Annotated in this window: 38 protein-coding genes; 36 read left to right on the top strand and 2 right to left on the bottom strand. The window is 36.2% G+C overall.

The window, feature by feature from the left end:
• Positions 1-15: 15 nt before the first annotated feature.
• The 30 genes from aspS to ACTYA4_RS09095 all read left to right on the top strand — a co-directional run bounded on the left by aspS (position 16) and on the right by ACTYA4_RS09095 (position 34,336).
• Positions 16-1,794 (top strand): aspartate--tRNA ligase, encoded by a 1,779-nt coding sequence (aspS, locus tag ACTYA4_RS08950; protein WP_443480766.1) that lies wholly within the window; start codon positions 16-18, stop codon positions 1,792-1,794.
• 210 nt (positions 1,795-2,004) lie between these two features.
• On the top strand, positions 2,005-2,772 hold the full coding sequence (locus tag ACTYA4_RS08955; protein ID WP_443480767.1) for a tRNA threonylcarbamoyladenosine dehydratase: 768 nt from the start codon (positions 2,005-2,007) through the stop codon (positions 2,770-2,772).
• A gap of 241 nt (positions 2,773-3,013) precedes the next feature.
• Positions 3,014-3,778 carry a hypothetical protein gene (locus ACTYA4_RS08960; RefSeq protein ID WP_443480768.1) on the top strand — a complete coding sequence of 255 codons (765 nt, stop codon included), beginning with the start codon at positions 3,014-3,016 and terminating at the stop codon, positions 3,776-3,778.
• A gap of 6 nt (positions 3,779-3,784) precedes the next feature.
• Positions 3,785-4,162: a GntR family transcriptional regulator gene (locus ACTYA4_RS08965; protein ID WP_443480769.1), complete on the top strand. Its 378-nt coding sequence runs from the start codon at positions 3,785-3,787 to the stop codon at positions 4,160-4,162.
• The gene (locus ACTYA4_RS08970; RefSeq protein ID WP_443480770.1) at positions 4,162-4,860 is read left to right on the top strand and encodes an ABC transporter ATP-binding protein; all 699 of its coding nucleotides are present in this window, start codon (positions 4,162-4,164) and stop codon (positions 4,858-4,860) included. Before ACTYA4_RS08965 ends, ACTYA4_RS08970 begins: the two co-directional genes overlap by 1 nt.
• A gap of 21 nt (positions 4,861-4,881) precedes the next feature.
• Entirely contained in the window at positions 4,882-5,802 is a 921-nt protein-coding gene (locus tag ACTYA4_RS08975; RefSeq protein WP_443480771.1) for an ABC transporter ATP-binding protein, read from the top strand.
• A complete protein-coding gene (locus ACTYA4_RS08980) occupies positions 5,803-6,756 on the top strand; it encodes an ABC transporter permease (RefSeq protein ID WP_443480772.1) in 954 nt (317 codons plus the stop codon).
• Between the two features lie 124 nt (positions 6,757-6,880).
• Positions 6,881-7,771 (top strand): M23 family metallopeptidase, encoded by an 891-nt coding sequence (locus ACTYA4_RS08985; protein WP_443480773.1) that lies wholly within the window; start codon positions 6,881-6,883, stop codon positions 7,769-7,771.
• Between the two features lie 195 nt (positions 7,772-7,966).
• A complete protein-coding gene (locus tag ACTYA4_RS08990; protein WP_443480774.1) occupies positions 7,967-9,253 on the top strand; it encodes a replication-associated recombination protein A in 1,287 nt (428 codons plus the stop codon).
• 143 nt (positions 9,254-9,396) lie between these two features.
• Positions 9,397-10,512: an o-succinylbenzoate synthase gene (gene menC / locus ACTYA4_RS08995; RefSeq protein WP_443480775.1), complete on the top strand. Its 1,116-nt coding sequence runs from the start codon at positions 9,397-9,399 to the stop codon at positions 10,510-10,512.
• Positions 10,513-10,586: 74 nt separating this feature from the next.
• Positions 10,587-11,723 carry a M20 peptidase aminoacylase family protein gene (locus ACTYA4_RS09000; RefSeq protein WP_443480776.1) on the top strand — a complete coding sequence of 379 codons (1,137 nt, stop codon included), beginning with the start codon at positions 10,587-10,589 and terminating at the stop codon, positions 11,721-11,723.
• Positions 11,724-12,530: 807 nt separating this feature from the next.
• Positions 12,531-12,950, top strand: a complete 420-nt coding sequence (gene cymR, locus ACTYA4_RS09005) for a cysteine metabolism transcriptional regulator CymR (RefSeq protein WP_443480777.1) — start codon at positions 12,531-12,533, stop codon at positions 12,948-12,950.
• A 70-nt stretch (positions 12,951-13,020) separates the two neighbouring features.
• Entirely contained in the window at positions 13,021-14,163 is a 1,143-nt protein-coding gene (locus ACTYA4_RS09010; protein ID WP_443480778.1) for a cysteine desulfurase family protein, read from the top strand.
• 74 nt (positions 14,164-14,237) lie between these two features.
• Positions 14,238-15,353, top strand: coding sequence for a tRNA 2-thiouridine(34) synthase MnmA (gene mnmA, locus ACTYA4_RS09015; protein WP_443480779.1), 1,116 nt, complete (start codon positions 14,238-14,240; stop codon positions 15,351-15,353).
• 436 nt (positions 15,354-15,789) lie between these two features.
• Entirely contained in the window at positions 15,790-16,437 is a 648-nt protein-coding gene (locus ACTYA4_RS09020; RefSeq protein ID WP_443480780.1) for a tetratricopeptide repeat protein, read from the top strand.
• 223 nt (positions 16,438-16,660) lie between these two features.
• The gene (gene recD2, locus ACTYA4_RS09025; RefSeq protein ID WP_443480781.1) at positions 16,661-19,099 is read left to right on the top strand and encodes an SF1B family DNA helicase RecD2; all 2,439 of its coding nucleotides are present in this window, start codon (positions 16,661-16,663) and stop codon (positions 19,097-19,099) included.
• Positions 19,100-19,371: 272 nt separating this feature from the next.
• Positions 19,372-19,563 (top strand): YrzR-like zinc ribbon domain, encoded by a 192-nt coding sequence (locus ACTYA4_RS09030; protein WP_443480782.1) that lies wholly within the window; start codon positions 19,372-19,374, stop codon positions 19,561-19,563.
• A gap of 261 nt (positions 19,564-19,824) precedes the next feature.
• Positions 19,825-20,898: an AI-2E family transporter gene (locus tag ACTYA4_RS09035; RefSeq protein ID WP_443480783.1), complete on the top strand. Its 1,074-nt coding sequence runs from the start codon at positions 19,825-19,827 to the stop codon at positions 20,896-20,898.
• Between the two features lie 391 nt (positions 20,899-21,289).
• Positions 21,290-23,923 (top strand): alanine--tRNA ligase, encoded by a 2,634-nt coding sequence (alaS, locus tag ACTYA4_RS09040; RefSeq protein WP_443480784.1) that lies wholly within the window; start codon positions 21,290-21,292, stop codon positions 23,921-23,923.
• Between the two features lie 172 nt (positions 23,924-24,095).
• Positions 24,096-24,362: an IreB family regulatory phosphoprotein gene (locus ACTYA4_RS09045; RefSeq protein WP_443480785.1), complete on the top strand. Its 267-nt coding sequence runs from the start codon at positions 24,096-24,098 to the stop codon at positions 24,360-24,362.
• Between the two features lie 4 nt (positions 24,363-24,366).
• Positions 24,367-24,783: a Holliday junction resolvase RuvX gene (ruvX, locus tag ACTYA4_RS09050; protein ID WP_443480786.1), complete on the top strand. Its 417-nt coding sequence runs from the start codon at positions 24,367-24,369 to the stop codon at positions 24,781-24,783.
• Between the two features lie 12 nt (positions 24,784-24,795).
• Entirely contained in the window at positions 24,796-25,086 is a 291-nt protein-coding gene (locus tag ACTYA4_RS09055) for a DUF1292 domain-containing protein (RefSeq protein ID WP_443480787.1), read from the top strand.
• Positions 25,087-25,261: 175 nt separating this feature from the next.
• A complete protein-coding gene (gene mltG / locus ACTYA4_RS09060) occupies positions 25,262-26,401 on the top strand; it encodes an endolytic transglycosylase MltG (RefSeq protein WP_443480788.1) in 1,140 nt (379 codons plus the stop codon).
• Positions 26,402-26,957: 556 nt separating this feature from the next.
• Positions 26,958-27,605, top strand: a complete 648-nt coding sequence (locus tag ACTYA4_RS09065) for an O-methyltransferase (RefSeq protein ID WP_443480789.1) — start codon at positions 26,958-26,960, stop codon at positions 27,603-27,605.
• Positions 27,602-28,531, top strand: coding sequence for a peptidase U32 family protein (locus ACTYA4_RS09070; protein ID WP_443480790.1), 930 nt, complete (start codon positions 27,602-27,604; stop codon positions 28,529-28,531). Before ACTYA4_RS09065 ends, ACTYA4_RS09070 begins: the two co-directional genes overlap by 4 nt.
• 21 nt (positions 28,532-28,552) lie before the next feature.
• The gene (locus ACTYA4_RS09075; protein WP_443480791.1) at positions 28,553-29,821 is read left to right on the top strand and encodes a peptidase U32 family protein; all 1,269 of its coding nucleotides are present in this window, start codon (positions 28,553-28,555) and stop codon (positions 29,819-29,821) included.
• A gap of 4 nt (positions 29,822-29,825) precedes the next feature.
• Positions 29,826-30,461 (top strand): uridine kinase, encoded by a 636-nt coding sequence (gene udk / locus ACTYA4_RS09080; RefSeq protein ID WP_443480792.1) that lies wholly within the window; start codon positions 29,826-29,828, stop codon positions 30,459-30,461.
• Positions 30,462-31,168: 707 nt separating this feature from the next.
• Positions 31,169-31,645: a transcription elongation factor GreA gene (gene greA, locus ACTYA4_RS09085; protein WP_443480811.1), complete on the top strand. Its 477-nt coding sequence runs from the start codon at positions 31,169-31,171 to the stop codon at positions 31,643-31,645.
• A gap of 156 nt (positions 31,646-31,801) precedes the next feature.
• A complete protein-coding gene (locus tag ACTYA4_RS09090) occupies positions 31,802-33,559 on the top strand; it encodes a peptidoglycan D,D-transpeptidase FtsI family protein (protein WP_443480793.1) in 1,758 nt (585 codons plus the stop codon).
• A gap of 123 nt (positions 33,560-33,682) precedes the next feature.
• A complete protein-coding gene (locus ACTYA4_RS09095; protein WP_443480794.1) occupies positions 33,683-34,336 on the top strand; it encodes a DUF1510 family protein in 654 nt (217 codons plus the stop codon).
• A 142-nt stretch (positions 34,337-34,478) separates the two neighbouring features.
• On the opposite strand, the gene ACTYA4_RS09100 is transcribed toward ACTYA4_RS09095, so the two are convergent.
• Complete coding sequence (locus ACTYA4_RS09100; protein WP_443480795.1) at positions 34,479-34,685, bottom strand: DUF2536 family protein; 207 nt, start codon at positions 34,683-34,685, stop codon at positions 34,479-34,481.
• A 562-nt stretch (positions 34,686-35,247) separates the two neighbouring features.
• Between ACTYA4_RS09100 and ACTYA4_RS09105 the strand changes: the two genes are divergently transcribed.
• The 6 genes from ACTYA4_RS09105 (at position 35,248) to ACTYA4_RS09130 (ending at position 39,895) form a co-directional block, all read left to right on the top strand.
• Positions 35,248-35,895 (top strand): class I SAM-dependent DNA methyltransferase, encoded by a 648-nt coding sequence (locus ACTYA4_RS09105; RefSeq protein ID WP_443480796.1) that lies wholly within the window; start codon positions 35,248-35,250, stop codon positions 35,893-35,895.
• A 1-nt stretch (position 35,896) separates the two neighbouring features.
• On the top strand, positions 35,897-36,598 hold the full coding sequence (gene mtnN / locus ACTYA4_RS09110; protein WP_443480797.1) for a 5'-methylthioadenosine/S-adenosylhomocysteine nucleosidase: 702 nt from the start codon (positions 35,897-35,899) through the stop codon (positions 36,596-36,598).
• Between the two features lie 124 nt (positions 36,599-36,722).
• A complete protein-coding gene (locus ACTYA4_RS09115; RefSeq protein WP_443480798.1) occupies positions 36,723-37,646 on the top strand; it encodes a PLP-dependent cysteine synthase family protein in 924 nt (307 codons plus the stop codon).
• Positions 37,647-38,780, top strand: coding sequence for a bifunctional cystathionine gamma-lyase/homocysteine desulfhydrase (locus ACTYA4_RS09120; RefSeq protein WP_443480799.1), 1,134 nt, complete (start codon positions 37,647-37,649; stop codon positions 38,778-38,780). It begins immediately after the preceding gene.
• 248 nt (positions 38,781-39,028) lie between these two features.
• Complete coding sequence (locus ACTYA4_RS09125) at positions 39,029-39,271, top strand: YrhC family protein (protein WP_443480800.1); 243 nt, start codon at positions 39,029-39,031, stop codon at positions 39,269-39,271.
• A 483-nt stretch (positions 39,272-39,754) separates the two neighbouring features.
• A complete protein-coding gene (locus ACTYA4_RS09130) occupies positions 39,755-39,895 on the top strand; it encodes a YrzI family small protein (protein WP_443480801.1) in 141 nt (46 codons plus the stop codon).
• Between the two features lie 490 nt (positions 39,896-40,385).
• Here ACTYA4_RS09130 and ACTYA4_RS09135 read toward each other — a convergent pair whose 3' ends face one another.
• A complete protein-coding gene (locus ACTYA4_RS09135; protein ID WP_443480802.1) occupies positions 40,386-42,323 on the bottom strand; it encodes a fructose-1,6-bisphosphatase in 1,938 nt (645 codons plus the stop codon).
• Positions 42,324-42,747: the final 424 nt, after the last annotated feature.

A 42,747-nucleotide genomic window follows, 5' to 3' on the forward strand; every position in this document is an offset into this window, starting at 1 on the left:
TTAGGAGGATTCAAGATGTTTGGTAGAACGTATTATTGCGGCGAAGTAACAGAAGCTGCTATTGGAGAAAGTGTTGTCTTAAAAGGTTGGGTGCAGAGAAGACGTGATCTTGGGGGACTTATTTTTATTGATTTAAGAGACCGTACAGGTATCGTACAAATTGTTTTTAATCCAGAAGTGAATAAAGAAGCCATTGAAATTGCAGACAAAGTTCGTAATGAATTTGTGCTTGATATTAAAGGAAAAGTAGTTGCTAGACAAGAAAACACGATTAATGACAAGTTGGAAACTGGCAAAATTGAAATTTTCGTCGAAGGTATTACGATTTTAAATGAATCAAAAACACCGCCGTTTGCTATAGAAGATAAAACGGAAGTAGCAGAAGATGTAAGGTTGAAATACCGTTATTTAGATTTAAGAAGACCAGCTATGTTTGAAACATTTAAAATGCGTCATCAAGTAACGAAAGTGATGAGAGACTTTTTAGATGCAGAAGGCTTTTTAGATATTGAAACACCAATCTTACAGAAAAGCACACCAGAAGGGGCAAGGGATTATCTTGTACCAAGTCGTGTTCATGAAGGTGAGTTTTATGCCCTTCCTCAGTCGCCGCAGCTTTTTAAACAATTATTAATGGTCGGTGGAATTGAACGCTATTATCAAATTGCTCGCTGCTTCCGCGACGAAGATTTGCGCGCAGATCGTCAGCCTGAATTTACTCAGCTCGATATTGAAACAAGCTTTATGAGTCAAGAAGACATTATGAAAATGATGGAAAAGATGATGGCACGAATTATGAAAGAAGTGAAGGGAATAGACGTTGCGCTGCCATTCCCAAGAATGCCTTATGATGAAGCGATGAGCAGATATGGTTCAGATAAACCAGATACTCGTTTTGACATGGAACTAGTGAATCTTTCCGAAATCGTCAAAGATTCAAGTTTTAAAGTGTTTGCAGCTGCAGTTGAAACAGGCGGTCAAGTGAAAGCAATTAATGTGAAGAACGCTAGCGACAAATATTCACGTAAAGATATTGATGCGTTAACTGAATTTGTAAAAGTATACGGTGCAAAAGGGTTAGCATGGTTAAAAGCTGATGAAGAAGGCCTTAAAGGTCCAATCGCTAAATTTATTTCCGAAGAAGAACAAAAGGCAATGGCATCAGCACTTTCGATTGAAAGCGGCGACTTACTATTATTTGTTGCAGATAAAACAAATATTGTTGCGGATAGCTTAGGTACGCTTCGTTTAAAACTTGCAAAAGAATTACAATTAATTGACGAAAGCAAGTTTAATTTCTTATGGGTGACAGACTGGCCATTATTTGAATTCGACGAAGAAGAAGGCCGTTTCTACGCAGCGCATCATCCATTTACAATGCCGCAAAGAGAAGACATCGAATTACTAGATACAAATCCGAAGCAAGTAAAAGCGCAAGCATATGATATTGTCTTAAATGGATATGAGCTTGGCGGAGGATCATTGCGTATTTTTGAAAAGCATATACAAGAAAAAATGTTTAGCCATTTAGGCTTTTCACAAGAAGAAGCATATGAGCAATTTGGTTTCTTATTAGATGCATTCGAATACGGAACACCACCACACGGGGGAATTGCGATTGGTTTAGACCGTTTAATTATGCTATTGTCAGGCAAAACAAATCTTCGTGATACGATTGCCTTCCCAAAAACAGCAAGTGCAAGCTGCTTAATGACAAATGCACCAGGTGAAGTAAGTGAAAATCAATTAAATGAATTGCATCTTGCGTTAAATTTAAGTAAAAAAGATAAGTAATGAAAAGAGGTGGTATTGTAGATTTTTCGACAATACCACCTCTTTTGTGTTATAAAAAATAGGTATAATTAGTAGAAGGTAGTAGCACCATGAAAATTATGATATATTACAAAAGATGTTGCGGGTTTAGATGATATAAAATAAGGATAGTAACTATCTAATCTATACTTAGTATTTATGAGAACAAAAATAGATGGAGTTGAAAAATAAATGTTGCATCAATTTTCAAGGAATGAATTAGCGATAGGAAAAGAAGGCTTGGATCAGTTGAAAAACAGTACAGTAGCTGTATTAGGAATTGGCGGAGTTGGGTCGTTTGCGGCAGAAGCGCTTGCCAGAACTGGAGTTGGGAAAATAATCTTAATCGATAAAGATGATGTCGATATTACGAATGTGAACCGTCAAATCATTGCTTTATTATCTACAGTTGGCCGCCCAAAAGTAGACATTATGAAAGAAAGAATAGCTGATATAAACCCAGAATGCGAAGTAATTGCATTAAAAATGTTTTATACGGAAGAGACATATGAAGAAATTTTTGCATACGGCTTAGACTATGTGGTAGATGCTTCTGATACGATAAGCTACAAAATTCATTTGATGAAAGAGTGTTTACAACGAAATATTCCGATTATCTCCAGTATGGGGGCTGCTAATAAAATGGATCCGACTCGTTTTCAAATAGCAGATATAAGTAAAACACATACGGATCCGATTGCAAAAGTTGTTCGTACACGGTTAAGAAAAGAAGGAATTCGCAAAGGAATCCCAGTTGTTTTTTCCGATGAAAGTCCAATTGTCATTCGCGAAGATATTCGAAAAGTGGTCGGAAAAGAGGATGCCGCCATTCGCAAAGCAAAAATGCCGCCATCTTCCAATGCGTTTGTCCCGTCAGTTGCTGGGCTAATTATGGCAAGCCATGTCGTGAAAGAGCTGTTGGGAGATATTAATATAATTAGAGTAAAAGATGAAAAGTAAATGGAAACCTCCTTGCGTATAAGGAGGTTTTTTTATTGCTTAAGACAATCGAGCATCCATTGTTTCAGTTTTTCTTATTTAGCTATTTTTCTGCAAAAATCTTCAAAATCTCGTTATTTGAAGAGTCTGAACCAGATTAGAGGAAAAAATGGATATTATTACAAATATCTATTGACGATAATTAATGTATTAGTGTACTATTTAAATAGTACACTAATACATTAATTATTGGGGGAAAATAATGAAGGCTTTTAAAGGGTTGTTAAAAAAAGATTTAAAGCTCTCCAAAACGATGTTTTATACGTTTTTAATCATGATGGCAATTATGATTGCGACTGGATTTGGATTTTCTGGATATTATCAAAAATTTGATATTGTAGCAGTTTTTGCTTTTGGTTTAGTTGGAGCACATGTTATTTATCTTCCGTTATCTATTTATAGTAGCTTGCGGGTTGAAGGAAAAACACAATTATGGCTTCATAATCCAAACAGCAGTATACTATTACTTTTGTCTAAAATATTGTCTAGTTTCATTTTCGCAGTTATTTCTCTTACCATTAGTATCCTCTTTGCAACCATCTGTCTAAGGATGTCAGATCAAATGAATCTAATTTTTACTCGTACTGAATTACTGTTTATGGGAATTTTTATTCTTTCTATATCTGACTTTATGAGTATTTGGGGTATTTTTTACTGGGTTATTTATCACTCTTTAGCCAAAATTACTTGGCTGAAAAAAATTAGATGGCTGCTTCTCTTTCTCATGTGGAATGCTTGGGAAGCCGTTACTAATTTTCTAGATAAATTATCGTTTATCAAAGAGCTGAAGCAAATCGGTGTTATTAAGATCGGAAATGCGCTGCAGTTTCAAGGAAGTGAAGGTTCCTTTAGTACCAGCATCGAGTCTACAGAAGTTTCTCTTGTTGTCATCGCAGGCTATCTTTGTATTACAATTATTCTATTTTTTATTTCTTCCTGGTTATTGGACAGAAAAGTGGAGGTGTAACCATATATGGCAGAAGACTATCATGCAGCAAGACCAATATACTTGCAAATTGTCGATAAAATTATGCTGCAAGTTGCCCGAAATGAATTAATATCAGGACAAAAATTGCCTTCTGTTAGGGAGATGGCCATTGAATCAGGTGTTAATCCAAATACAATTCAAAGGACGTACAGTGAATTGGAAAGGATGCAAATCGTTGAAACAAAAAGGGGCCAAGGTACGTTTATTACGGTAGATGAAAGGATACTTGATGAAATGAAAAAGCAGCTTCAATTTGAAATAATTGATCAATTTTTTTCTAAAATGAAGGAGTTGGGAATGACCGAAACCGAAATGATCGATCAGCTAACATTGTATTTGAAAGTAAGAAAGGGGGATAATTAGTGATTATATTTCAGCACGTTTCGAAAAAATACGGGAAAGAAACAGCGTTGGAAAACGTAGAGCTGCAATTGGAAAAAGGAAAAATATACGGACTAGTAGGCGCTAACGGCAGCGGAAAATCAACAACATTAAAAATGATTGCTGGATTAGTCCAGCCGACTTCGGGTCATGTTTTCGTAAACGATAAAAAGGCAACCCGGAAGATTGCAAGCGATGTTTCTTATTTAACTGAATTAGATATGTTTTATGATGGCTTTACTGTAAAGGATATAATGGAGTTCTCCGCTTCGCAGTTTCCTGATTTCCAGCAAGAAAAAGCAAAAGAGCTGTTAACATTTATGCAGCTTGACCCCGCTAAAAAAATTAAAAACTTGTCTAAAGGAAACAGAGGAAGATTAAAGCTAGTCATCAGCTTAAGTCGAAAAGTGCCAGTCCTTTTATTAGATGAACCATTTTCTGGACTAGATCCAATGGTAAGGGAATCGATAGTAAAAGGGATATTAACCTTTATCGATTTTGAAGAGCAGACAGTCATCATTGCAACACATGAAATAGCGGAAATGGAACCAATTCTTGATGAAGTAATCGCAATCAATAATGGCAAAATTGTTGGTCAATTTTCTGTCGATCAGTTAAGAGAAGAGAAAGGCCAAACTGTGGTAGAGTGGTTAAAGGAAAATATAAAGCATTCATTATAGGATGATTGGAAGGTGAATCAAATGACAAGCATAGTAGAATTAAAAAATGTTTCCAAAGTTATTAAAGGAAAAAAGATTATTGACTCGTTAAGTTTTAATGTAGAAGCTGGAGAAGTATTTGGTTTTTTAGGACCGAATGGTGCAGGGAAAACGACAACGATTCGAATGATTGTTGGCTTAATCTGCATGAGTGAAGGCGATATTCTTATTTGTAAAGAAAGTGTTCGCAAAAACTTTGAAAAAGCAGTTCAGCATGTTGGTGCAATCGTTGAGAATCCAGAGATGTATAAGTTTTTAAGCGGCTATCAAAATCTTATTCATTATGCTCGGATGACGAAAGGAATTACAAACGAAAAAATCATGGAAGTCGTCGAGTTAGTTGGATTAAAAGATCGTATTCACGATAAGGTAAAAACGTATTCTCTTGGAATGAGGCAGAGGCTAGGACTTGCTCAAAGTCTTTTGCATGATCCAAAAGTGCTTATACTGGATGAACCGACAAATGGTTTAGATCCAGCGGGAATTCGTGAAATTAGAGATCATTTACGAATGCTGGCAAGAGAACGGAATATGGCCGTCATTGTATCAAGTCACTTATTATCAGAAATGGAAATGATGTGTGACCGCATTGGCATTATTCAAAATGGACAGTTAGTCGATGTCCAATTAGTAAAAGATTTTGTGGATACAAAAGAGAAGATGTATGAAATAGAAGTAGATAATCCGGACCTGGTTGCAGAAATAATCGGTAAAAGCATGCCAGAAGTGAAAGTCGTTGCTACAACTGAAAAAGGAATAGAAGCACCAATAACAAGAGAAGATTTGCCTGAAATGATAAAACAGCTAGCAGTAAATGATGTCAAGATTTACGGCGTAAAAGAAATTTCGAAAACATTAGAAGATCGTTTCTTAGAAGTAACGAGTTTAAGGGAGGGAGAATAGATGATTCAGCTTGTTCGGAATGAATGGATGAAAATTTGGAAACGTCCTGCAACGATTGTGATGGCACTCATTCTACTATTGATTGTGGCGGTAGCTGGAGGCATTGTAAAATATCAAGATAGTGGCTTAACGGTTCCAGATAATGATAATTGGAAACATGGATTAGAGCTGGAAAACAAACGATTAAAAGAAGAGTTGAAAAATGAAGAGCTGCCAGCAGGAACAGAAAATTTTAATAAAAGAACGATTGCAGTTAATGAGTATCGAATCGCACATGATATTTCTACAAATGCTGATTATTCTGTTTGGAATTTTGTTGCAGATGGATCAAAGTTTATTATACTTGCAGGATTATTTACGATTATTATTGCGGCAGGAATTGTCGCCAATGAATTTAACTGGGGAACGGTGAAGCTGTTATTGATTCGCCCTATTAGCAGAGCGAAATTACTGTTGTCCAAGTATATTACCGTTGTTTTATTTGGATGCTTTATGCTGGTTCTTTTATTTGGTTTTTCGTTTATCCTTGGTGCCTTATTATTTGGCTTCCCGGAGCAGGCTTATCCGTATTTAAACTATTATGATGGCGTTGTAAAAGAACAAAATATCGTAGTTCACTTACTTATTTTTTATGGACTTAATTCAATTGGTGTGTTGATGCTGACAACGATGGCGTTTATGATTTCTACTGTATTTAGAAACAGTTCACTGGCAATCGGCATTTCAATTTTTTTAATGTTTATGGGAACTACTGTTACCTTTATGTTAGCAAACCGATTTGAATGGGCTAAATATATTTTATTTGCTAATACAGATCTAACCCAATACTTTGAGGGAACTCCAATAGTAAGAGGAATGACATTAAACTTTTCCATTATGATGCTCGTAATTTACTTCTTGCTGTTTCATATTCTTGCCTTTTATGTATTTAAGAAAAGGGATGTGGCAGGATAAAAGGTATTTGTAGTAAGGGAAATAGGCTGAGTAGAATGTAAGAGCTGCTCAGCCTATTATGATTTTCGATAAGCGCACGTTTTTGAAATCGAAAAAGCAACATTTATCAAGGGAGTGAAAATAGGTGAAAGGAAAAATGATAGGGATGGCTATAATTGCATTGATTCTAATCGCTGAATGGATTAGTGCCTACTTTATCGGTGGAATAGTTGGAGTTGTCAGTTGGTGGGGGATACTAGGCGGGAGTTTGATCGGCATCCTTGTTTTATTCATATTATTCGTTCTTTTTATTATCAAGCTTGTGAGACGTAAAAAAGTAACAAGTAGCTTTCTCGGTTTTTTCCTTTTATTTATGGTGATGGCTTGGCCTTTTTGCTGGTTTTTAAATATTGGAAGTCTACAATATCCAGCAAAAATAGAACATACCAAACCGCAAGTCTCCATTTATTCTCCATTTTCTGAAGACGTTATCGTTGGCTGGGGTGGAGATACAATGAGTACGAACAACCCACATGTAAAGGTTCCTTTTGAAAGATGGGCGTATGATTTAATTATGAAGCCTCATTCTATTCATTCGAAGAAACTTACAGATTATGGCGTTTTTAATAAAGAGATTATATCTCCTGTTAAAGGAACAATAATAGGTGTATATGATCAAGAAAAGGATAGTACCCCAGGCAAGGAAGAAAAAAAGACAATGATGGGAAACTATATTTTTATTAAAATACAAGAAACGAAAACTTATTTAGTGCTGGCGCATATTAAAAAGGATTCGATAATGGTGAAAGAAGGTCAATTAGTAGATGTTGGCACGCCTTTAGCTAAAGTAGGAAACTCTGGTTCTTCCAGTGAACCACATTTACACATTCATCATCAAAGACAAAACCCTGCAAAAACGAGCATGTATTTAAGTGAAGGGCTGCCTCTGTATTTTAAAAGCGATAGAGGAGACATCATGCCTCTTGGTGGGGAAAGTAAAGAGATTATAACACCTAGACAGGAGCGTGGGAAATAGAGGATGACGGTGGGAAAAAGTGTGCAATGAAAGAAAAAATAAACGTCAGCAGAAAACCAAATGGATGCCGAAAAAACACGGTTGTGGCAGCAACAAATCTCCTCAATTCTTCCCAAATAAACGCACTTATTTTCTTTTTCACGTCTTTTTCCGCTATAATTATAGGTAAGAAGTGTGATAAGAAGGTGTTATAAAATGAACGGTGAACCACTTGCCTATCGAATGAGACCAACTACAATCGAGGAAGTAGTCGGACAAAAAGAAGTAATCGGGAAACAGACAAGTTTATATAAAATGCTAAAAAATGGCTTTGTTCCTTCCATGCTATTATATGGTGAACCAGGGATTGGCAAGACGTCGATTGCTTTTGCGATTGCAGGGACAACGAAGCTACCGTTTATTGCATTAAATGCAACAACAGCGGGAAAAAAAGATGTGGAACATGTTGTTGATGAGGCGAGATTAACGGGAAAAGTGATTTTATTTTTAGATGAAATTCATCGTTTTAATAAGGCGCAGCAAGATTATCTCCTCCCCCATGTGGAGCGTGGTGATATTATTCTGATAGGAGCAACAACGGAGAATCCTTACCACGATGTCAATCCTGCGATTAGAAGCCGGTGTGGACAAATCAAGCAATTAAAGCGCTTAACAGCAGAAGATATTGAAGAATTATTGCATCGTGCCATCGAGGATAAAGAAAAAGGATTGGGAAGCCTTGATATTGCCATCACAAAAGAGCAAATAACGAATATTGCATTAGGAACAAATGGAGATGCTAGAAAAGCATTGACTCTATTAGAATCGATTGTCTACTCATCCGACAAAAAAGAAGATACATATATAGTAAAAGACGAAACGGTAGCGCAAATGCTTGAGAAAGTCGGCGTATTTGGTGATAAAAAGGGATCGCATTTTTATAACCTTTTATCCAGTTTACAAAAAAGCATCAGAGGCAGTGATGTAGATGCGGCGCTTTACTATTTAGCCCATTTAATAGAAACAGGCGATTTAGTTGCCCTCAATCGACGGTTATTAGTTATTGCCTATGAAGATATTGGCCTTGCGAAAACTTCTGTCGGAAACAATGTATTAGCAGCGGTTACAGCGAGTGAACGGCTTGGATTGCCAGAAGCAAGAATACCTCTTTCGGTAGCAGTGGTGGAAATGTGTCTTTCCTCCAAATCAAACGCTGCTTATAAAGCATTAGATAATGCAATTGCTGCTATTCATGCAGGCAAGGTTGGCGACATTCCGATGCATTTACGAGACGGCCACTATGCCGGTTCCAAAGCGTTAGGACATATCGGTTATGTGTATCCACATGATTTTCCGATTGGAACTTTTGGCGGCTGGGTGAAGCAAGATTATTTGCCAGAAAATTTAAAAGGCACACAGTACTATCATCCCACAGAAGCAGGAGAAGAGAAAAAGCTTGGCGCCATTTATGAAAAATTGACAAAGTTACGGGAAGAAAACTAGTAAGTAAAAAATGTATGGGCTGATCTTGAACAGGCCCATTTTTTAATGGGGAAATTATTTTCGAAAGTCGAAATAAATAATTTACAAACTATTCAAAAAGTTGTTAAAATTAATTAATAAGCTATTGCTAGGAAGTGACCAAAATGAATATAGAAAAAATAGTGTTAGAACATGTGAAAATGCCGTTGCTGCATCCATTTGAAACAAGCTTTGGGAACTTGTTTGAAAAAGATTTTTTAATTATACGAATGCACAGTGGGGAACAAATTGGATATGGGGAGTCAGTTGCCCTCCCAAATCCGACTTATAGTGAAGAAACAACTGGCACTATTTCGTATATGCTAGACGAATTTTTAATTCCATTATTATTTAGCAACAAGATAGAGCATCCAGATGATGTTTCTGCGATCTTTGCACCAATTAGGAGAAATAATATGGCAAAAGCTGCGTTGGAAGGCGCTGTTTGGGATCTTTACAGCAAAAAGCAGGGTATTTCTCTGGCAAAAGCGCTTGGAGGAACAAATAAAACCATTGATGTTGGTGTCAGCATTGGCATTGAAAAATCAATAGATGATTTACTAACAAAGGTAGAAAGGTTTCTATCAGAAGGATATAAAAAAATAAAAGTGAAAATAAAACCTGGTTACGATATCGAACCACTAACGAGAATTAGAGAAAAATTCGGATATGATATCCCATTGATGGCAGATGCGAATTCTGCGTACACACTAAAAGACGTAGAAACATTAAAAGAGCTGGATTCATTAAAGTTACTAATGATCGAACAGCCTCTTGCATATGACGATATGATTGATCATGCAACGTTGCAAAAACAAATGACCACACCTATTTGTTTAGACGAAAGTATTCATTCTGCCGAAGATGTCCGCAAAGCGATTGAAATGGAAAGCTGCCAAATTATTAATATAAAAATAGGGCGTGTTGGCGGATTAACTGAAGCGAAAAAGATTCATGATATTTGTCAACAGCATCATATGCCGGTATGGTGCGGAGGTATGTTAGAAGCAGGAATTGGCCGAGCCCATAATATTGCGATTACCTCGTTGGCCAATTTTACGATTGCAGGAGATACCTCAGCTTCTAACCGTTATTGGAAGGAGGATATTATCACTCCAGAAGTTGAATTATCCGCTCTGGGAACAATTGCAGTTCCAGAAATTGCTGGCATAGGTTATGAGTTAAATGAAGCAGTTATTCGCAAATGCTTATTAGATAGAAAAGTATATGAAAATAATTAAGCTATAAAATTGTTGATTTTCAAAAAACAGCAGAGTCTGTTAATTATTATATTGTGAAAAAACGGAGGTAATATATGCAGGAGAAAATAAAAGCATGGGTAGAGGAACGAGAACAAGAAATAAAAGCAATGTATCACTATTTGCATGAAAATGGAGAGATTAGCTGGGAAGAGAAAAAGGCGACGGATTTTATTTGCAAGCAGTTGGACAGCCTGGAAATTCCTTATGAGCGTTTTGCTGACCAAACGGGTGTAATTGGGCTTTGGGGGAAAAGCGATGGACCTGTTATTGGTTTAAGAACGGATATGGATGCATTATGGCAAAATGTGAATGGAGAGTGGAAAGCCAATCATTCTTGCGGTCATGATGCCCATATGACCATCTTGCTTTTTACATTAAAATGTTTAAAAGAATTAGGTGTGAAGCCAACCGGAACGATTAAAAGCATTTTTCAACCTGCGGAGGAAACAGGTGATGGGGCGTTATCGCTTATTCAAAAAGGCGTGATGGACGATATAGATTATTTAATCGGTTTACATTTGAGACCGATTCAAGAAATGCCTTTTGGTAAAGCGTCTCCTGCTATTTATCATGGTGCTGCAGCCATTTTAAAAGGAAAAATATATGGGGTGCAGGCACATGGAGCTCGCCATCATTTAGGAGTCAATGTGATTGACAGTTTAACCGCTATTAATGCAGCTATCCGTTCCATTCCTGTTAATCCTGTCATCCCGGCGACCGTAAAAATGACCTTTGCCCAGGCAGGTGGGAAAAATTATAATATTATTCCTGATTATGCAGAATTTGGTGTAGATGTAAGAGCGCAAACAAATGAAGCGATGGAAGATTTGTTGGAAAAAGTAAACCGAAGCATCCAAAGTGCTGGCGAAGCAAATGGTGCGAAAGTAGAAGTCGAAAGAATATCAGGAATGGTTGCCGCTCAGCCAAATGAGTTTATGGAAGAAGTGGTCGGCGATAGTATTAAAGAAATGCTTGGACCTGAGAATATTGTATTGCCGCCTGTCACACCAGGTGGAGAAGATTTTCATTTCTACCCGCAGAAAAATCAGCAATTACAAGCAACCATGATAGGACTAGGAACCGATTTGCTGCCAGGACTTCACCATCCGGAAATGACCTTTCAGTTAGACAGTCTGTTAAATGGAATAAAAATTATGGCCATGGCAACATTAAAATTAGTAAACAAATAGTTTGGGCACTCGACAAATGTTTTCGATTACTTTAAAACTACATACTATTTATAAAAAACTGCTGTCAATTGGATAGCAGTTTTTGTAAAAAAGAATAGGACGATAAAAACAGCATCAACAAATATGAGCTGAAAAAGGAAAAAATAATAAAAAATATGATATCCTATTGAATAGATAGGATATAAAGTATTAATAATGAACAATATAGTATAGCAAATAAGGCAAAGAACCCATAAATATGCTATAATCTTCTCTGTCTATCAGATTACTTGTATATAAAAGAAATCACTATATTTTAGTGAATGGCTATGTTAAGCTCATTATTGATTTTGGCACTATGTTGATTTTCGTTCCAGGCGTGAAACTCCTGCAGAAAAAGCGAGTCAGATGGAGACCCCACAGGCGCACAACGACGGCACTGAAAAAGTGTTTTATTAGATAAATTATAGGTGAAACACTTTAATTTATTAGGATAAAAATGGTATGGAGAGTTTGAAAACGACCATCATTTTGGTAAGCCTCGGAAAACCGAACGAAAACCTCTGCGTTGCTTGGATTGTCACTACCTATATATTATAGCATTCACTTTTTCAGTGACCTCCGTACAGCGCTGAGTAGGATCCCGGACCGCCCGCGGAAAACGAACGCATCTCGCTGCAATCAAACAGGCAAGTTTAACAAAGCCCAGCGAATAAATTGTTTTTTGATTTAGTTTTACAATGAGGAGCTGGATGATCACCGGCTTTTTTGTTCTTTATTAACTATTACAATAAAAAAACTTCAATAAACCATATAGGGGGAAACATAATGAAAATTTCGACAAAAGGTCGTTACGGACTAACTATTATGATGGAGCTTGCAAAAAAACATGGTGAGGGACCAATTTCGCTTAAATCGATCGCACAAACAAATGATTTATCGGAACATTATTTGGAGCAATTAGTAGCACCTTTAAGAAATGCTGGATTTGTAAGGAGTATTCGAGGAGCGTATGGTGGTTATGTTTTAGGAGATGATCCGAAAAATATTACAGCAGGTGATATTATTCGAACACTTGAAGGGCCAATTAGTCCAGTGGAAGGAATTGAGGATGAAGAGCCTGCAAAAAAAGCATTATGGATGAAAATAAGAGATGCGGTTAAGAATGTGTTAGACAGCACAACGATTGAAGATTTAGCGAACTATCAAGAAGAGGGTGATACAGACACCTATATGTTTTATATTTAAGCTCAGAGGCTTTCATTTGGTGGATATGAACATCTCTTTTAACTAAACTTTTAAGTAGTAGGTGAAAGAATTGGAACGAATTTATGTGGATCATGCGGCAACAGCTCCCATGCATCCAAAAGTAATAGATAAAGTATATCATGTGATGAATGAATGTTACGGAAATCCATCTAGTATCCATTCGTTTGGAAGAAATGCGAGAAATATTATCGACGATGCTAGAGCTTCTTTAGCAGCCAGTATTGGCGCTAAAGCAACGGAAATTATATTTACAAGCGGCGGAACAGAAGCGGATAATCATGCGATTTTTGGAGTGGCAGAAAGCTATAGTGAAAATGGAAAGCATATTATTACGACACAAATTGAACACCATGCTATTTTGCATACTTGTCAACAGCTGGAGAAACAAGGGTTTGAAGTGACGTATCTACCAGTAAATGAATTTGGGGTCATCAATCTAAATGACCTGAAAGAAGCATTAAGAGAGGATACAATTCTTGTTACGATTATGTACGGGAATAATGAGGTTGGTGCGATTCAGCCAATAAAAGAAATAGGCGAATTAATAAAGGACCATCAAGCAATTTTTCACACTGACGCCGTTCAAGCATACGGATTAGAAGAGATAGATGTAAAAGAACAGCATATTAATTTATTATCAGTTTCCTCGCATAAAATTAATGGACCAAAAGGAATCGGATTTTTATATATGGAAAGTGGCATAAGCCTTTCCCCACGCTTTTACGGAGGAGAGCAGGAGCGCAAAAGAAGAGCAGGTACAGAAAATGTTCCTGCAGTCGCAGGATTTCAGCTAGCGGTCGAGATAGCTCAAAACGAAAGACAACAAAAAAGAGAGCAGCTTAAAACGTATAAAAAGATACTTTTACAACAATTAACCGATCACAAAATTACTTATGAACAAAACGGATTAGTTGATAAATCATTGCCTCATGTTTTAAACTTAAGTTTTCCTGGAACTAATGTGGAGGCAATGTTAGTGAATCTAGATTTAGCTGGTATCGCTGCATCGAGTGGATCTGCATGTACGGCAGGATCGGTTGAACCATCTCATGTGTTAGTCAGCATGTTTGGAGAAAATTCAGAGAGAACGAAAAACTCGATTCGTTTTAGTTTTGGACTATACAATACGGAAGAACAAATTGAAAAAGTTGGTCAGGAATTAGCAAAGATTGTCCAAAGATTAACGAAGTGATAATCTATTGTCTTAGACTGCAAAAAAATAATGTTTTATTTATATAGGGTTAGAAAGGCATAAGGGGGATAGAAATGGAAAAAGCACCAAAAGATACAAGAGTAGTGGTAGGTATGTCCGGGGGAGTCGACTCCTCTGTTGCCGCACTGCTTTTAAAAGAGCAAGGATATGATGTGATCGGCATTTTTATGAAAAACTGGGATGATACGGATGAGTTTGGTGTATGTACAGCGACGGAGGATTATGAAGACGTTATCCGTGTTTGCAACCAAATAGGAATTCCATATTATGCAGTTAACTTTGAAAAGCAGTATTGGGATAAAGTGTTTACGTATTTTCTTGATGAATACAAAGCAGGAAGAACACCTAACCCAGATGTCATATGCAACAAAGAAATTAAATTTAAAGCATTTCTTGAACATGCGATGAATTTAGGAGCTGACTATTTAGCAACAGGGCATTATGCACAAGTTGTCAGAGAAAACGGCAAAGTTCGAATGCTGCGTGGAAAAGATGAAAATAAAGACCAAACATATTTTTTAAATCAGTTAACGGAAGAACAATTAAGCAAAGTAATGTTTCCAATCGGCAATATAGAAAAAGCAAAGGTGCGCGAATTAGCTGCAAAAGCAAACTTGGCAACAGCAACTAAAAAAGACAGCACCGGCATATGCTTTATCGGCGAACGGAACTTCAAAGAGTTTTTAAGCGGCTATTTGCCTGCGCAAAAAGGGAATATGGAAACATTTGATGGGAAAGTTGTCGGACGTCATGACGGATTAATGTATTATACGATTGGTCAAAGACATGGTTTAGGAATTGGTGGGAGCGGTGATCCTTGGTTTGTAATCGGAAAAGATTTACAAAGAAACGTTTTATATGTAGGTCAAGGTTTTCACCATGAATTATTGTATTCGGACAGCATTATTGCAACAGATGTCAGCTGGGTTTCACCTGACGCTGCTTCCGAAACTTTTGAATGTACAGCTAAATTTAGATATCGTCAGCCTGATAATAAAGTAACCGTTGAACGTTTGGATGATAACAAAGTAAAAGTTATTTTCCATGAACCGATACGTGCAATTACACCAGGGCAAGCCGTTGTATTTTATCAAGGAGAAGAATGCCTTGGCGGCGGAACGATTGACACCGTGTTTAGAAATAAGGAAAAATTAACCTATGTAGGATAATCATGTAGAGAAACTTTAAAAGTTATTTCTAATCTTTTTCGATGGATCAAAAAGTTGATTCGAATTGGATGGGAATATCATTTAAAGTTTCTCTTTTTTTGTCAATTAAGGTAAGTATGTTTATTTGAAAGGCTGTTTTCGTATAGATTGTTGCTTTTAAACCCGCAGCCTGAATACACTTCGCTTTCCGTGGGCGAGCGTCGAGCCTCCTCGTCGCATACGCTTCTGTGGGGTCTCGTCTTTCTCGCATTCCCACAGGAGTCTACGTATATTCAGTCTGCTGAGTATTTCTTCTCCGATTTTTTTACGTAAAAAACAATAAACTTTGAGAAAACTGCCATTTGAAAACAGCAGACCGTAGCCATTCGAGGATAAAAGGCGAGCAAGGAAGAAGTATGCTATACTTTGTACATAAAGAAAGTAATGGAGTGTTAAAATGGAAAATAATCAACTTGGAATACAATATATGCAAGAAGGAAAATGGGAAGAAGCTGCAAAAGTTTTTATGGAGGAAATCGAAAAGGATCCACAAAACCCTGTTTCTTATATAAATTTTGGCAATGTATTATCTGCGTTAGGGGATCAAGAAAGAGCGTTGACTTTTTATAAAAAAGCAATCGAATTAGATGAAAATGCAGCTGCTGCTTACTATAGTGCAGGAAATGTTTATTTTGAAAATGAAAAGCTAGACGACGCAAAAACGATGTTTGAATTGGCCATACAAAAAGGGATGGAAAACAGCGATAATTTCTTTATGTTAGGTCTTACCCTTATTGCTTTAGAAAATCCGACAATGGCGATTCCTTATTTACAAAGATCGGTTGAGCTGAATGATCAAGATGCGGAAGCTTATTTTCAATTAGGATTATGCCTTGCACAAGCAGAATATATAGAAGAAGCAATCAAGCAGTTTAACCAATGTGTTCAATTAGATCCTAATCATGCAGATGCTTATTATAATTTAGGGGTCGCATACGGTTTTAAAGAGGACTCAAAAAAAGCAATGGAAATGTTTAATCAAGCATTAGCGATTCAGCCGGATCATATGCTTGCAGGCTACGGCAAAAAAATCTTAGAAGCATAAGTTCTAGATCATTTTTATCAGAAACGAACATGAGCTACTATTCACAACCCTTGGTGGAAAAGAAATAAAAGTATAAGCAGGCTCCATACAATGAAGGCGGCGTGAGCGAAGCTAAACCTTTCTGCTTACTAGGAAAGCAAAAAGAATGAGCACCATCATGTTACAGCTGTTATTGCAATACGCGCAGCTCCGTCCCCTTTTCCATAGAAAGGAGGGAGCGTACTTGGAAGAACAAAATGCAATGGACCTTTTTGCTGATCAGAAAAAGTATATTAAAGGACGTCAACTTGTCACTATTTTCCATAATGAGCAAAATTTATATACGGTGATGAGAATTCGCGTCGATGAGACGAATGATAGCTATGATGATAAAGAAGCCGTCATTACAGGTTATTTGCCGAAAATTCATGAAGATGAAACGTATTGTTTTTTTGGTGATTTTAAAGAACACCCTAAGTTTGGTATACAATTTCAAGTTACCTCTTTTCATAAAGAGATGCCGCAAACCAAACATGGGATTATAACGTATTTATCCAGTGATTTATTTAAAGGAATCGGCAGAAAAACAGCGGAAAATATTGTGGAAACATTAGGAGAAAATGCAATATCGCAAATTTTAAATAAACCATCGCTGCTCGATACAGTCCCAAAACTTCCGCCTGACAAAGCAAAAGTTGTGTATGATACGTTAATGAAGCACCAAGGATTGGAACAGGCGATGATTGCATTGCATCAATTTGGGTTTGGTCCACAGCTTTCGATGAAAATATATCAGACATATAAAGAAACGACTTTAGATATTGTGCAAACAAATCCTTATAAATTAGTAGAAGATGTTGATGGGATTGGTTTTGGGCGTGCTGATGATTTAGGTTCACAATTAGGCATTACGGGCAATCACCCTGACCGATTAAAAGCGGGCTGCTTTTATATTTTAGAAGTTGCAAGCGTTCAAGAAGGTCATGTGTACATACAAGCTGAGTATTTATTAGAAAAGGTAAAAGATCTTCTCGAGGAAAATAAGCAGGAAGAGATAGAATTTTCTCGTATTGCTGAACAAATCATCCACTTGGAAGAAGAAGGGAAAATCATCGTAGAAGATAAAAAAATCTATCTTCCCTCCCTCTATTTTTCTGAAAAAGGGCTTGTTCGAAATATTCAAAGAGTTTTAGAGCAATCCGAATATGCGGAGCAGTTTCCTGAATCAGAGTTTTTATTAGCATTAGGGCAATTAGAGGACAGGTTAGGCGTTCAGTATGCTCCGTCACAAAAAGAAGCGATTCAAACCGCTTTAATGTCTCCAATGCTCATGTTAACGGGTGGTCCAGGAACAGGAAAAACGACCGTTATTAAAGGGATTGTTGAATTATATGGAGAGCTGCATGGCTGTTCATTGGATCCGAAACAATATAAAAAAGAAGAAGTATTTCCATTTATATTAGCGGCGCCAACTGGAAGAGCTGCTAAACGGATGACGGAATCTACTGGTCTGCCTGCGGTGACGATACACCGATTATTGGGATGGAACGGTTCGGGAGAATTTGATCGGGATGAAGATAATCCATTGGCAGGAAAAATTTTAATTGTTGATGAAACATCGATGGTAGATATATGGCTTGCCCATCAATTGTTTAAAGCGTTGCCAGAATCTATTCAAGTAATCCTTGTAGGGGATGAGGATCAATTGCCTTCAGTGGGACCTGGACAAGTATTAAAAGATTTACTTGGATCACAATGCATCCCAACGGTCCGATTAATTGATATTTATCGCCAAGCAGAAGGATCTTCTATTATAGAACTTGCTCACGAAATGAAAAAAGGAACATTGCCAAGCAATATTACGCAGCAGCAAAAGGATCGTTCCTTTATTAAATGTATGCCGAGCCAGATTGGGGAAGCAATTAAAAAAGTCGTCTTAAATGCAAAAAATAAAGGCTATGCCCCCATGGATATTCAAGTATTGGCACCGATGTATCGAGGTCCAGCAGGCATCGACCGCTTAAATGTCATTCTTCAGGAGATATTAAACCCTAATCCTGATGGTACAAGAAAAGAACTGCAGTTTGGTGATGTTAAATACCGTATTGGAGATAAAGTGCTTCAGCTTGTTAATCAGCCGGAAAACCATGTGTATAACGGCGATATGGGAGAAATTGTTTCGATTTTTTATGCGAAAGAGAATACCGAAAAGCAAGACATGGTTGTTGTATCTTTTGATGGAATCGAAGCAACCTATACACGCCAAGATTTAATGCAGATTACGCATGCGTTTTGCTGTTCTGTGCATAAATCGCAAGGAAGTGAATTTCCGATTGTGATTATGCCGATTGTAAAAAGCTACTATCGGATGCTAAAACGAAATTTATTGTATACCGGAATAACACGAAGCAAGCAGTTTTTAATACTTCTTGGCGAGTTGGAAGCAATGGAGATTGGAGTAAGCAGAAATGATGAGCTCTCCCGGCAAACAACCCTTCAGGATAAATTAAAGGAAACTTTATTGCAGCCAAATAATGCAAGCAGCCAAATAGAAGTTGATTCTAACGAAGATGCACATAGTTTATTTTATAGTGATCGAATAAACGAAATTGATCCTCTTATTGGAATGGAAAATATAACTCCATATGATTTTATGGAGGATAATTTTGAAAACATCAAGTGATGTGAATATTAAATGACTGGCAATGATTACAGGGCATACTTGCAGTACATAAGAGAAAAATAATATCGTTATTCTATTATTATGAATAACAATATTATTTTCTTTTACCAATTGATTGCTTATAAAAAAATAAATGCCGACTCCTAAGAAGAATTAATTGGTATAAATGGGCAGATTTTAGGACAAAATGGGAATACTTGAACGGTGCTATTTTTCCTTTGCAAAAGTCGGAAAGATATGATCGTATGATTAATATAATTGAGGTGTTTCCCATGTTAAAATGTCCAAACTGCCAAAGCAAAGATATCGGTAAAATTGGCATAAGCCAATATTATTGCTGGAATTGTTATATTGAATTATCGTTAGTAAAAGGGGTAATTCATACACATCAAGTAGAAGAAGACGGCAGTTTAAGTTCACTTGATGATTTATTTGCAGAAGATGATCGCCGGTTTATATTGTAAGATACAAGCCATAATATTGCAGGATATTCTGTGATATTGTGGCTTTTATATGTCTGGGTTTTGTCGATATTTGTAAAAAAATCGATAAATCGGAAAAAAACGAAGATAAAATAGATAAAAAAGAAGATAAATCGAAAAATTCAAAGATAAAATAGACAAAAAAGAAGATAAATAAAAAACGGGGATAAAATTCTCGTTAATAAATCCACAATTTGCATAAAATCCCTCTATCTCACCCAAAATAGAAGCGGAGGGTGTCTTATGGATATAAGAATGAAGTGGTATTATCGTTTAGCATTTACGTTATTATTGTTTATTGTATTATTTGTCTTTATTAAATTATCTCCAATTTGGATGCCTATAGTAGAAATAATATTAAAAGTTGTTTCTCCATTTATTATTGGTGCTTTTATTACGTATTTACTACATCCAGTTATTGAAATGCTGCATCGTAAAGGCTTGCACCGAGGAATGGCAGTTGCTCTTATATATATTTTATTTTTTGGCGGACTTGGATATGGATTGTATAAAGGAATTCCTGTTTTTATCCATCAGCTTGAGGAACTAACCGAAAATGCACCGGATCTTGCCAATCAGTACAGAGGTTGGATTCAATCTATTCAAGAGAAAACAAAAGCGTGGCCGCCGAACTTGCAAGATAAAGTGGATAATGGCATTGAATCATTTGAAGTGAAAATGGATGGCCTCGTTACCAAAGTATTAAATGGGGCAATGGAGATGGTAAACTCCTTTATTATTATTATGTTAATTCCATTTATCTCCTTTTATATGTTAAAAGATATAAACGCCGTAAAAAAAGCAGCTTGGTTTATTACACCAAAAAAATGGAGAAAGAGCAGCGCCGTTTTTATAAAAGATGTGAATGTATCTTTAGGAAGTTATATAAGAGGACAGTTATTTGTCTGTTTTATTATTGGTGCTATTTCTTCTATTTTATTTTGGCTGTTTCATTTCAAGTATCCATTAGTACTAGGCATGATTATTGGCATTACAAATGTCATTCCTTATTTTGGACCAATTATCGGAGCTGTGCCAGCTGTTATTATAGCATGTACAATGTCCGTTAGAATGGTGATTATTACGATTGTTATTATTATTGTTCTGCAATTTTTAGAAGGCAATATTTTATCTCCCTATATCGTTGGAAAAAGCCTGCATTTGCATCCCCTTATTATTATGTTTGCTTTACTAGCAGGGGAAAAAGTCGGAGGGATTGTAGGAATGATTGTTTCTGTTCCTATATTGTCCGTACTAAAAGTAGCACTTATCCATATGAGGAAGCATTTCGGAAGAAGAGAGATGAACGAAGGATAAAGAGAACGTTATTGACAATACTGCGTAATAATCAGTATAATGCGAAATGTAGAATAAAATTAAGACAATATGTTGATAGATTGAAGTAGATTATAGTCCACTTTCATGCGTAGTGCATACTAGAGAGGAATTTCCGTAGGCTGGAAGAAATTCTAAGTGAAGGATAATCGAAAGCTATTTCTTGAATGCAGCTAATCCCTGCCGTTTTTCCGCGTTAAGGAATGATGAGAGATGGTAATGTTTATTGTTGCCGTAATCAGGGTGGTACCGCGAGTAAAACTTTCGTCCCTGTCCAGGGATGGAAGTTTTTTTTATGCTGAAAATTTCATATTTCACTTATCTTGTATTAATCAGATAAGTATATTTTTTACATAATAGGAGGTTTTTTATAGTGAAAGTATTAACCGGAGCACAAATTAGAAGGAAATTTCTAGAGTTTTTCCAAGAAAAAGGACATGCAGTAGAACCTAGTGCATCATTAGTTCCCCACGACGATCCTTCTCTTTTATGGATAAATAGTGGAGTAGCTACATTAAAAAAGTATTTTGATGGACGAGTAATTCCGGAAAATCCAAGAATTACGAATGCGCAAAAATCCATTCGAACAAACGATATCGAAAATGTAGGAAAGACAGCAAGGCATCAAACTTTTTTTGAGATGCTAGGGAATTTTTCTATTGGCGATTATTTTAAAGAAGAAGCAATTGAATGGGCATGGGAATTCTTAACAGATGAAAAATGGGTTGCTTTTGATAAAGAAAAATTATCGGTAACCGTTCATCCAGAAGATGATGAAGCTTATGCCATCTGGAAAGACAAAATCGGTATACCGGAAGAACGAATTATTCGTTTAGAAGGGAATTTCTGGGATATAGGAGAAGGTCCAAGTGGTCCGAATTCAGAAATATTTTATGACCGCGGACCAGAATACGGCAATGATGAAAACGATCCAGAGCTTTACCCAGGTGGAGAAAATGATCGTTATTTAGAAGTATGGAACCTTGTTTTTTCCGAATTTAATCATAACCCTGATGGCACATATACACCACTGCCAAAGCAAAACATTGATACAGGTATGGGGTTAGAGCGTATGGCATCTGTTATCCAAAATGTGCCGACGAATTTTGATACAGATTTATTTGTACCGATCATTCAAGCAACTGAACAAATCGCTGATGTAAAGTATGGAAAAGAAAAGCAATTTGACGAAGCATTTAAAGTAATCGCAGACCATATCCGCACGGTTGCGTTCGCAATTGGAGACGGGGCGCTTCCTTCTAATGAAGGCCGAGGTTATGTAATTAGAAGATTATTGCGCAGAGCAGTTCGTTATGCGAAAACCATTCATATTAACCGTCCATTTATGTTTGAATTGGTGCCAGTTGTCGGTGAAATAATGGTGGATTTCTATCCAGAAGTAAAAGAAAAAGCTGCATTTATTCAAAAAGTAATGAAAAGCGAAGAAGAACGTTTCCATGAAACACTTCATGAAGGGTTGGCGATCCTTGAAGCTGTAATAGAAAAAGCAAAAGCGGAAGGTACTGAAATCATTTCGGGTGCAGATGTTTTCCGTTTATATGATACGTATGGTTTCCCTGTTGAATTAACAGAAGAGTATGCAGAAGAACAAGGCATGAAAGTAGATCATGATGGCTTTGAAAAAGAAATGGAAAGTCAACGAGACCGCGCCCGTAAAGCAAGGCAAGAAGTAGACAGCATGCAAGTTCAAAATGCTGAATTAGGAAATATTAAAGCAGAAAGTGAATTTGTAGGGTATGATGCTTGGACAACTGAATCCAAAGTAATCGTGCTATTAAAAAATGGCGAACTTGTTGATACAGCACAGGCTGGTGATGAGATTCAATTTATTTTGGATAAAACACCTTTTTATGCTGAAAGCGGCGGTCAAATTGCGGATATCGGAACTTTACAAGCAGAAGCAGCTTTAGTAAATGTTAAAGATGTTCAAAAAGCGCCAAACGGACAAAACCTTCATAGTGGGGTTGTAACAGAAGGTGTTCTAACAGTCAATAGCACAGTAACGGCAAATGTTGATAGTGCCAACCGTTCGAAAATTATTAAAAATCATACGGCAACACATTTATTGCATCAAGCATTAAAAGATGTTCTAGGTACACATGTAAACCAAGCAGGATCATTAGTTCAAAGTGATCGTCTTCGTTTTGACTTCTCTCATTTTGGCCAAATTACTGCAGAAGAACTAGAACAAATAGAAAGAATCGTTAACGAAAAGATTTGGGATAGCATTGCTGTACAAACCGATTATAAAAATATCGAAGAAGCTAAGGCGATGGGAGCAATGGCATTATTCGGTGAAAAATATGGGAAGATTGTCCGCGTTGTACAAGTTGGAGATTTCAGTTTAGAGCTTTGCGGTGGATGTCATGTTGATAATACTTCTGCAATTGGATTATTTAAAATTGTATCTGAAGCAGGAATTGGAGCTGGCACACGAAGAATTGAGGCAGTAACTGGTCAAGCAGCATATCAACAGTTAACAGATCAAATCGGCTTATTAAAAGAAGCTTCAGCAAAATTAAAAACAAATCCAAAAGATATTGCTGGACGCATTGATGGCTTATTAACAGAAGTGAAGCAGCTGCAACGGGAAAATGAATCGTTAGCTGCTAAAATCAGCAATATTGAAGCGGGGAATCTTGTAGATAATGTAAAAGAAATCAATGGTGTAAATGTTCTTGTTGCTAATATTCAAGGGGTAGATATGAATAATCTTCGCACGATGGCAGATGACTTAAAACAAAAAGTAGGATCTGTTGTCATTGTTCTCGGCAGTGTCAATGAAGGAAAAGTGAATTTAATTGCAGGAGTAACAAAAGATTTAATCGAAAAAGGCTACCATGCAGGAAAAATTATTAAAGAAGTAGCAACACGTTGCGGCGGCGGCGGCGGCGGCCGTCCAGATATGGCTCAAGCTGGAGGAAAAGATCCTTCTAAATTACAAGATGCGCTAAATTTTGTAGAAGAATGGGTAAAATCCGTTTGATATTATGAGTAAGTAGTGTAAAATGTAGGTAACTATTAACAGAAATCGCTCTAATAGAGGTTGTTCAAAAAGTCCGGGAAATAAGCTTGCGAATTTCGGTTTCAGCTTGCTTCTTCGCTCTTTTTGTCCTCCTTTTTGAACAGGCATGAATAGAGAAATGAGGTGTTGTATAATGAGCTCATTCGACAAAACAATGAGATTCAATTTTCCTGAAGAACCATATGAGCATGATATAAAAGAAGTATTATATCAAGTATATGGTGCGCTTCAAGAAAAAGGTTATAACCCTATTAATCAAATAGTTGGTTATCTACTTTCAGGAGATCCTGCTTATATTCCAAGACATATGGATGCACGTAATATCATTCGTAAACTTGAGCGTGATGAGATTATTGAAGAGCTGGTTAAGTCTTATTTAAAACAGCAACGAGAGGAATAAACAAATGCGAATTATGGGCTTGGATGTAGGCTCAAAAACAGTAGGTGTATCGGTAAGTGATGCACTTGGTTGGACAGCACAAGGAATTGAAACGATTAAAATTGATGAAGAAAAAAACGAATTTGGTTTTAGTCGATTAGAAGTATTGATTGTTGAGCATGATGTAAGTAAAATAGTTGTTGGCCTTCCTAAAAACATGAATGGCAGTGTTGGATTTCGTGGCGAGGCTAGCATGCACTACGCAAAGCTGTTAGAAGAAAAGTTTGGCCTTCCAGTCGTTTTGTGGGACGAGCGTTTAACAACGATGGCTGCGGAAAGAATTTTACTGGAAGCAGATATTAGCAGAAAAAAAAGAAAAAAAGTCATTGATAAGATGGCAGCATCGATGATTTTACAAGGCTATTTAGACAGCCAAAAATAATGAGGTGAAGAAATGGAACACGGTGAAACAAATACAATTACAGTAGTGGATGAAGAAGGCAATGAGCAGTTATGCGAAATCCTTTTTACATTTGAATCAGAAGAATTCGGCAAATCTTATGTATTATACTATCCAATTGGCGAAAATGATGATGAGGATGAAGAAATTGACATCCATGCATCTTCTTTTATTCCAAACGAAGAAACTCGTGATGGCGAACTTTCTCCAATTGAAACAGATGAAGAATGGGATTTAGTAGAAGAAATGCTAAATACATTCCTGTCAAATCAAGACGAAGAATAATAAATTTGGAGGCGACCTGAAATTAGGTCGTCTCCTTTTTGGTTGAATGAAAAAAGTACCGTATTTGCAGCATTCTGCTATTTTCTGCGACTTACAATAAATATTATAGTATAATGAGTCGAGATATGAGTTTTTTTGGGGCGGTTTTTAGCCCTTGTAGCTAGGAGGGAAATACGTGTCTAACGAAGATAAAGAAGAAAAAAATAAGAAAGAGTTGTTTTGGGAGAAAATGATAGAAAGACAAAACGAAGCGAAAATAGTAAGGAAAATAGTTGGCAGGATTGCGATTGCCTTAATACTAGTAATTGGGATTATAGCTCTTACAGGTTATTTTTATATTAACTCCGCATTAAAGCCTGTTGATCCTGGCAGTAAAAAAGAAATAATTGTCGAGATTCCAATAGGTTCAAGTGTATCAAGCATTGCTCAAGCGCTAGAAGATAAAGGCCTCGTAAAAGATGCAAGAGTGTTTAAATATTTTGTGAAATTTAAAAATGAGTCCGATTTTATGGCAGGAGAATATCATATGAATCCTTCCATGACGTTTACCCAAATTATTGATAGCTTAAAAACAGGGAAAGTGTTGCAAAAACCAATATTTACATTAACTATTCCTGAAGGAAAGCAATTAGATGAAATTGCTGCGTTAATTGCGAAAAAAACAAAACAATCAGAAAAGGATATTATAAAACAGCTGAATGATGAACGTTTTATTCAGACGCTTATGAATAAATATCCTGACTTATTAACAACAGAAATGTTGGCAAAAAATATTAAGCATCCGCTGGAAGGCTATCTTTTTCCTGCAACGTATTCTTTTTATAAAAAAAATCTTTCTCTTGAAGATATTGTAACCGTTATGTTAGATAAAACGGAAAGTGTTATACAAACATATCAGGGAGACATGGAAGAAAAGGAAATGAGTGTACATCAATTTTTAACGATGGCGTCACTGATTGAAAAAGAAGCGACGAAAAAAGCAGACCGTGACAGCATCGCAAGTGTATTTTATAACCGGATAAAAGAAGGAATGCCGCTGCAAACGGATCCAACGGTATTGTATGCACAAGGAAAACATAAAGCGAAGGTGACGTATAAAGATTTAGAAGTGGACTCTCCGTATAATACGTACCAAAATAAAGGCATGCCGCCTGGGCCGATCGCCAATTCAGGAACGATGTCGATGGAAGCAGCAATTCATCCTGAACAAACAGACTTTTTATATTTTTTAGCCTCCAAAGATGGAAAAGTACATTTTTCGAAAACATTAACTGAACATAATAAATTGAAAGCTAAATATATCACCAATCAATAATGAAAAAATTTATGAGGGAAAGCAGATTAGTTAGCTTTCCCTCTTATTTTATGTTAAAATAGTACAAGTGTTTTTAAGTAAACGATGAAATGATAAATGGATGTTTTTTTGTTATATGCTTCGCGAGTGTGATTAGTAGTTAGGTTCTTTATATAAGAAGCTAACTATTTTCGGGTGGAGCATTTTTTAAAAGATGGCTATGATAAAGCTCATTGTTAATTTTGGCACTATGTTGATTGGAGTGGAAGGCGTGAGACTCCTGCGGGAAAAGCGAGTCAGAGGGAGACCCCACAGGCGCACAGCGCCGAGGAGGCTCCCGGACCGCCCGCGGAAAGCGAACGCCTGAAGCGGAAATCAACAGGCAAGTTTAACAGAGCTATAAAGATAAGAATGTATAAATTTTTTAACTTAGATGAGTGTCTAGCACAAGCAGCCAGTTCTTGTGGAAAAATAACCATTTTCCTCTAAAAGTAAAAGCACTTTTCGAGTCAAATGAACATTTTTCTTTAGGGCTGAGCAAGGCGCTTCCGCTTTTCTAATTATAGGGAGTGTTGACATGCAGGATAATAAAATAACCGCATATTTAGAGGAGTTAATTCCAAAAAGAAGTGAGCATTTTATGGAAATAGAACGTTATGCTCATGAAAATAATGTGCCAATTATGGAGCTTGTTGGAATAGAATCCTTGTTGCAGCTATTACGCATTCAGCAGCCTAAAAAAATTCTCGAAATCGGTACTGCGATTGGTTATTCTGCGTTAAGAATGGCTGAAGCTTTACCTGATAGTAAAATAATTTCTGTCGAACGAGATGAAGATCGATATCTATTGGCAAAACAAAATGTTGCAAAACTACAAAAAGAAGAACAAGTGATTTTGATTCAAGGAGACGCTCTTGAACTCGAAGAAGAAGTCGAACAATATGGTCCTTTTGATGTGCTGTTTATCGATGCAGCTAAAAGTCAGTATCGAAAGTTCTTTGATATATATTCAAAAATGTTAACAAAAGAAAGTATTATTTTTACAGATAATGTATTGTTTCACGGTTTAGTAGCAAGTGAAAATATTGAAAGTAGAAATGTTAGACAATTAGTAAGAAAAATAAATAATTACAATCAATGGCTAATGAATCACCCACAATACGATACGATTATTTTACCTGTAGGGGATGGCATAGCTATTAGTAAAAAAAGGAGAGAAAAATGAAGAAACCTGAATTACTCGTTACACCAACTTGTGTAGATGATATCAATCCGTTAATCGAAAGTGGAGCAGATGCTTTTGTTATTGGAGAGCAAAAATTTGGATTGCGGTTGGCTGGTGAATTTAATCGAGAAGACGTCAAAAAGGCGATGGAACTAGCACATGCAAAAGGGAAAAAAGTATATGTTGCGATAAATGCAATTTTTCATAATGAAAAAATTGATGAACTGTATGAGTATGTTGCTTTTTTAAAGGAAGTAGAAGCAGATGCAATTATTTTCGGTGATCCTGGGGTATTAATGGTTGTTCGTGAAGTAGCACCAAATATGAAATTACACTGGAGTACAGAAACGACTGGAACTAACTGGTACACATGTAATTATTGGGGCAACAAAGGAGCGAAGCGCTCCGTATTGGCAAGAGAAATCAGCATGGACAGCATTATCGAAATAAAAGAACATGCTGAAGTGGAAATTGAAATTCAAGTTCATGGAATGACAACGATGTTCCAATCGAAGCGTTCTCTACTTGGACATTATTTCCAATACCAAGGGAAAGAAAAGGAAATGGAAGAACAAAGACTGGACAAAGACCTTTTCCTTCATGATAAAGAGCGAGACAATAAATATCCAATTTTTGAAGATGAAAATGGCACCCATATTATGAGTCCAAATGATATATGCATTGTCGATGAATTACAAGATTTAATCGATGCAGGCATTGATTCTTTTAAAATTGATGGTTTGTTAAAAGATTCAGCGTATATTCAAGCTGTTACAAGCATATACCGTAAAGCGATTGATATGTTCTGTAACGATGCGGATCAATATGAAGAAGAAAAAGAGGCATTATTAGCTGAAATTGAAAAAATCCAACCGGTAAACAGACCGCTTGATACAGGATTTTTCTTTAAAGAAACCGTTTATTAAGGAGAAAAGGAGGAAGGAAATATGACAATCGTAACATCACCCATTTCGGAAATAAGAGATGGAAAAAGAGTTATTGTGAAAAAACCAGAATTATTGGCGCCAGCAGGGAATTTAGAAAAATTAAAAATTGCTGTTTCATATGGAGCAGATGCTGTGTTTATTGGTGGTCAAGAATACGGTCTTCGTTCAAATGCAGGCAATTTCACTTTTGAAGAAATGAAAGAAGGAGTGGAATTTGCTAAAAAATATAATGCAAAAATTTATGTAACAACAAATATTTTTGCACATAATGAAAATATTGATGGGTTAGAAGATTATTTATTAGGGTTAAAAGAAGCTGGAGTACATGGAATTATCGTTGCTGATCCTTTAATTATCGAAACATGCCGAAGAGTGGCTCCAGAAATTGAAGTGCATTTAAGTACACAACAATCTCTTTCCAATTGGAAGGCTGTTCAATACTGGAAAGAAGAGGGCTTAGAGCGTGTTGTATTAGCACGTGAAACAAGCGCAGATGAAATCCAGGAAATGAAGGAAAAAGTAGATATTGAAATCGAAACATTTATTCATGGTGCGATGTGTATTGCTTATTCTGGCAGATGTACATTAAGCAACCATATGACAGCACGTGATTCAAACCGAGGCGGATGCTGTCAGTCTTGCCGTTGGGACTATGATTTATTTAAGTTGGAAGACAAAAAGGAAAACCCTTTATTCTCAGAAGAAGATGCACCTTTTGCAATGAGTCCTAAAGATTTAAAACTAGTTGAATCGATTCCACGGATGATTGAACTGGGCATTGACAGCTTAAAAATTGAAGGCAGAATGAAGTCGATTCATTATATTGCCACAGTGGTAAGTGTATATCGTAAAGTGATCGATTCCTATTGTGCAGATCCAGATAATTTCGTCATCAACGAAGAATGGTTAAAAGAATTAGATAAATGTGCAAACAGAGATACAGCACCTGCCTTTTTTGAAGGACAGCCTGGGTATAAAGAACAAATGTTTGGAAATCATAGCAAAAAGACTACTTTTGATTTCGCCGGCTTAGTGCTTGATTATAATAAAGAAACACAAATCGTTACACTACAACAGCGAAATTACTTTAAACCTGGCCAGGAAATCGAGTTTTTTGGACCAGAAATCGATAATTTTACAATGGTTGTAGGAACTATATGGGACGAGGACGGAAATGAATTGGATGCAGCACGACATCCGCTTCAAATTGTTCAATTTAAAGTGGATTATCCAGTATTTCCAAACAACATGATGCGGAAGGAGCTCTAATTACATGCAACGAAAACCGGTTGTAATTGGTGTCGCTGGGGGATCTGGATCAGGAAAAACGAGCGTATCCAAAGCAATCTTTGAAAGTTTTAATGACCGTTCCATTTTAATGATTGAACAAGATTTTTATTATAAAGATCAATCATATTTACCTTTTGAAGAAAGATTAAATACAAATTATGATCATCCACTAGCTTTTGATACAGAGCTGCTGATCGAACATATTGAGAAATTAATCAAGTATGAACCAATTAATAAACCAGTATATGATTATGCCATTCATACAAGATCAGATGAAATAATTACCGTAGAACCGAAAGACGTTATTATTATTGAAGGAATTCTTATTTTAGAAGATGAAAGACTGCGCAATCTAATGGACATAAAATTATTTGTTGATACAGATGCAGACCTTCGTATTATTAGACGCCTTTTAAGAGATATTCAGGATCGAGGAAGAACGATGGAGTCGGTTATCGATCAATATGTAAATGTCGTTCGTCTTATGCATAATCAATTTATTGAACCAACAAAAAGGTATGCAGATATTATTGTGCCAGAGGGCGGCAATAATCATGTAGCCATTGATTTAATGGTAACAAAAATACAAACAATTCTTGAACAAAAATCACTTTTATGAAACAATAGCAGATAAAGAATGTTTACGAAGTCTTAAAGTTTCTTTTACATTCAGGAATCAACAGTTATTATTTGTAAACTTATTTAATTGTAGGGGATTATCAATTATTCGTATATTTATGGGAAAGAATGTATAATAATAAAAGCGGAAGCGCCTTGTTCATCGCCGTACGGACTAAAGGGGCTTCGACTGAGATAAAGGAAACACGAAAAGCGATAGCGATTCGATGTTGACTTATCGTAGGGAGAAGACCTGAAGTACGATAGGCGATAGGCGTTGGAGCTAGACACTCATCTAAGTTGAAAAAGTTTAAACTGTCTTACCATTTATAAAAAAGGCTTTCTTTTTTTCGCAATAAGTATTAAACTCTTTCTATTAGAATAAAAAGCGCGTCTCTACACAAGACGCGCTTAATCTCATATAGTGTGAGTTAAAAAAGGGAACAAATTAAGAAGCAAGAAGGTCGAGGCGGTGTGGCTTTGAGCAACGCAGCGGACTTTCACAGGATGTGGTGATTTCAACGTTGCCCACAGGACGTGAGCGTTTTTAGTTGAAGATCCTCTGTGTTAAGTTAAATACGTGAGTAGCAGAGAAGCAAACCAACGAAAGATTCGCCGTTTATCTTTGGTGGCTTTTTGAACAACCTCATATACATAAAACACCTTTCTATATATGATGATTGATATGGAAACATGAAGGAGTGGAAGATCACGATGGAAAAAGTATTTCCGATGACATTGGCTGGTAAAGAAAAATTAGAACAAGAATTAGAGCAATTAAAAACAGTAAAAAGAAAAGAAGTAGTAGAACGTATTAAAATAGCAAGAAGCTTCGGAGACTTGTCAGAGAATTCTGAGTACGATTCTGCAAAAGAAGAGCAAGCATTTGTGGAAGGTAGAATTACGACAATTGAAAATATGATTCGTAATGCGAAAATTATTTCTGAAGATGAATTAGATACAGATTCTGTATCATTAGGCAGCTCGGTTACTTTTATTGAGCTTCCAGATGGAGAAGAAGAGACATATACGATTGTAGGTAGTGCAGAGGCAGATCCATTCGAAGGAAAAATTTCTAACGATTCACCTATCGCAAAAAGCCTTATCGGCAAAAAAGTTGGCGATAAAGTAGTCGTGCAAACTCCTGGTGGAGAAATGAATGTAAAGATTGTAACAATTAATTAATAATTCTAATAGTGTGAGTTCAATAAGGGAAAAATTAGATGCAAGCCAACGATTATATTATTCTAAGCTTTAATTTGGGCGGCTTTTTGAACATACTCTAAGAATGATGGTTTGAAAAGAATACACCTCGTCAACACTGTTGATGAGGTGTTTTTTATGTGGAGAAAAAGAGCAGTTGGTATTACGATATTATTTTTAATCATTTTAGGAGGATTACTTGCCCGATTAGTGCAAATCCAGCTTGTGGAAACAGAACATTTTACAAAGCATCATATAAATTTAGTGGAAGCGAGTGTCAAGCAACGATCTCAAGAGATGGTTTTAGATAATGGCAGAGGGGGATTTTTGGATAGACACGGAGAGTCGCTTACACAACAAACACAAACTGTTTTAATTCTTTTTCCTTTTTTACAAAATATGGAGTGGGATCATAAAAGAATAGCGGATATTATTGGGGTTTCTGAATACAATTTAACGAATGCTGTTAAAAATGCGAAGGAGCCTGTTGTATTTGGAGGAAACAATCCAACGACTCTTACGACGTTACAAAGGGATGAGGTAAATAAATTAGCGATCCCTGGCGTGTTTGCAGTCGATAAAAAATATAATCTGAAAAATAATCTTGCTGAACAATTACTTGGCATAACAGGGCAAAACGAAGAGCTGCTTGCGAAAAGATATCCAGATAAAAAGTTGTCCATGGACACATTAATGGGGGTTACCGGTCTTGAAAAAAGCTTTGATGAGTTTTTGCTGCCGGATGGTGAAGCAAAGCTAGTCTATCATGTCGATGCAACAGGAGGTCCGTTATTTGGCATCAATGTAAAATATACAGAACCAGGAAATCCCTTTTATCCTGTTAATATAAAAACAACGATTGATAAAAATCTTCAAGAAACTGCTGAAAAACTAGTCGATGAGCAAGGAATTAAAAAAGGTGGTTTAGTTCTTTTAGATTTAGAAACAAATTCGATTGCGGCAATCGTATCAAGGCCACATATTAACAGTAATAATCCTTTTGAAACAGATGGAATAAACAACTATATGCTAAAACAGCAAATCGTTGGCTCAGTCTTTAAAACGGTTGTAGCAGCAGCAGCGATTGATCATAAGCTTGACGATGATGGCCGAACCTATGATTGCAGCAGAAAAATCAATGGAGACCCAGATCCAACTTATCAGCATGGTATGTTAAATTTTACAAATAGCTTTGCGGTAAGCTGTAACAATACATTTGCGACCATTGCGAAGGAACTAAAAGATGTCGATGAGAATTTACTGGAAGAATACGCAGAGAAATTAACTTTAACGACAATGGTTGGTTGGGAAGGAAATGTGTACCACACAACGAATTTTAAACAGCTGCAAGAGGAAGAAAAAGGCAGGGTGTTTTTATCAGAAGCAGCGAAAAAAGATAAAAATTATGTGGCGTTGACTGGAATTGGACAAAATGAGGTGAGGGTAACGCCGCTTGCGGTTGCTAATATGATGGCTACGATTGCAAGAGGCGGAGAAAAGCAAAGTGTACGAGCTGCTTCTGAAATAGATTATAAAAATGGAAGTACGCTTTTAAAATTTAAACAACAAGATTTGCCGGGAAAAACGATTTCCCCCGTTACCGCAGAGAAATTACAAAAATTATTAAGAGAAGTGGTTGTAAATGATAAAGGTACAGGCAGATGGTTTCAGAATTTACCGTATGAAGTAGCTGGAAAATCAGGTACTGCGGAAACTGGGGTAATGAAGGATGGGAAGCAATTGCATAATAAATGGTTTGCAGGATATTTTCCTTATAATCATCCAAAATATGCTTTAGTAACGGTAAACCTAGGAGTTTTATCAGATGAAGGTGGAGTCAATCCCTTGTTTTCTGAAATGGTGAAGGCTGCCTATCAATATGATAAAGATCATTAATGGAAGGAAGGGTGTTACCTTAATACTTTTCACTATTGCTTTCTCATGTTAGAATATGTACAGCCTTGCTAAACTATAGATATACACATATCTGAATAGGTAAATATAGGGAGGAGAAACACTTTGAGCACTGAAGCTAATAATAATCAAAGCCGTTCTGAACAACGATTAAAACGGAGAAAAACAAATCTTATCTTAAATAGTTTAATCGGGATTGTCCTTTTACTAATTGTATTTGTTTCTTATTCTATCTTTCATACTAATGATAGTAAAAATGCGGATAAGCCAAATAAAAATAATGTGAAAACAGAACAAACAAATAAAGACGACAAAGTAGAAGCAGAAACAGTTAACGGGAATGCTAACGGAAGCGATAAAACAGCAGATGAAGAAACAATGGCAGAGGAAGACGAAGAAAAAACAGATGACGAAGCAATTGTAACAGAAGGCGGCAGTGATTCCAATGTAGTAAAAACAATCGAAAATCCTGCATGGGAGCCTGTTGGTACAACACAAACAGGAGAACATGCTGCTTCTTATTCGTCAGGAGCAGATTGGGACGAACAAGAGAAAGCTTTGGCATATGGAACAGGATTGGATGAATCAGATATGGTAGTCTGGTTTTTAGGAAATAATAATAAAGATCCACAAAAATCAATCGGTACAGTTTCTTCAAAAGATAAATCAAAAAAATATCGTGTTTATATTGAGTGGGTGGACGGTAAAGGCTGGAAACCTACGAAGGTAGAAGAAGTGAAGGATCTTAATATAAGATAAACTAAGTTAGAGAGGGAGCCTAAAAGTCGGCACCTCTCTAACTTTTATTTATGGCTCTGTAAAATTCCATTGTTGATTTTCAAAAGGTGCAGGAGTCTCGCAGATTCCTTTCCTATAAACAACATGATTGTTTTACAGGGCCTTATTTTTTGACTTTAAAATGAACGACTGCTGTATAATAAGGTCTCCCGTTTTCCTGTATAACCGTTTGATGGCTTACTGAGTAAACGGATAAAAGGATGCTTTTATTTATATCAATTTGATCATTAATCTGCTTTTCGATTGATTTTAAGCTATGCCCTTCAAAAAATTCAATTTTATCTTCAATTATATCCAACTGGAAATTCATTCTCCGCTCTCCCTTTTGTTAAAATAATCTTTATTTTACCATAAGTTTTTTGTTTTTTTATAAGGCCCTGTTAAATTTCAGTGTTGATATAGAATGGTCAGGAAATTCACTCGCTTTCCGCGGACATTCTTACAAGCCTCCTCGCTCGTACCCGTCTTTCCGCAGGAGTCTCGCAAATTTCCTTCTAAAATCAACATTATCGTTTAATAGAGACACCCATGCTAATAAAAATTCGCACCATGGCGCATGAAAAGAAGCAGTATCCCTATTTTTTAGCGCTGAGCAGCCGGCATACACGAAGACTCCTATGGGATTAGCGGGACAGCCGAGACCCCGCAGGAGCGCTAGCGACGAGGAGGCTCGACGCCCGCCCCATGGAAAGCGAAGTGTATGCCGGCTGCGGACTACTCACAAGAACATACACTTTTCAGGATAGCCTTTTATAAAGAAAGGTCAGCATTAAACAAAGAGAAAAACTTATCATAAATAAAGAACACGTCACAAAATAAATCATAGTATGCATATAAGAATTGTATATTATGAACATGGAGTGTGATTATTTGTGGGGAAGGAATTTATCGAGCTTTTTGAACAGTGGGCGGACACTTATGATGAAAGTTTAACAAATGATCGAGAATATAAAGAGGTTTTTCGACATTATGATGATATATTGAAAGAAGTGGCGGACCGATCATATGGTCATGTAGTCGAATTTGGTCCAGGTACTGGAAATTTAACCGTAAAGTTAATTAATAAAGGCTTATCCGTAACTGCGATAGAGCCCTCTCAAGCGATGAGGAAATTAGCAAAAGAAAAAATTGGGGATAAAGCGATATTAAAAGAAGGGGATTTTCTTGAATTTGAACTCGACCAAGTTCCTAACACTTTCGTAAGTACGTATGCCTTTCATCATTTAACGGACAAAGAAAAGGGAGAAGCGATTGCTCAATATAGTAATTACCTCCCGATTGGTGGTAAAATAGTGTTTGCAGATACAATGTATGAATCGAATGAGGATTATCATCATGCAATTGACAGTGCAATTAAAAATGGCTTTCATCATTTAGCAGAAGATTTAAAGCGTGAATACTACACAACCATTCCTGTTTTAACGAATATATTGCAGGAGCATGGATTTACAGTTGCTTTTACACAATTTAATGATTTTGTTTGGATAATGGAAGGAGTAAAAACTAGAAAGAGGTTATAAAATGAAAATAGCAATCATTGGAGCAATGGAAGAAGAAGTTAGTTTATTACGAGAACAAATAACAAATAAACAAGAACATACCATCGCTGGATTTCAATTTATAGAAGGTACTTTATTTGGCAAAGAAGTTGTTTTATTACGATCTGGAATTGGGAAAGTAAATGCTGCTATGAGCACCACCATTCTTTTACAAACATTTAAACCAGACTGCTTAATTAATACAGGTTCTGCTGGTGGACTAAATCCTGCATTAAATGTGGGGGATGTTGTTATTTCTTCAGAGGTTCGCCATCATGATGTAGACGCAACCATCTTTGGCTATGAGTATGGGCAAGTGCCACAGATGCCGCCAAGTTTTCAAGCAAATGAAGATCTAATTGTTATCGCGGAAGAAAGTGCAAAACAGATAGGAGACCACGCTGTTGTGAAAGGATTAATTACAACGGGTGACTCTTTTATTAATGATCCAGAAAGAGCTGCTTTCATTAAAAGTAAATTTACTGATTTGCAAGCTGTTGAAATGGAAGCTGCTGCTATCGCACAAGTTGCTTATCAACATCAACTTCCATTTGTTATTATTCGCTCGTTATCTGACATCGCTGGTAAAGAGTCGCATATTTCTTTTGATCAATATTTAGAAAAAGCAGCGGTTCACTCTGCGAATCTAGTAATGGGGATTGTATCTAGAATAGAAAAGCTTTAAGTAACGAATAGCAGAAAGTAGAAAGTTTTTAAACTTTCTGCTATTGTAATATTAAAACATACTATTCACCTAGGAATAATATAAATAAGCTTTGATGCCTAAATATTTTTAAGGAGGAAGAGCGTTGAAGGTTTATGAAACGATTCATCAATTAATTGGGCAAACACCAATGATGGAGTTAACCCATTTTCCCTTGCCAGAAAAGGTCCGCTTATTTGCAAAACTAGAATATTTTAACCCTGGAGGAAGTATTAAAGACAGGCTAGGGTATGAATTGATTGATCAAGCATTAAAAAGCGGAGTATTACGAGAAGGTGGAACAGTCATCGAACCAACGGCAGGCAACACAGGAATAGGTCTTACGCTCGCAGCTCTTCATAAAAACATTCAAGTGATTGTATGTGTACCAGAAAAATTTAGTATCGAAAAACAACAAATCATGATGGCATTAGGGGCAAAAATTGTGCATACTCCCACCCATTTAGGAATGCAGGGAGCCATCGACAAAGCAAAAAAACTTCAAAAGCAAATCCCTTCTTCTTACATTCCAGGACAATTTGAAAATAAAGCAAATCCAAATACTTACTATAAAACATTAGGTCCAGAAATTTGGGACCAATTGGATCATCATGTTGATATTTTTGTGGCAGGCGCCGGAACTGGCGGTACATTTATGGGAACTGCTCGCTATTTAAAAGAACAAAATAACAAGATAAAAACGGTTATAGTGGAACCAGAAGGCTCCATTTTAAATGGAGGCCAATCTGGAAGCCATAAAACAGAAGGAATCGGAATGGAGTTTATACCAGCGTATATGGATCCTGATTATTTTGACCAAATTTATACGATTTCAGATGAAGCTGCTTTTGAAAAAGTAAAGGAGCTCGCCAGCAAGGAAGGTTTGCTTGTAGGAAGTTCTTCGGGAGCTGCGTTCCAAGCGGCTTTATTAGAGGCAAAAGAAGCAAAAAAGGGAACAAATATTGTCGTGATTTTTCCTGATGGCAGCGAGCGTTATTTGAGTAAAAAGATTTATGAAGGAGGAATTTAAATGAAACGGAAAACGAAACTTATCCATGGCGGCATCGAAGGAGATCCATATACAGGGGCAGTAAATGTGCCGATTTATCAGGTGAGCACGTATAAGCAGGAAGGGGTTGGAAATCATAAAGGATTTGAATATTCGAGAACGGGCAATCCAACTCGGCATGCATTAGAAGAACTGATTAAAGATTTAGAAGAAGGAAAAAGAGGGTTTGCATTCAGTTCGGGAATGGCAGCTATCACAGCAGTAATGATGTTGTTTAAAAAAGGCGATCATATTCTGTTAACCGACGATGTGTATGGCGGAACATTTCGAGTAATGACAAAGGTTTTAAATAAATTTGGCATAGAAGCAACCTTTATTGATACGAGTAATGTAGAGAATATAAAAGAAGCTGTTCAAGATAATACAGTTGCGTTATATATTGAAACACCAACCAATCCATTATTAAAAATTACCGATATAAAAGCCGCATCTGCTGCTGCAAAAGATTTTGGATTATTAACGATTGTCGATAATACGTTTTCGACCCCCTATTGGCAAACACCTTTAACATTAGGGGCAGATATTGTACTTCATAGTGCAACAAAATATTTAGGCGGCCACAGCGATGTTGTCTCTGGTTTAGTAGTTGTTCAAGATGATAAATTAGGAGAAGACTTGCATTTTATTCAAAATGCAACGGGTGGTGTTCTTGGAGCAAACGATTCCTATCTGCTTATTCGCGGAATTAAAACACTTGGGATCCGCATGGAAGAACATGAAAGCAGCACAAGAGAAATTGTCGCCTTTTTAGTAGAACATCCGGCCGTAGAAAAAGTGTATTATCCTGGTTTAGCAACCCATCCTAATAATGAAATCAGTAAAAAACAAGCATTAGGTTTTGGCGGAATGGTTAGTTTTGATGTTGGCAGTGAAGATAAGGCTAATAAACTATTAAATAAAGTGAAATATTTTACGTTAGCAGAAAGCCTTGGTGCAGTAGAAAGCTTGATTTCGGTTCCAGCGAAAATGACCCACGCATCCATCCCGAAAGAAAGAAGAGCAGAACTAGGAATTACAGATGGATTGGTAAGAATATCAGTAGGACTAGAGGATGTGGAGGATTTAATAGATGATTTAAAACAAGGGTTAGAGTAAATCTGCTAAACAAGAAAATGTCTATAATCTGTGTGCTATGAAGGACAAAACTAGGTCGAATACCAATAAAAATGTCCTTCATCATAGCTATGAAGGACAAACCTTAATACAGCAACAAAAAAAGTTCAATATCAAGCAGGTGCAACTCCGCCCTCTTTCCATTATTACTAGTATTTTCATAAGGATGCAGTTGAAATACTATGATACAGTAAAATAAAGATTACTAGAAATAAGGGAGGGGAGAATACTTGGAAAAGAAGGTCAAAGGCTTAACAGACAAAATAGAAGATTTTAAAAGATTCGCGACTGTTTTATTAGCTGTAGGTGTTTTTTTTTATTTAGGTGTCATAATTCCTACTCTCGACAAAACGGAATGGAACACAGCAATCATGATGATCATGACAACAGCTTGTTTAGGAGCTTCTATTTTCTTTTTTACAAAAGCAAAGCAGTTTCAGAAGCAAATAAATGAACTGAAAAATGAAGAATAAATTTAACGAGAAGGAAAGGAGATAGGAAATGCTTCTTTTCTTTTTTTGTTAATAGAATATTTATGCCCCCCAAGTTAAATATCTGTTCAGCACAAGAGAGTTATTTTTTCTGGAAAGTTTATATCCATTTTTTTGAAAAAGTGTTTACAAATCTGGTGTTGGAGGATATAATTACCAATATAACTAATATTTCTTAAAGGAGGTTGAATAACATGCAAAAAGTTTTAGGATATGTATATGGAGTAAAAACTACAACTTTATATGAAACAAACACGAATTCAACCACTAAGGAATGGAAGAACTAGGTTACAACACTAATAGTCTATCCAACCGCAGGTGAGTCGTGTCCTGCGGTTTTTATATGCATTTTTATCATAACCGCAGGAGCATTTGTCTCTATGCGGTTTTTTTGCGCTTTTATAATTAAAATTTTACATTTTAGTTAAAAAAAAGTAATTTTTGATAGGGAAGGGAGGTGATATTATGACCCTGAATATGTTGTTTTTTACGATTACCATTAAAAAGGTACAACGAACACCAGAAGAAATTATTCACGAACAGCGAATTAACAAAATAATCGAAGAAAATAAAGAAAAAGCGATATCTATGTATCGTGGATTTTAAACAAATAGAAAAAGAAAGGTGTGATGTGGCATGATCATTAAATTACAAAAACGTCAAGCAATTCTATGGGTAGAGAAAGATTCTACCTAACGAAAATCGAAGGAATGCGATGTACTTAGTTGTTTTAGGCTGTTTTCCCAAAGTTTGTTGTTTTTTCGTAAAAAAATGGTAGAAGAAGTACTCAGCAGACTGAATACACGTAGACTCCTGTGGGAATGCGAGAAAGACGAGACCCCACAGGAGCATTCGCGACGAGGAGGCTCGACGCTCGCCCACGGAAAGCGAAGTGTATTCAGGCTGCGAGTTTAAAAGCAACAATCTATACGAAAACAGCCTTGTTTTATTTTTGACTTTGGAAGGCAAAATGAACAAAAGTAAAAGATTAGCTGATCCTATTAACAAGCCTAAATAGTCTGTTTGACTATCATTAAAACAGCCCTCAGTGAAGAAATTTTGTTCTTTACTGAAGGCTGACAATTAATGCTGATTTTTAGTTTTCCTTGTATTTGTATGCTAAAAGATGTTTCAAATCAGATATTTGTTCCAAGATCTCCTCGCCAACATTTGTTTCTAACACTTTTTTTCTCCTAAGCTCTCGATCTACGACTCTTTTCACCGATAAAACGTCTGTGCCATTGTGAAGCACATCTTCTTTAGAGGTAAATCGTTGATGGGCAACAAGCTGCATGCCGTAGGAATTGTATAACAGGGTGTATCCGGCAATTCCAGTTGTCGATTGATAGGCCTTGGAAAAACCGCCGTCAATCACGATCATTTTTCCATTTGCTTTAATTGGGTTTTCTCCATTGATTTCTTCCACCGGTGTATGTCCATTAATAATATGCCCTTGCTCTACGTTTAGGTTAAATTCTGCTAAAATTATCTTGCAAATCTTTTCTTCTTCTCGTAAGTAGTAATAAGGATTTTTTTGTTCAATATGCGTTTTCTTATCTTTAATAAAATAACGTTCAAATGTTGTCATATCTTTTTTGCCAAATAAAGAGGAGTTCTCACCAGACCATAAGTACCAAACCATGTCTGTTGCTATATCATCTGTTATTTCTGGATGAGAAAAGCTGTATCTTAAATAGTATTCAAAAATATCCAATAAATTCTTTCCACTATATTCTTTTCCGTTAATCACCATTGTTTTCATGCTGCCGTCTTTATTTAATGGGATGCAGCCATGAATCAACAGGTTTCCATTATATTTTAGGTACAAGCTGCCTTTTTTCATTAAAAAATGCATATGTCTTGCTAGTTTTTCTGAATGTTGAACTGCAAATAAAAGTTTTTCGATGACTTGTTCTTCTTCCTTTAACAGCAATTCAGGATGCTCTGGATCAATGGTTGCAAAACATGTATTTTCTAATGGATACGTTTTGCTGTCTAGTTCAATCGTATTTGCTTGATAATCTATTTTTTCCAGCAGCAGTCTGTGATTCATATGAAAATCCGGTCTTCTTTTGATGATGTCCATTTCCAGTTTAAATTGAATAATTGATATAGCTTGATGAATTTTCGTAATTTGTAAAATTTCTTCTTCAGAGTGCTCTTCTTCTTTTGAATTTAGTTTTGGACGAAAAGCACGGTTATCTTGATAATATTTCTCTGCTAGACTTTGAAGCGGCCGCAAATTAATGCCATACGCATCTTCAATAATATCCAAGTTGTCATATCTTGCACAGATCCTAATAATATTCGCAAGACATACTTTTGATCCAGCGTAAGCGCCAATCCATAAAGCATCATGGTTGCCCCACTGAATATCTACGGAGTGATACTTCATTAAACGCTCCATGATTTTATCTGGCTCAGGTCCACGGTCATAAATATCGCCAACAACATGAAGATGATTAACGACTAACGTCTGTATCGTGTATGCCAGCCCGCTAATTAGTTTACTTGCTTGACCGAGGGAGATAATTTTTTTAATGATTTCAGTATAATATTCTTTTTTATTGTCAAGTTCATCTTTTTTATATAAAAGTTCTTCAATTATATATACAAATTGGTCTGGCAAAGCTTTCCGCACTTTAGAACGTGTATATTTAGAGGAAGCAAAAGAAAGCAGCCTAATCATTCGTTCAATGGTATCCGCATACCATTGATGCAATAAATTTTCATCTTGAAATGAATTTTTAATAAGAAGCAGCTTTTCTTCCGGATAGTAAACGAGTGTTGCAAATTCATCTCTTTCTTTTTTGGAGAGTTCATCCTTAAATAAGTCTTTAATTTTTTCTTTTACATTTCCAGAACCATTTCTTAATACATGTTGGAAAGCGTTATACTCTCCATGCAAGTCACTCACAAAATGTTCGGTTCCTTTTGGCAAATTTAAAATAGCTTCTAAATTGATAATTTGGGTGACAACTTTTTCTTCACAATCATATTTTTCCGTTAATAAGTCCAAATATTTCGTATCCATCTGTATCCCCTCGCATTAAATAAACTTATGATGTTATTTTGTATCATTGAAAATGTTGAATTTTCAATATAATTAGAAAGCTCTTAATTTATATTATACAAGTAAATCGGCAGAGGAACTTAATTTTTCATTTAAAGACAGTAGAAAATAATATAATTTTTGAAAATTCTTTCTAAATATAAAAATATTTGCCTCGCAAAAAAAGAGTATGGTAATTTTTGTATCATTCTATAGTCTCTTGATATACTACTTATATATTTCAATTGAGGATGGAGAAATAATGACTTATCCATGATAGATTGATTTGAAACTTATTAGATTGTCATTTTACCACTAGTGTTGTATAAATACTGTCGAAATTTTCAGTCAAATTATTTTCCCTGTTAAGAGCCAATAAAGTAAATACCCTATCAAAGGTGGCTCT

The organism is Niallia yueguangensis, assembly GCF_052663115.1.

Coding starts and splice junctions, on each gene's coding strand:
- ACTYA4_RS09065 (WP_443480789.1), top strand. CDS start 26,958: ATGCAGGATAATAAAATAACCGCATATTTAGAGGAGTTAATTCCAAAA.
- cymR (WP_443480777.1), top strand. CDS start 12,531: ATGAAAATTTCGACAAAAGGTCGTTACGGACTAACTATTATGATGGAG.
- mnmA (WP_443480779.1), top strand. CDS start 14,238: ATGGAAAAAGCACCAAAAGATACAAGAGTAGTGGTAGGTATGTCCGGG.
- ACTYA4_RS09045 (WP_443480785.1), top strand. CDS start 24,096: ATGAGCTCATTCGACAAAACAATGAGATTCAATTTTCCTGAAGAACCA.
- ACTYA4_RS08960 (WP_443480768.1), top strand. CDS start 3,014: ATGAAGGCTTTTAAAGGGTTGTTAAAAAAAGATTTAAAGCTCTCCAAA.
- ACTYA4_RS09100 (WP_443480795.1), bottom strand. CDS start 34,685: ATGAATTTCCAGTTGGATATAATTGAAGATAAAATTGAATTTTTTGAA.
- ACTYA4_RS09120 (WP_443480799.1), top strand. CDS start 37,647: ATGAAACGGAAAACGAAACTTATCCATGGCGGCATCGAAGGAGATCCA.
- ACTYA4_RS09000 (WP_443480776.1), top strand. CDS start 10,587: ATGCAGGAGAAAATAAAAGCATGGGTAGAGGAACGAGAACAAGAAATA.
- ACTYA4_RS09030 (WP_443480782.1), top strand. CDS start 19,372: ATGTTAAAATGTCCAAACTGCCAAAGCAAAGATATCGGTAAAATTGGC.
- ACTYA4_RS09130 (WP_443480801.1), top strand. CDS start 39,755: ATGACCCTGAATATGTTGTTTTTTACGATTACCATTAAAAAGGTACAA.
- ACTYA4_RS09035 (WP_443480783.1), top strand. CDS start 19,825: ATGGATATAAGAATGAAGTGGTATTATCGTTTAGCATTTACGTTATTA.
- ACTYA4_RS09070 (WP_443480790.1), top strand. CDS start 27,602: ATGAAGAAACCTGAATTACTCGTTACACCAACTTGTGTAGATGATATC.
- ACTYA4_RS08990 (WP_443480774.1), top strand. CDS start 7,967: ATGAACGGTGAACCACTTGCCTATCGAATGAGACCAACTACAATCGAG.
- ACTYA4_RS09135 (WP_443480802.1), bottom strand. CDS start 42,323: ATGGATACGAAATATTTGGACTTATTAACGGAAAAATATGATTGTGAA.
- udk (WP_443480792.1), top strand. CDS start 29,826: ATGCAACGAAAACCGGTTGTAATTGGTGTCGCTGGGGGATCTGGATCA.
- ACTYA4_RS08965 (WP_443480769.1), top strand. CDS start 3,785: ATGGCAGAAGACTATCATGCAGCAAGACCAATATACTTGCAAATTGTC.
- ACTYA4_RS08980 (WP_443480772.1), top strand. CDS start 5,803: ATGATTCAGCTTGTTCGGAATGAATGGATGAAAATTTGGAAACGTCCT.
- menC (WP_443480775.1), top strand. CDS start 9,397: ATGAATATAGAAAAAATAGTGTTAGAACATGTGAAAATGCCGTTGCTG.
- ACTYA4_RS09090 (WP_443480793.1), top strand. CDS start 31,802: ATGTGGAGAAAAAGAGCAGTTGGTATTACGATATTATTTTTAATCATT.
- ACTYA4_RS08975 (WP_443480771.1), top strand. CDS start 4,882: ATGACAAGCATAGTAGAATTAAAAAATGTTTCCAAAGTTATTAAAGGA.
- ACTYA4_RS09075 (WP_443480791.1), top strand. CDS start 28,553: ATGACAATCGTAACATCACCCATTTCGGAAATAAGAGATGGAAAAAGA.
- aspS (WP_443480766.1), top strand. CDS start 16: ATGTTTGGTAGAACGTATTATTGCGGCGAAGTAACAGAAGCTGCTATT.
- ruvX (WP_443480786.1), top strand. CDS start 24,367: ATGCGAATTATGGGCTTGGATGTAGGCTCAAAAACAGTAGGTGTATCG.
- mtnN (WP_443480797.1), top strand. CDS start 35,897: ATGAAAATAGCAATCATTGGAGCAATGGAAGAAGAAGTTAGTTTATTA.
- ACTYA4_RS08955 (WP_443480767.1), top strand. CDS start 2,005: ATGTTGCATCAATTTTCAAGGAATGAATTAGCGATAGGAAAAGAAGGC.
- ACTYA4_RS09055 (WP_443480787.1), top strand. CDS start 24,796: ATGGAACACGGTGAAACAAATACAATTACAGTAGTGGATGAAGAAGGC.
- ACTYA4_RS09020 (WP_443480780.1), top strand. CDS start 15,790: ATGGAAAATAATCAACTTGGAATACAATATATGCAAGAAGGAAAATGG.